Raw genomic sequence first — 54,079 nt, forward strand, 5'->3', positions numbered from 1 at the left:
ACGTGACCGCCCTCTACGAGCGCTTCATGCCCCTGCAGATCGCCAAGGTCGGCGAGCATTCGGCGCTGATCCCCGGCGCCCTGGAGGCCATCGCCGCTCTGCGCGCCAGGGGCCTGAAAATCGGCACCTGCTCCGGCTACCCCAAGGTGGTGATGGACAAGGTGGTGGAACTGGCCGCCGAAGCCGGCTACCGCCCGGACCACGTGGTCGCCACCGACGAAGTACCCAAGGGCCGCCCGAGCCCGGCCCAGGCGCTGGCCAACGTCATCGCCCTGGGGCTGGACGATGTCGCCGCCTGCGTAAAGGTGGACGACACCGAGCCGGGCATCCTCGAAGGCCGCAGCGCCGGCATGTGGACCGTGGCGTTGCGCTTCTCCGGAAACTTCCTCGGCCTCGATTACGCCGCCTACCAGGCCCTGCCGGCCGCGCGCCTGGCCGAGGAGCGCGCTCGCATCGACGCGTTGTTCGCCCCGAGCCGCCCGCACTACCTGATCGACACCATCGCCGACCTGCCGGGCGTGATCGACCTGATCAACGCACGCCTGGCGCAGGGCGAAACCCCCGCCAACGCATAACCACAGCAAGCCAAACCTGACCCCAGCACACCAACCAAGGAGCTCCACATGTTCAAGCGTCTCGCCCTCGCTGCCGCCGTCGTCGCCGGGTTCTCCCTGCAGGCCCAGGCCGCCACCGAGCTGACCGTCTACACCGCCCTGGAAGCCGAGCAGCTGAGTGCCTACAAGAAGGCGTTCGAAAAGGAAAACCCGGATATCGAGATCAAGTGGGTGCGTGATTCCACCGGCATCATCACCGCCAAGCTGCTGGCCGAGAAAGACCGTCCCCAGGCCGACGCCGTGTGGGGCCTGGCCGCTTCCAGCCTGGCCATCCTCGACCAGCAGGGCATGCTGGAGAAGTACGCGCCCAAGCACCTGGACGCCATCGGCGCAAACTACCGCGACGCCGCCAACCCGCCGGCCTGGGTGGGCATGGACGTGTGGGCCGCCACCATCTGCTTCAACACCGTCGAAGCCGAGAAGCTGGGCCTGGAAAAACCGGTGAGCTGGCAGGACCTGACCAAGCCGGAATACAAGGGCAAGATCGTGATGCCGAACCCGGCGTCCTCGGGCACCGGCTTCCTCGACGTCAGCGCCTGGCTGCAGACCTTCGGCGAGAAGCAGGGCTGGCAGTACATGGATGACCTGCACCAGAACATCGGCCAGTACGTCCATTCCGGCTCCAAGCCGTGCAAGCTGGCCGCCGCTGGCGAGTTCCCCATCGGCATCTCCTTCGAATACCCGGCCGTACAGCTGAAGCGCCAGGGCGCGCCGCTGGACATCGTCCTGCCGAAGGAAGGCCTGGGCTGGGAAATCGAAGCCACCGGCGTGATCAAGGGCACCCAGCACGCCGACGCCGCCAAGAAGCTCGCCGACTTCTCCGCCAGCCCTGCCGCCATGGAGCTGTACAAGGAGAACTTCGCCGTTCTCGCCCAGCCGGGCATCGCCAAGCCGCAGACCGAACTGCCCGCCGACTACGAGCAGCGCCTGATCAAGAACGACTTCGCCTGGGCGTCGAAGAACCGCGACAGCATCCTGGCCGAGTGGCGCAAGCGTTACGACGGCAAGTCCGAAAAGCTTCCTCAGTAAGAGCCAGCCCAAAGGCTGCTGCGCGTCGGATCTGCTGCGTTGAAAACAGGCTCAGACGGCCGGCTTGCCTGCCGAACGCCCGCAAGGGCGGCCCGGAGGGCGAGCGGAGTGAGTCATGCTCATTTACCGCTCGTAGACTGCGCTTCTTCGCCTGTTTTCGCCTTGCATATCTCTAGCTCGCGAGCCTTTGAGCGGGCTCGATGGACGCTGTAAAAGAACCCTCATGCCCTCCCTGGGGGAGGGCATGAGGGAACCGGTAACACCTGATTCATAGGATTCCCGCAATGCCCATCCAAGACACCGATATCGCCATCGTCGGCGCTGGCATCCTCGGCCTTTCCCACGCCTATGCCGCCGCCCGCCGTGGCCTCAAGGTCAGCGTGTTCGAGCGCAGCGACCGGCCCCTGGGCGCCTCGGTGCGCAACTTCGGCCAGGCCCTGATCACCGGCCAGGCCCCCGGTCCCATGTTCGCCCTGGCCCGTGAGGCGCGGGCCCTCTGGGCCGAGCTGGCTGAAGTGGCCGGCTTCCATATCCGCCGCAACGGCTCCCTGCTGTTCGCCCGCACCGAAGCGGAAGAGGAACTGTTGGAGGCCTTTTGCGCCACCCGCGCCATCGAGCACGGCTACCGCGTCGAGCTGCTGCGTGGCGAGCGCCTGCACGACCTCTACCAGGGCCAGTTCAGCCACCACCGCGTGGCCCTGCACGGCCTGGACGACCAGCAGCTGTATTCCCGCGAAGCCATTCCGGCGCTGGTGAACTACCTGCGTGACGAGCTGGGCGTGACCTTCCACTTCTCCACCCTGGTGCGCGACGTCGAACAGAACCGCGTGCACACCAGCGCCGGCAGCTGCCGCGCCGAGCAGATCATCGTCTGCTCCGGTCACGACTACCTGACCTTGCTGGCCGAGCAGATCGCCCCGCTGCAGCCCAGCGTTTGCCGCCTGCAGATGCTCCGCGCGCGCCCGGCGGTGGACATCGGCCTGCAGCACGCCGTGCTCACCGGCCTCAGCTGCGTGCACTACGGCGCCTTCTCCGACCTGCCGGAAGCCGAAGCCATCCGTGGCCAGATCGAGCAGTACACCCCCGAGTTGGAGCAGCACGGCATCCACCTGCTGGTCAGTCCCACACCCTATGGCGAGCTGATCATCGGCGACTCCCACGACTACGGCCGCGACGCCTCGCCCTTCAACGCCGAGGCCGTGGACAACCTGATGCTCGACCTCGCCGAACACACCCTCGGCACCCGCCTGCAGGTGCTGGAGCGCTGGCAGGGCGTCTACGGCGCCCGCGGCCCCGGCCCGTTCTCGGTGCTCAAGGCCATCCCCGGTGTCACCGCCGTGCTGATGCACACCGGCCTCGGCATGAGCATCGGCCCGGCCCTGGGCGAGCGCACGGTGGCGTCGTTGTTGGGGTGACCCTGCACGCCGGCTTGGTAGGAGCGAGCTCTGCTCGCGAAGCTCTGCGTGGGGCTGGTGGGCTGAAGCGGAGCGCCGCCCGGCCCACCCTACGGTCGCTCTACAGTCACCCCCGCAGTCGCTTCAGCTTTCCTTAGAAGCGCACCTCATCGGTCTTCACCAATCGGGCAAACGGCCCCGACAATGTCAGGTTGTGATGGCGGATGATCGCGGCGGCGTCCAGCGCGGGGGTGTCCATGCAGCTGTGGGCGTCTTCCGCCAGCACCACGCGGTAGCCCAGGTCGGCGGCGGCGCGGCAGGTGCTGTCGACGCAGTACTGGGTCTTCATGCCCGCGACCACCAGCTCGCCGATGGCGGCATCGCGCAGCCAGTCGTCCAGACGGGTGCCGGAGAAGCAGCTGGGGCGGTTCTTGTCGAAGACGCGGTCATGCGCCGGGTCGATTTCCAGGCGCGGGTGCAGCGCCCAGCCCTTGCTGCCCGGTGCCGCCGGCGAGCCTTCCGGCCCGGCGAAGCGTGCGGCGAAGATCGGCGCACCGGCAGCGCGGGCACGGGCGATCAACTGGTTGATCCGGGTCAGCAGCAGCTCGGCCTGCCAGGGCTTGTCCGGTCCTTCATAGAGCGCCACCTGCATGTCGATGATCAGCAGGGCGGATTTGCGCGGGTCGTGCATGGCATTTCTCCTTGAATGCCAGCGCCACCGGGGCAAAAGAAAAGGCCCCGTCCATCGCTGGCGGGGCCTTTGGGGTTCCTTGCGCTATCCGCTACGCACACCCACTCGCCCCGCACATGGCGGTGGTAGTGGTGGTGGCGGTACGGCGTGCGGATGCGTTCATGGCGTCGATAGTGCTGGGGGGCTTGTGCGGCTGTCAATCGGCGCCGACAACTCTCAGCAAGGGGGCCGCCGCAGAGCTGCGGGCCGGTACCTGCAAGCCCTTCTCATGCTCGGCCAGGACCTTCTTGACGATGTCCATCACCTCGACGTTGGAGTCTTCCATCAGCGCCAGCTGCTCGAGGGTGGTGTCGAGCCGGCCCTGGGCGAAGGCGTCGATGGCGGCGGCGCCGGCGTGGTGCACGCGCTCGTGGGGGCGTTCGATCAGGCGGAACTGGAGGTTGCCGCGCAGTGCGGCGTTGCCGTCGCCGTAGTACCAGCGGCCGAAGGGGCATTGTTCCTCGGTCGGCAGCACGCTGGCGTCCGGTTCGCCGCTGAGGATGGCGTCGTAGACCGAGGCCTTGAGCGAGAGCTCGGCGAGGTTGGCCAGTTCGATGCCGGCGCGGAAGAAGGATTGGCCGATCTCGTGGTGCATGCGCTGGGCCTGGCCGTGGACTTCGAGCATGGCGCCGCTGGCTTCGGTGGTCATGGCGTGGAAGTGGTTGGCGCTGTCGACATGGAGGCGGATCTCGTCCTGGGCGGTGTGGATCACCGCCTGGATGTCCGCCGTTTCGCGGACGATGTCCTGGGTGGCGCTGGCGGTTTTCTCGGCCAGGTCGCGGATCTCTCCGGCGACCACGGCGAAGCCGCGACCGGATTCGCCGGCGCGGGCCGCTTCGATGGCGGCGTTGAGGGCCAGCAGGTTGGTCTGGCTGGCGATGCTGCCGATGAGGCCGACGATGCGGTCGATCTCGCCAGCGCGCTGCACCAGTTCCGAGATGCGCTGGTTGAGGGTGGCCAGGCCGTTTTCCATGCGCTGGGATTGCTCCTGCAGCACGCCGAACTTGAGCTTGTTGTGGATGGCTGCGCTGGCGACGTCCTGGGCGCGCTGGTGGTTGTCGTCCAGGCGCGCGTTGAGGTAGCTGAAGGAGTCGCCCACATGGCCGATGGAGCGGCCGAATTTCAGCAGGTTGCCGGCCAGGCCCTTGTAGAACGCGAGGTCCGTTTGCAGCCGGGTGTCGTCGCGGCTGGCCTGGAGTGCATCACGCAGTTGCGCGGCTTCGTGCTCTGCGGCGTCGAGGCGGGCGAGGAGGGCCTGGTTCTGCTGTTGCAGCCGCTGGTGGCGGCCGGCACTGACGAAAAGCATGTCTCACCTCCGGTGAGCGAGTGGAATTGCCTTTACCAGTCAGTTTTCGTGCCAGCGCCCGGGGCCCGTAGTCACTGGGCTGCAGGCGGGTGCGGTCATATCGACCTGTTGTCGGGATGACTCGAATGCTGTCGCATTGACAGCATGCGTGCTTCAGGCGATGCGCAGGAGGATGTCGCGCACGCGGTCCAGGGCCGGGTCGATGTCCAGGGTTTCGATGGCGCCGAAACCCAGCAGCAGGCCGGCCTGGGGGGCTTGCTGGTGATAGAAGGGTGCCAGCGGGTAGAGCCCCACCTCGACCTTGCGCGCCTGCTCCATCAGCAGCGGCAGGTCGATCGGCACCTTGCACAGCAGCGCCATGTGCGCCCCGGCCACCGCCGGCACGGCTGCAAACCAGGGCGCGAGATCCCCCGAGACCCGCGCCAGGATGCGTTCGCGACGGCTGCTGTAGACGGCGTGGCAGCGACGGATGTGCTTGTGCAGCGAGCCTTCGTCGATGAACTTGGCCAGCGCCCATTGGGGCAGGGTGGAGCTGTGCCAGTCGGTGATCTGCTTGACCTTGATCAGCGGCTCCAGCAGCACGTCGGGGAGGATGGCGTAACCCAGGCGCAGCTCCGGCAGCAGGGTCTTGGAGAAGGTGCCGACATAGGCCACCACGCCGTGCTCGTCCATGCTTTGCAGGGAATCGGTGGGGCGCCCTTCGTAGCGGAACTCGCTGTCGTAGTCGTCTTCGATGACGATGGCGCCGAGTTCGCGTGCCCGCTGCAGCAGCGCTTCGCGTCGTGCCGGGCTCATGGGCATGCCCAGGGGGAACTGGTGCGAGGGGGTGACGTAGATCAGCCGCGTGCCATCGGGAATGGCGTCCACGCGCATGCCTTCGGCGTCCACCGGGATGCTCGCCACCTGGGCGCCCTGGATGCCGAACAGCAGGCGCGCCGGGGTGTAGCCGGGGTCTTCCATGGCGACGACGCTGCCGGGTTGCAGCATGACCCGGGCGAGCAGGTCCAGGGCCTGCTGGGCGCCGCTGCAGACGATCACATCATCCCCCGTGCAACGCACCCCACGGGCGAAGCTGATGTGCCGGGCGATGGCCTGGCGTAGCGCTTCCACACCCTCCGGCTGCCCATAGAAACCTCGGGCGGACGCCATCTGTCGCAGGGCGTGCTGGGTGCAGCGGCGCCAGTCGTCATGGGGGAACTGGCTGCGTGCGGTGGCGCCGCCGATGAAGTCGTAGCGCAGGGTGCCTTCCAGGGTCGGGTGGCGGAAGGGGATGGGGACGTCCTGCCAGTGGCGGATGAAGTCCGCTTCGGCCAGTTCCGAGGCGAAGCGGCTGCGCACCCGGGTTGCCGCCCGGGCGTTGACGAAGGTGCCGCTGCCGATGCGGCCCACCAGGTAGTCCTCGTAGGTGAGCTGGGCGTAGGTGTCGGCCACCGTCTTGCGCGAGATGCCCAGTTGCTCGGCCAGCAGGCGGCTCGGTGGCAGCCGGGCGCCGCTCGCGAGGCGGCCGTCCTCGATGGCGTCGCGCAACTGGCGGTAGAGCTGCTGGGCGAGGTCCTTGCGGCCATTGATGACGATGTGCAGTTCCATGGTGACTCCGGCGGGTGGTGGCGGGAGATTACCGATGGGGCGGGGTGGAGAGAAGGCTTTCGCCGCATACGTTTCGTCGGGCCGGGCGGCCAGGTGGCGGGCCTGCGCTAAGGTGAAGGTCCGCATGCCCGTCGGGCATCCACCTGCGAGGAAGTGGCCGTTGCACCCAGGCGGCCGCTCCGCCAATGGAGGTACAGCCATGAACAGCAGCAACCAGGTCACCCATCGCGATCACATCATCACCGCGCACCTGATCGAGCACCCGGGCATTCCCACGCCCTGGGCCGGCGGGCTGCACATCACCGCGCCCGATGGCAGCCGTACCCGGCGCATCCCGCTGCCCGCCAACTCCGCGTTCCTCGCCGAGGAAGACAGCGCCCGGCGGGCCTCCCTGGCCCACGGTCGCTGGCTGGTGGACCAGAGCCTCGACCACGGCCACAAACCCGTGTGACCCCTGCGGCGCCGTCGCTTTCCGGCGGCGCCGCGCTCCGCTCGTCCAGCACTCTGAACCCCGCATGCACCTGGCCAGTCGTTACTACAACCCCATAGAGCCAGGAGAACACCATGGTCGCTTTCGAACCGCAGTCCCGCGAAAACGCTGCCCGCCCCCATAACGTCGAGGGCTGGGAACGCTTCCTGTGCATCGCCGGTGGCTTGGTGATGGTCGGTACCGGCTTGCGCCAGGGTGGCCTGGTGGGCTGGCTGCGCGCCGGCACCGGGGGCGTGGTGCTCGCCCGTGGCCTCACGGGGCAGTGCCCGGCGAAACGGGTGATCGCCGAACGCCGCGACGAGATCGAAGCGCTCAAGGCGCGCATCGAAGAGGCCGCCGCCAAGCTGGCCGAGCTGCATCGCAACGCCTGAGTCGCCCCATCGCGAATGAATTCGCTCCCACGGGTTGAGGCACAGCCCGTAGGAGCGAGCTCTGCTCGCGAAGCGCTTGTGCGGTGCTGGTGGGCTGAAGCCCACCCTACGACTGTACAACCTTCCCTGTCTCGGATCTCGTTGGTGCACGCCTGTAGGGTGGATGACGCTTTTTTCATCCACCAAGGGTGCCCGGCATGGAACCGATGGGTGGACCGATGGAGCGTGGTCCACGGCGGTGCTGCGCACCGCTGGGCGAATGAAGTCGCCCCTACAGAGCCTTCCCTGTCTCGGATCTCGTTGGTGCACGCCTGTAGGGCGGATGACGCTTTTTCCATCCACCAGGGATGCACGGCATGGCACCGCTGGGCGACTGAAGTCGCCCCTACACACATTGCCGTTCTACGCCTCCTGCGGGTTTTGGGCCGGGGGCGTGTCGTCGTCCGGTTCGTGGATGCGGTACCAGGCGACGTAGAGGGCGGGGAGGAAGAACAGGGTGAGCAGGGTGGCGATGATGATGCCGCCGATCATGGCGAAGGCCATGGGGCCCCAGAACACTTCGCGGGCGATGGGCAGCATGCCCAGGCTAGCGGCAGCGGCGGTGAGGAGGATGGGCCGGGTGCGGTGGTGGGTGGCTTCGATCACCGCGTCCCAGGGGTTGGCGCCCTCGCGCTCGAATTCGTCGATCTGGGTCACCAGGATCACCGAGTTGCGGATGATGATGCCGATCAGCGCCAGTACTCCGAGGATGGCCACGAAGCCCAGCGGCGTGCCGGTGGGCAGTAGCGCGAGCACCACGCCGATCAGCCCCAGGGGCGCCACGCTGGCCACCAGGAACATCTTCTGCACGCTTTGCAGCTGGATCATCAGGAAGGTGGCCATGAGGAACAGCATCAGCGGCACCACCTGGCCGATGGGGCCCTGGGCCTTGCCGCTTTCCTCCACCGTGCCGCCGGGGGTGATGCGGTAGGAGGCGGGCAGCTTGGCGGCGAAGTCGTCCACCTCGGGCTTGAGCCTGGCCATCAGGTCGGTGGGCTGGATCTCGCCGTGGACGCTGGCCTTGAGGGTGATGGTGGGCTTGCGGTCGCGGCGCCACACCAGCGGCTGCTCCAGTTCGTAGCCCACGGTGGCGAAGGCCTTGAGCGGGATGGAGGTGCCGTTGGGGGTGACGATCTGCAGGTTTTCCAGGGTCTCCGGCGAGTTGCGTTCGCCCTCGGCGGAGCGGCCCACCAGGTTGACCAGGTAGATGCTGTCACGCACCTGGGTGATGGTGGCGCCGGTGACCACGCCGTTCATCATCTGCGCCACATCCTCGGAGGAGAGGCCCAGCTGGCGTGCCTTGTCCTGGGCGATGTCGATCTTCAGCACGCGCCCGGGCTCGTTCCAGTCGTAGATCATCTCGCCGACGTTGGGGTTGGCGTCCAGCCGCGCGGCCAGCTCCATGGCGTAGTCGCGCACCTTGTCGATGTCCGGGCCGCTGACCCGGTACTGGATCGGCCGGCCCACCGGCGGGCCCATCTCCAGGGGCTGCACGTAGCCGCTGATGCCGACGAACTCGTCGCGTAGGCGCTGCTTGAGGCGGGCGGACAGGCGCTGCCGGGCGTCCATGTCCTTGGCGACTATCACCAGCTGGCCGTAGTAGGGGTTCTGCAGTTGCTGGTCGAGGGGCAGGTAGAAGCGCACTGCGCCTTCGCCGATGTAGGAGCTCCAGCGCTGGATGTCGTCATCGCCCTTGAGCTTGGCTTCGAAGCGGTCCATCACCGCGCGGGTCTCGGCGATGCTGCTGTTCTGCGGCAGGTTCAGGTCCACCAGCAGCTCGGGGCGGTCGGAGGAGGGGAAGAACTGCTGCTGGACGAACTGCATGAGGAACAGCGAGCCGCCGAACAGCGCCACGGTGAGCAGGATGGTGGCCCAGCGGTGCCCCATTGCCAGGCGCAGGCCGCGGTCCATGAAGCGGGTCATGCGGCCTTTCTTCTCTTCCTTGTGCTTGAGCGTGGCAGGCAGCACGTGCACGGCGATCACCGGCGCGAAGAGCACCGCGACTATCCACGACAGCAACAGGGCGACGGCGATCACCGCGAACAGGGTGAAGGTGTATTCCCCCGCCGAACTGGCGTTGAGGCCGATGGGCACGAAGCCGGCCACGGTGACCAGGGTCCCGGTGAGCATGGGGAAGGCGGTGGAGGTGTAGGCATAGGTGGCGGCGTCGTGCCGCGAGTCGCCCAGCTCCAGGCGGGTGACCATCATTTCGACTGTGATCATGGCGTCGTCCACCAGCAGGCCGAGGGCGATGATCAGGGCGCCGAGGGAAATGCGCTGCATGGTGATGCCGCTGTACTCCATGAACACGAAGACCAGGGCCAGCACCAGGGGAATCGAGCAGGCCACCACCAGGCCGGCGCGCACGCCGAGGCTGATGAAGCTCACCACCAGGACGATGATCACCGCCTCGAATAGCGCGCTGGTGAAGCCGCCGATGGCTTTCTCCACCACCTCGGCCTGGTTCGACACCTGGTGCACGCCAACGCCGATGGGCAGCTCGTTGGTCACTTCCTGCATGCGCGCATGCAGCGCCGCGCCGAAGGTCTGGATATTGCCGCCGTCGCGCATGGCCACGGCCAGGCCGATGGCCGGCTCGCCGTTGAAGCGGAACAGCGAGGTGGGCGGGTCCTGGTAGCTGCGCTGGATGCTGGCCAGGTCGGCGAGGCGGTAGAAGCGGTCGTTGATGCGCAGGTTCACCGCCTCCAGGTCCGCCTGGGAGCGGAATTCGCCGGAGGTGCGCACCGAAATGCGCTCGGCGCCGGCTTCGATCACCCCCGAGGGCGTGACGCTGTTCTGAGCCTGCAGGCTCTGCATCACCTGGCGCTGGTCGAGGCCCAGGGCGGCCAGCTTGCGGGTGGAGAAGTTGAGGTAGAACACCTCGTCCTGCTCGCCGATCAGCTGCACCTTGCCCAGGTCCTTGACGCTGCGGATGTCCAGGCGCACGCGCTCGACGTAGTCGCGCAACTGGCGGTAGCTGAGGCCGTCGCCGGTGAAGGCGTAGAGGCTGCCGTAGACGTCACCGAACTCGTCGTTGAATGCCGGGCCCTGCAGGCCCTGGGGAAATTCGCCGCGGATGTCGTCGATCTTCTTGCGCACCTGGTACCAGATGTCGGGGATCTCGGTGCCGTCGGTGGTGTCCTTGAGGTAGACGAAGACGGTGGACTCACCCGGGCGCGTGTAGCTCTTCACGTAGTCGAGGCTGTCCAGCTCCTCCAGCTTCTTCTCGATGCGGTCGGTGACCTGTTCCAGGGTGTCGTTGACCGTGGCGCCGGGCCAGCGGGTCTGGATGACCATGGTCTTGATGGTGAAGGCCGGGTCTTCCTCGCGGCCCAGCTCGAAGTAGGAGAACACCCCCATCACCAGCGCCACGGCCATCAGGTACCAGGCGAAGGACTGGTGCCGCAGCGCCCATTCCGAGAGGTTGAAGCCGCCCTTGGCATCACTCATGGCCGATCCCCTTCATCCAGTTTCACCGCTTGGCCTTCCTTGAGGCTGTTGACCCCGGCGCTGACCACCCGCTCGCCGTCGGCGAGGCCCTTGCCTATGAGCACGCGATCGCCTTCGCGGCGCAGCACCTGCACCTCGCGGCGGTGCACCACGGCGGCTTTCTCGTCCACCACCCAGACCTGCCCACGATCCTCCGGGGCGCCGGGCTCGGCGCGCACCAGCACGCTGGCGGGCAGGCTGACGCGGGGTGCCACGGGGCTGCTCAGCTCCACCCGCACCGTGGTGCCGAGGCGGAAGCTTTCCGGGGTCTGCTCCAGGCTCAGGCGCACTCGGCGGGTCCGGGTGGCGGCGTCGGCCTGGGGCGCCATTTCGCGGATGTGGCCGGTGGTGCTGGCCTCACCCTGCAATTGGGCGACCACGGTGAAGCGGGCATCTTCGGGGACGGCCCCGGCGAGGTCGTCCGGCAGGTCGAACACCGCTTCGCGCACTTCCGGGCGAGCCAGGGTCACCACCTCCTGGCCGGCGGCGACCACCTGGCCGGCCTCGGCGCGCCAGGCGGTGACCACGCCGTCGAAGTCGGTGGTCAGGCGGGTGTAGGCGAGCTGGTCGCTGGCCTGTTGCTCTGCGGCGCGGGCCTGGTCGAGGCTGGCGCGGGTGGTCTTCAGGCGGGTGCGGGCCGCGTCGAGGTTGGCCTTGGCGCCAACGCCCCGGGTGAACAGCTCCTCCTGGCGGCGGGCGTCGGCCTGGGCGTCTATCCACTGCGCTTCGGCGCTGGCGCGATCGCCTTCGCTGGCACGCAGGCGGTTCTGCTGGTCGGTGGGGTCGAGGGTGGCGAGCAGGGCGCCCTCGGCCACCTTGTCGCCGACATCCACCGCGCGGGAGGCGATACGCCCGTTGGTGCGGAAGCCCAGGGTGGTTTCGTAGCGCGCCTGGATGGTGCCGGCGAAGTGGCCGACGCTCTGCTGGTGCTGGCTCTGCACCACCAGGCTGAGCACCGGGCGGGGCGGGGGTGGTGGCTGTTCCTTCTCGCCACAGCCGGCGAGGAGCAGGGCGGCCAGGGGCAGCAGGCAGGCGCGGCGGGTGGCGTCATTCATGGGGCACGCTCCCTTCGACCTGGGGCTGTGGCGCGGCCTGGTCCTCACGCACGGCGGCGGCCTTGTCGGGCTCTGCCGCCTGTTCGGCCCGGGCGATTTCCACGCGCTGGCCGGGGTGCAGCAGCTGGCCGCCGGCGATCACCACCTTCTGGCCCGCCTCCAGGCCCTTGCCCACCAGCACCTTGCCGCTGGCGTAGCGCACCGCGCCGACCTTGTGCAGCGATACCCGCTGCTGCGCATCCACCAGCCACACCGCCGGCTGGCGCCCGGACTTGGACAGCGCCGACCAGGGCAGCACCACGCCGTCGCCGCTGCGGGGCCTGAGCAGTGTGGTGACCACGGCGCCGAGGTTCATCTGCGGCGGCACCTGCTCCAGCGCCACCTTGACCTTGAGGGTGCCGCTCTGCGGATCGATGGTGGGGGTGATTTCGCGCACCTGGCCCTTGGCGCTGATGTCCGGCTGGCCGAGGAGGGCGACGACCACGTCCTGGCTCTCCAGCTGCTGATCGAACAGTGATTCGTAGACGTTGAACACCGCATCGCGTTCGCCTTCACGGGCCAGGGTGAAGATCGGCACCGTGGCCTGCACCACCTGGCCGACCTCCGCGTGGCGGGTGGTGATCACCCCATCGGCGGAGGCCTTGAGCTCGGTGTAGGCCAGCATGTCGCGGGCGTTGGCGGCCTGGGCTTCGGCCGCTTCCAGGGCGCTGCGGGTGGCGCGCAGCTGCGCCTGGGCCTGGTCGAATTCGCTTTGGCTGGTGTAGCCCTTGGGCAGCAGCTTGCGTTGCCGCTCGAAGTTCAGTTCGGCCTCCTTGAGCTGGGCGCGCTGGGCTTCCACGGCGGCATTGGCGGTGTCGAGGTTGCTGCGCTGCTCCTGCGGGTCGAGGCGCGCCAGCACTTGCTGGGCCTTGACCTGATCGCCCACGTCCGCCAGGCGCTCGATGATCTTGCCGCCGACACGAAAGGCCTGTTGCGCTTCGACGCGGGCCTGGATGTCGCCGGTGAGGCGCACCTCGGCGCTGAAGTCGGCGGCTTCGATGCTCTGCACCAGCACGCGCTGCACCGGCTTGGGCGCCTCGTGTTCCTGGCAGCCGGCAAGCAGCACGGCGGCCAGCAGAAGGCCGGGGGCCATGCGGGTATTCATCGGTGACGGGGTATGCGGCGGGATCATCCCTGGACCAAGCCTCCTGTTGCGAAAGCGACGTGAATGGCGCCGAGCGTGCAGCGAAGCGGCGGCGTCGATGGCATTTCGAGGGAAGCGGCAGGAGGAAAGTTCAAGTCGGGAACGGGGGATTGCAATGAACTCGCGGGCGCTTGAGCCAGTCAGCTCATGTATACCCGCCAACGGAGGTCATCGTCATGGCGCACTGGACCATCACCTACAGCAAGGACAACAACACCGCGACGCTGGACAGCAAGGCGACGAGCAAGCCCGACATGGAAGATGCCAACCGCGAGCTGCTGGAGTGGGCCCGCGCGAATCTGCAGGCCGGTGAGTTCGCGGAGAGCGAGGACCCCAGCAGCGAGCCGGCGATGCAGTTGCTCAAGCGCTACGGCATCACCCTGACCGGCATCTCGCGGTCCTGACCGCGGCGCTAGCCGCTCGCCTGGTCGTGAAAGCGGCGGGCGGGCGGGTAGCGCAGCTCCTGTTCGACGCTACCGTCTTCGCCGTGCACCTTTACCGTCCCCGCACGGTTCTGCATGAAGTTACCGATGCAATCGAGCAGCTCGGATCGTTCGCTGGCGGTCTTCGACGGGCGCGTTGCACCTTCCTTGCGCAATTCCCACCCCTTGTCCGTCGGGGAAATGTGATAACAGCCCATGTAGATCTCCAGTTCATTCCAAATCGACGGTCTTATCGCCGTTCGCGCACGCAGGCGCCTCCCAAGCACCTATAGAGCAGGGCTGCGCCGCACAGGTTCCGATCTTTGTGCATGGCGATGCCGGGCTGGCTCAGAAGCCTTCGAGCCGCTCTTCGTCATTGGCGTCCGTGGCGTTTTCCAGCATCCGCTCCAGTTCATCGATCAGCGGCCCGCAGAGCGTGTCGAACTGCTCGCGGCTCGCCCAGTGCCGGGGGAACAGGCCGGAGACGACGGTCAGTTGCCCGCTGCGCAGGTCACGGAGGGAGAGCACCACGTCATCGTCGCGAAACTTCACCACGCACATATGGCTGTCCAGCCGTGCATCCAGCCTCTTCTGCAACTCTTCGCCGGAAGGTTGAAACGCCATGGCTACATCCAAGTACAAGTTGATCCATCCAAAAAATAAGCCCGACGCATGCCGCAGCGACCGGGCCTCAAGTTGGGATACACGTGAGTAGTAATTGAGAAGGCCGGGAGGCCGTGTGAGTTCAGCTTGAATAAGGGGCCGGACGGGTCCGTTCGTCTGTTGGAATGTTTTTAATATCATCGAGATGCCGCATTGATATCAGGCTGTTTCTGGCGCTCGGCAACAGTTGCCGATACGTCTTTGGAGTTGTTAGGGGTGGCACTTCAAGTGCCGGGTTAACGTGGCGTACACCCCTGCAGACGCCGCACCGTGCCGCAAGGGCGGTGATCAGCCGATGTTGCAGGATCGCGCCCTGCACCCCTGTCGCGCACGACGCACCACATTGAATCCCTCGCGCTCGAGGTGCATTGCAAGTTGCCCGAATCGTGCATTTTGCTCGTGCAAGTTGCACAGGTAATACCTGTTTGAAGTGCACGGGTTTACCGGTCTTTTGGGTTGTTTGCCATCAGCGCGATATCGAGACGTACAACTTTTATCGTGAAAAAGGCCGCTGATCTGCAAGAACGGCGGAATAACTTCTACTGGCATGTTTATCGCTAGCCGCTATTGCTCCCCTGGGGTGTTTCGGACCTTTTCCAGGCCTGTTTTCAAGGCTTCTGGAGGTATCAGGATGATCACTTCGCTTGCACATCTGACCCTGTATTCCCCCGCGCTCGCCGAGGGTGCCGTGCGGCTCGACCACCGCTCCGTGACCCTGGACTTCGGCGTGCCGCAGTTCGATGGCTGGGCTGCGCTGGATGGGCTTTGCGGCCATATCAGCATCGAGGGTGCGACACCGGAGAATTGGAACCGCACGCGATTGATCGAACTGGAACCCCTGGACCCCAGCCTGGACAAGGCGATTTTCGAGGTGATGGTCGAACGGCCATCGCCAAAGGGGGCGGACGGCACATCGGTATTCCCGGTGCGCATGCTCTGACCCATGGCATAGGGCACGGCCCGAATTCACGAGGCCGGCATAAGGCGTAACAAGGAGTGAATCGATGAAGGCTGCATTGTCTGGCAAGGAACTGGATCTGTTGCTCGCACGTGCCATCCCCAGCTGCAAGGTGGAGAGCAGGACGCTCACCGATGGCACCTTCAACCTGATGGTGCACAACCCCGCGACCCACGAGCACTTCACCGTGGCCGGCCTCAATCATGGGGACTATCAGGACCTCGGCGCCGTGCTGCGCCTCGGCAAGCAGGTGTTCGAAGACATGGTGCTGCTCCAGGCCGGCAGCAGCAGCCGGCGCATCATCAAGCTCGCCAGCGCCCAGCAGGCTGAGGCCCGCCAGGCGCTCTGACGCGTGCCGCCGGGGCCGTTCGCGCCCCGGCTTCCTCAGGATCCCGAGCGGATCAACTCCCTTCCAGGACGAATATCCCCACCTGCGGTTCCGGGCTCAGCCAGTGGCGGGCCAGGTGCCAGCCGGATTCGGCCGCCATCTCGGCGATGCCTTCCAGGCTGTACTTGTGGGAGCACTCGGTGTGCAGGCGTTCCCCGGCGGCGAAATGGAAGCGCCGGCCGGCCGCACGCACCTCCTGGTCCTGATGGCTGACCAGGAACATCTCCATGCAGCTGTCCTGCGGGTTCCAGCGGGCCAGGTGGGTGAAGGTGTCGAGATCGAAGTCGCCGCCCAGCTCGCGGTTGATGCGGGTGAGCAGGTTCTTGTTGAACTGCGCGGTGATGCCGTCGGCATCGTCGTAGGCGGCCTCCAGGGTGGCGGCGTCCTTCTGCATGTCCAGGCCGAGAATCAACCGCGCCTCGCGCCCGAGGAAGCGCCGCACCGAACGCAGGAAGCGCAGCGCCTCCGCCGGGGTGAAGTTGCCCAGGGTGGAGCCGGGGAAGAACGCCACCCGCGCCCGGGAGGCCACGGCGGGCGGCAGGTGCGGCAGGTGGGTGAAGTCACCGACCTGGGGCAACACCCGCAGCTCGGGGTAGGTGCCTTCGAGCATGGTCGTGGCCTTGCGCAGGGCGGATTCGCTGATGTCGATGGGCAGGTAGAGGCCGATCTGCGGCGCCGCGTCCAGCAGCAGGCGGGTCTTCAGGCTGGCGCCGCTGCCGAACTCCACCAGCGCCGCGCCACGGGGGATGACCGTCGACAGTTCTTCGGCGATCTCGCGCAGCAGCGCCGTCTCCATGCGCGTGGGGTAGTACTCGCGGGTGCGGCAGATGGCTTCGAACAGCTCGGAACCCGTGGCGTCGTAGAAGTATTTCGGCGGCAGGCTCTTGGTCGGTGCACCCAGCCCGCTGCGCACGTCTTCGGCAAAGCCTTCGTGCTCGCTGGCGTCTTCACCGGTGCGGGCGTCGCGGGCCAGGCGCAGCCCGGAGAACATCCAGCGTTGCGCCGGGTAGAAGAAGTTGCGATAGCTGGGCCGCGCATGCCCGGCCGGGGTGATGCTGGCGCCGCCCCGCAGGACCATCTGGCTGACCATGAACTTGCCGTTGTACTCGCCCACGGCCCCCGCAGAGGGGTGGAAGCCGGGGTAGGGCGTATAGGCGCTGGCGGTCCATTGCCAGGCGCAGTCTTCCACCTGGCCGAGCAGGCCGGCGCGGGCGGCGACCTCCCACTCCGCCTCGCTGGGCAGGCGCGCATCGGCCCAGGCCGCGTAGGCGCAGGCTTCGTAGTAGCTGATATGGGTGACGGGGGAGGCGTCTTGCAGCGGGTGCAGGCCGCCGAGGCCCATCTCCATCCAGCCCTCATCGCCGCGTCGCCAGTACATCGGGGCTTCCCAGCCTTCTTCCTGCACCCGCGCCCAGCCTTCCGAGAGCCAGAGGTCGGCGCGGGAATAGCCGCCCGCCTCGATGAAGGCCAGCCACTGGGCGTTGCTCACCAGGCGGTCGGCGATCTGGAAGGGTTGCAGGAACACCTTGTGGCGCGGCCCTTCGTTATCGAAGGCGAAACCCTGGCCGTCATGCCCGATCTCCACCAGCCCGCCAGCCAGGGCAACGAAACGCGCGGGCCGATCACTGCCTGGCTCGCGCCACCGGGGGGTGTAGGCGGGCTGCAGGGGCGAGAGGCTGAACAGGTGCAGCACATCCATGAGCAACAGTTCCTGGTGCTGCTGCTCGTGGGCCAGGCCCAGTTCCACCAGCGCGCTGATCTCGTCGGTCACGCCGCCCTGCAGCAACACATGCATGTTCTCGTCGATGTAACGCCGGTAGGCCATCAGCCGGGCCACCGGTGGGCGGGTCAGCAAGCCCCGTTGCGGGCGTGGCTGGCGTGGGCCCAGGGCTTCGTAATAAGAGTTGAAGAGGTAGGCGAAGGTGGGGTCGAAGACCGTGTAGTCGGGCAGGCGCGGAGCCAGCAGGAAGGTCTCGAAGAACCAGGTGGTATGGGCCAGGTGCCATTTGGCCGGGCTGGCGTCGGGCATGGACTGCACGACCATGTCTTCGTCACTCAGGGGGGCTACCAGGGATTCGCTGTGCTGGCGGACTTGCAGGTAGCGATCGAGCAATGCGGTGCTGTTCATCGGCCTCTCTCTTCAGTGCTGTTGGCAGGACTGTTGGATGCGCGTGATGGCGATGCCCAGGCGACGGGCAGGGCGGCGGGCCCCGAACGGGGTTATAGGGTCTGATGCTTTGGGTTCTAAGAAAGTTCGTGTGGTTTTCGTCGAACCCATTCAAGGGGAATGCGGGCGTCGACCAGGTCTTGATTTAATGTCGAGAAAGATCATTTAAGTGATTGATAAATTGAAGATTTATTATCTGTTTTTGGTGGTAGGGACGCGTTTGTCGCCAGGATTCCACTGCCGCGAGCGGCACCTGCACGAGGTGGGGCCTGGCATAGCCGAAACGCGGGTGGAAAAGACCGCATTTTCTCTCTAATGACTTTAGATATGAGTCGTAACTATATGAAAAATATGAATATAAAAAATCTTAATGTGAATTCTAGGTTTACCTGGTGCTGGGCCTTGCGCCTGGAGCACAGGCCGTCGAACAGCCTGAATCTTTGCTGCCATGGGTCGGTCCACCCTGAACACGCCAAAGCAGGAGAGACACCATGAGCAGCAGCCAGCGCAAGCCCTATACGCCCCGCGAGATCGATGACATCGAGGACCGCATGGGCTCGATGGAGCAACTGGATTTCAGTGACCGCAAGGACGAGCGCCAGGGCAGGGTGGGCGACCTGCGTCCGGAGGAAGAAGTGGAGCGCGAGTTCCCCGACCGTCGCGTGCGTGAAGCCGGCATGAGCGGTGGCGAAACCCTGGGGCGCAGCCTGCACGAGGACGGTGTTTCAGCCGACGACCTCAGCCCCGAGACGCTGATCGATGAAAACGAGACCCGCACCGGTCGTGGCCAAGGCGGTGTGCTGCCGGCGGACAAGGACCTGTCGGTGGTGGGCGATGCCGACATCGGCGCAGGGGATGGCCTGGACGAGGCTGAGGAAGCCCGTGCGCGGCCGCTGGACGGCAAGCCCTGGGATGGCGAAGCGGAATAGCCTGCAGAACCCATGCGGTGTCGACCACAAGACGTAGCCTGGGCTTCAGCCCGGGAACGCTCCTAGCCAAGCCCCCGGGCTACCGGGCCTTGCGGTGGTGCTCGCCGATCGCCGCGAGCCCGCCCAGGGCGTACACCAGCATGTGCTCCAGCAGCGGCTGCGGCTCCGTGTCGAGGCCGGGGAGCACGGTGGTGCTGAGGCTGTCGTGGGCGATCAGCAGGAACAGGCACGGCGAGAAGATATTCAACGCGCTGCGCAGTACGGCCGGGTCGTCCTCGGGAAGGCTCAGCAGCTCGCCGATGATGCGGCGGGTGGCGCGGGCCTTGGGGAACGACTCCTTCTTCAGGACGGCCGGCAGCAGCGGGGAGGGCGAGAGCAACTCCCGCGCCAGCACTTTGGCCGGCCAGGCCAGGCGTGGGCTGCCGAGGCTGGCCAGCAGCTCGGTGATCAGCCGGCGCAGCTTGTCCTCGCCGGAGAGTTCGCTGGCGGTCAGGGCTTCCAGGGTCTCCAGGGTCATGATGCGCTGGTGGGCTTCCAGCAGCACGGCGGTGTAGAGGCCGTCCTTGCCCTCGAAGTGATAGTTCACCGCCGCCACGTTGGCCTGCGAGCGGGCGCAGATCTCCTTGCTGGTGGCATTGGCGAAGCCGCGTTCAGCGAAAACCTGGCCGGCGATCTCGAGAATCTGCTGGCGCGTGGCCTGGCCATCCTGGCGAGGCGCGCGGCTTGGGGCCTGCTGCTCGGTAGTTGTCATGGAGCCGACTCTTCTTGTCTTAGTTTAAATTCAAATTTGACTTTGTTTTTGGCCTGTCCTAGCGTCTCTGGGGCCGACATCGCCTTGCCTGGGCGGTGAGATATGTGATCCACCCGCACCTGGTCCTCATCGAACCCAACGATGCAGGTTAACTTCAATGCAAACACGTGTGATGGTGCCATTCAGTTATTTTTCCTTGCCCATGCAGAAGCAGTTCCTGCGCAATCGCGAGGCGATCCGCGGCAAGCCCTATGCGCGCTTCTTCAGTGGCGACATGCGCGTCCCGCTGTCCGCCATGCGCCTGCTGCAGCAGGGGCCGCTGCCCCTGGAACAGACGCTGACCCCCTCGGTGGACGACATCAACCGGCTGCTCGACCCGGACTATGCCAGTGGAGAGGCTGGGTACGCCCTGCTGGACGGGCCGATGGCCTATGTCCAGAGCCGCAAGTTCTTTCCGGGCTGCACGGCGCAGATGTTCGAGTGGTGGTTCCTCTGGCATCCACTTGAAGCCGAGCGCTATATGCTCTGGTTCCCCTATGCCCATGTGAAGAACCCCTGCCTGAACGCCCATAAGCTCTGCGACACCGACCGCTGCTTCAAGCACCGCCTGTATGGCAACAGCTTCTGCGCCACGGAATACGTCGGCTCGAGGTTGATGGACCTGAAGATCGACTTCCACGACCCGGCGGAGCTGGGCCTGGACCCGGCGCTGTACCGCGAGGCGAAGATCGATGGCAGCGTCAGCGCATTGATGAGCCTGGCCCAGGAACCGGATGTGCCGGTGTCGCTGATGGTCCATCTGTTCAAGGAAACGGAGGAGGGGATGTGGCTGACCAGCCGCTACTGGGTCGGTGCGCATCCGTCGATGGCGCGATTCCCCGGTGCCGAACGCGCGGAAAAGCTGCTGGCGGGGCTGGGGCTGGATGCCGCCGGGCTGGAGGAGCTGGCGTTCGAGTTCGCGGTGCATGACCTGTGCGAGTTCAACCATCTGGCGAGCTTCCTGCCGGAACTCTACCGCGAGTTTTCAGGCCACCCGGCCTGACGTTTGAGCGACCCGCGATCCCTGCGGGTCTCGTTCTGGCCTCAAGCGGTGGGGGAGGCGCAGACACCGTTGATCAGCAAGTTGATGAAGTCGTCGATGTCCTGTTCGGCACGCAACTGATCGGTGAGCAACCGGTACCAGCAGAAGCCGAAGATCATATCGAGCAGCAGATCCTGGTTGATGTCCTTCGGCAGTTCGCCGCGATTCACCGCATTTTCCACCAGGCGCTTGGGCACTTCCCGGCGCCGCTCCATGAACTGGTCCTTGAGCTCTTCGAGCGTCTCCGGGTCCAGCTGGGCTTCGGCGATGACGCTGCGGAAGGCCAGGCCGCAAATGGTTTCCCGCCAGATATTCCAGAGATTGTGCAGCAGAAAGGAGAGATCTTCGCGGAATGAGCCCAGTTCCGGAAAGACCCTGACCTGCTCGCTTTCCTTCTCGTAGACCTCCGCAATCAGCGCGGCCTTGTTCCTCCACCAGCGATAGATCGTCGGCTTGCTGGCGCTGGCGCGTCGAGCAACGGACTCGATGCTCAGTCCGGCATAGCCGCTTTCCATCAGTATTTCCGTCGTCGATTTGAGGATGGCTTTGTGCGCATGCGGGCTGCGCAGCGAGCCGATGGAGCTCCTGGAGCGGGTTCGAGTCAAGGCAAAGTCCCCATAGAAAATGTATTGACAAACGGATTCTAAGGTATAGGCTCGTTTTTACGAAACGATACGGACCGTTTCGAGTAGTTATTCTGTAACAGAATCCCTCTTGAGATGAGGGGACCAGGTCGGCGGTCACATATCACAGGCAGATAGACCCTAGGCTACCGGTTTCCCAATCTCATAGGTAACTGAAGCAAAATTGTTTCCTAAAATAGATACGGTACGTTTCGTATCTTGTTGAGAGGGTAAGAAAGACCAGTAGATACCCGCGCAGTGCCTTCAAGGCCTGAGCCGCGCTGAAAACAGCGCGCGCAAGCGTGAGACTTCGCGTGATGTACATCGGTGCCCGTGTGTAAACGGACGCCGTGGACGCGTGCGGCGAGCGAATGGAGTTCTCGCTCCCGACTATCAGAACAACAACAAGCAAGACTTTCTTTTCGAGGTGATTTGCGTGCTGCCTATCCCGGACGGCAAGGGATGGCTCGTCTCAATGAAAATGTGCTCAAGAGGATATAGACCGTGCAAAAGACAGGAATAGTCAGCTACGGCTACGGGTTGCCAGTGTGCCGCCTGAAAGTCGAGGACGTGCTTAGTGTGTGGCGCAATGCCGACCTGAGATTGGTCAAGGAGCAGTTAGGAATAACCGAGCGTGCGGTGCTGCAGCCGGACGAGGATGTCATCACCCTGGGCGCCCAGGCAGCACAGCAGGCGCTGGAGCGGGCCGGCATCGCCGAACTCGAAGCCCTTTACCTGGGCACCTGCACCAACCCCTATGAATCCCGCGCCTCGGCGGCGGTGATTCTGGAAATGCTTGGCAGTGGCTACGACGCGTTCTGCGCCGACGTCCAGTTCGCCGGCAAGTCCGGTACCTCGGCGCTGCAGATCGGCCATGCGCTGGTCGCCTCGGGCATGGCCCGCAACGCCCTGGCCATCGGCGCCGACACCATCAACCGCAACACCGCCCCGGGCGACCTCACCGAAGCCTACGCCGGCGCCGGTGCCGCCGCGCTGCTGCTGGGCCGCGACAACCTGATCGCCGAGTTCGACGGCAGCGTCTCCTGCGCCGCCGACGTCGCCGACAACATCCGCCCCCAGGGCGAACGCTACATCCGCTCCGGCATGGGGCTGGGCTCCGACAAGAACAGCATCGGCCTGGAAGAGCAGACCGCCCGCGCCGTGCACGGCCTGTTCAAGAAGCTCGGGACCTCCAGCAGCGACTACGACTACGCGGTGTTCCAGCAGAACCTGGTCTCGACGCCGTATTCGCTGGGCCGCCACCTCGGTTTCGAGGCGCGTCAGGTGGAGCCCGGCATCTACGCCGGCAGCGTTGGCGACACCGGTTCGGCCAGTCCGCTGCTGGGGCTGATCAACGTGCTCGACCAGGCGCGGCCGGGCCAGAAGATCCTGCTCTCCTCGTATGGGTTCGGCGCCGGCAGCGATGCCATCGCGCTGACGGTCACCGACGCGATCCTCGCCTACCAGCAGCGCGCCAAGCCGCTGCGCAAGGTCCTGGAGAACAAGGTGTACGTGGATTACGGCACGTCGATCAAATACGAATTCAAGTATTTGCGCGCTGACTACGCCCTGACCGCCTACCTCTAGAACAGCCCGTACCTGCAAGGAGCACAACCATGACTGCACGTCGCGTTGCAATCGTGTCGGCCGCCCATACGCCGAAACCCGGCAACTCCCGCGTCCGGCAGACCTTCAAGGAAATGATCGTCGAGTCCGCCTACCAGGCCATCCACGCCGCGAAGATGCACCCGCGGGAAATCCAGGGTGTCGCCTACGGCTACCACGGCGAAGGCATTTCCGAATACGGCGGCCTCGGCCCGACCCTGTCCGACGCCCTGGGCATCAGCCCGGCACCCACCTTCATGAGCACCGCCAACTGCACCAGCAGCTCGGTGTCGTTCCAGATGGGCCATCAGATGGTCGCCTCCGGGGAGTACGACATCGTCCTCTGCGGCGGCTTCGAGAAGATGACCGACCACTTCAACTACGCCGAGTACATCGGTTCGAGCACCGAGTGCGAGTACGACTACTTCCTCGGCATCTCCCACACCGATGCCTTCGCCCTGGCCACGGCCGAGTACTTCCACAAGTACGGCTACGCCGGCCGCGAGGCGGACGTGCTCGCCAGCTTCGGCCGGCAGATGCGCATCTACGCCCACAACACCCCGGGCGCCACTCGCTTCGGCCAGCCGATCCCCAGCCTCGAGGAGCTCAAGCGCACCGAGGCCTGCGGCTCGATGCTGGCCTGGGGCGAGGCGAGCGGTTGCGCGATCCTGGTGGCCGAGCACCTGGCGCACAAGTACACCGACAAACCGGTGTTCATCCGCGGCTGCGCCTACACCGGCGTGTCGCACTACTACGGCACCCGCTACCACAACCCGACGCTGAAGTACCCGGGCCTGCCCCAGGACGTCGGCATGGCGGTATCGGCCAACTCCATCGCCTGCGCCGAGCTCGCCTACAAGAAGGCCGGCATCACCGCCAAGGACATCGACGTCGCCCAGGTCTACGACCTGCTTGGCGCCGGGCTGATCCAGATGGAATCCATGGGCGCCTGCAAGCCCGGCCAGGCCGGTGATTTCGTGCGCGAGGGCGGCATCGCCCTGGACGGGCAACTGCCGCTCAACACGGATGGCGGCAACATCGGTCGCGGTCACGCCTCGGGCGCCGACGGCATCCTTCACATCACCGAACTGTTCCGCCAGTTGCGCGGCGAGTCCCAGAACCAGGTCCCCGGGGCGCGCATCGCCGTCTCGCAGAACCTGGGGGGCTATGCCGCCCACAACTCGGTGATCGTCCTGTCCAACGACTAAGGAGTGTCGACCATGTCTCTCTACCCCGAACAGATCCACCGGATGACCACCGCCAGCATGCTCCGCGAATGGCGCGAGCATGGCGGCAAGTACCGGCTCGAAGGCACCCGCTGCGACGAGTGCCACGAGATCTTCTTCCCCCGGCGCACCGTCTGCGGCGCCTGCAACTCGCTCAAGGTCAGCGCCTATCGCTGCCAGCGCACCGGCCATATCGAAGTCATGGCCAATGCCGAGAACCCGATTCTCGCGGCCATGGGTTATGGCGAAGTGGTGCCGCGGCATATCGCCATGGTGCGTCTCGACGACGGCCTGGTGATCGCCTCGGAGATCGTCGACGTCGTCGACCAGGCCCAGCTCAAGGTAGGGGCGCGCGTGAGGATGGTGGTACGCAAGCAGGTGCGCGAAAGCAACCTGGCCTGGCAGTACGCCTACAAGTTCGTGCTCGACCACTGAGTGTTCCGCTCGCGGAGCCTGCATGGGCTCCGTGGCAGCCATAACAAGAACCTTTTTCCGGCGTGCGGTTTAACGCCCTTTTCTCCTGCTGACGCCTCCTGGGAAGTGCTGGCCCCCGCTAGCGCCGACGGGCTTGGCTGTGCCTGAAGAACGGGTTTGTACCCACTGAATGACCAAATTTTGAACGATTAACGAGGATTCATCATGTCGACTCTTTGCCAGCCCCACGTACTGTTCCCGCAACACAAGATCACCCAGCAGCAGATGATCGAGCATCTGGAAAGCCTGCACAGCGACCACCCGCGCATGGCCTTGGCCAAGCGCATGATCCTCAACACCGAGGTCAACGAGCGCCACCTGGTGCTGCCCATCGACGAGCTGGCCATCCACACCGGCTTCACCCACCGCAGCATCGTCTACGAGCGCGCCGCCCGCGAAATGTCTTCGGCCGCCGCGCGCCAGGCGCTGGAAAATGCCGGGCTGACGACGCAGGACGTGCGCATGGTGATCGTCACCTCCTGCACCGGCTTCATGATGCCGTCGCTCACCGCGCACCTGATCAACGACCTCGGCCTGCCCAACTCCACCGTCCAGCTGCCCATCGCCCAGCTTGGCTGCGTGGCCGGTGCTGCCGCCATCAACCGCGCCCACGACTTCGCCACCCTGAAGGACGACAACCACGTGCTGATCGTGTCGCTGGAGTTCTCCTCGCTGTGCTACCAGCCGGACGACACCAAGCTGCACTCCTTCATCTCGGCGGCCCTGTTCGGTGACGCGGTCTCCGCCTGCGTGCTGCGTGCGGACGACGAGGCCAAGGGCTTCCGCATCAAGGCCACCGACTCGTTCTTCCTGCCCAACAGCGAGCACTTCATCAAGTACGACGTGAAGGACACCGGCTTCCACTTCACCCTGGACAAGGCCGTGATGAACTCCATCAAGGACGTCGCCCCGGTGATCGAGCGCCTCAACCAGGCCGGCTACCAGCAGAACTGCGCGGAGAACGACTTCTTCATCTTCCACACCGGCGGCCGCAAGATCCTCGACGAACTGGTCCGCCACCTGGACCTGCCGTCCGAGCGCGTCTCGCTGTCGCGCACCAGCCTGTCGGAGGCCGGCAACATCGCCAGCGTCGTGGTTTTCGACGTGCTCCGCCGGCAGTTCGACAGCTCGCCGAAACCCGGGAGCAAAGGGCTGCTCGCCGCCTTCGGGCCGGGCTTCACCGCCGAAATGGCACTCGGTGAATGGGCGGCCTGAGCACGCTCGGGCACGGTGGCGCGGGGTAACCCGCGCCACCCTTTTTCTCCTTAGTTGAGGAGGGCAGGCCATGCGCAAGCAGGCAAGCGATACGGGCTGGGATGCCCGCTACGAAACACGAATGGTGATCCTGCTGTCGCTCAGCTTCGGCCTGGTGGGGCTGGATCGCTTCATCATCCTGCCGTTGTTCCCGCTGATCATGCGCGACCTGCAGCTGGACTATCAGGACCTCGGCAACATCTCCGCGGCCTTGGCCCTCACCTGGGGCGTCTCCGCCCTGGGCATGGGCTGCCTGGTCGAACGCCTCGGCGCCAAGCGCGTGCTGGTGGTCTCGGTGCTGGCGTTCTCCCTGCTCTCGGGCTTCTCCGCCCTGGCCGGGGGCGTGCTCGGGCTGATCCTCCTGCGCGGGCTCATGGGCTTCTCCGAAGGCGCGTTCACGCCCACCAGCATCAGCGTCACCACCCAGGTCTCGCACCCCCGGCGCAGTGGCTTCAACCTCGGTGTGCAGCAGGCGGTGTTCCCGATCCTCGCGCTCGGGTTCGGCCCACTGATCGCCGCCGGCCTGCTGGCCTGGCTCGGTTCCTGGCGCTGGGTGTTCGTCAGCGTCGCCATCCCGGGGTTCATCCTCGCCTGGCTGCTGCAGCGCACCTACCGCCCGGTCCCGGCGCCGGCCGCCACCACGGCGGAGCGGCCCTGGCACCTGTGGCTGGCAGCCCTGGGCAGCGGCAACGTGCGGCGCAACATCGGCATCATGTTCTGCATTCTCACCTGCCAGTTCGTGCTCTGCGCGCTGCTGCCCAGCTACCTCACCGACCACCTCGGCCTCTCGCTGGAAGCGATGGCGCTGGTGATCTCGGCGATCGGCTTCGGCGGCTTCGTCGGGCAACTGGTCATCCCCGGGCTGTCCGACCGCTTCGGGCGCAAGCCGATGGTGCTCCTGTCGTTCTGCGCCAGCGCGGCCCTGGTGGCCACCTTGATCGTCACGCCAGCGCAGCCCTGGTTGCTGTTCGGGGTGCTGTTCTGCATCACCTTCTTCAACTTCAGCCTCATCTGCCTCACCGTCGGCCCGCTCACCGGTGAATCGGTGGCGCCGCACCTGCTCACGGCGGCCACCGGCATCGTCATCGGCTTCGGGGAAATCCTCGGCGGCGGCCTGGCGCCGATCCTCGCCGGCTACCTCGCCACCCACCACGGCCTGCCGGCGATCCTCTACCTGGCGCTGGCCGGCAGCCTCAGCGGCCTGTGTCTGGCATTCGGGCTCAAGGAGCGTCGCGCGCAAACAGCGCGCGGCACAGAGCTACCGGCCAACCGCGCATTGTTAATAAGGGAGTAATTGAAATGGGCGACTACCTGAAAGTCCTCGACATCGAACACAGCGGTGGGCCGCGCATCGGCCTGCTGGGCGACGACCCTGCGCACACGGTGCGCGTCCACGGCGAAAGCAGCGGCCTCTACCAGACCCTGCAGGACTGCGCGCGCCGCCACCAGGACCACCTGGCGCACCTGCGCCACCTGCCGGGCCTGACCCAGACGCTGCCCGCCCTGCGCCAGGAAACCCGCCTGCGCCCGCCCGCCATGCCCGACAACCCGCTGCTCACCCACGTCAGCGGCTTGCCGCTGGGGGTGCGGGATGACGCGGGCTGGTTTTACAAGGGCAACGGCCGCGTCATGCGCATCGACCGCGACGACCTGGAAGTGCCGTACCACGTCCAGGCCATCGCGGCGGAGGCCTGCCTGGTCTCCATCTACCTGGTGGGGTCGCGGGGGCAGCTGCTCTACGTCGGCGTCACCCTCGGCCACGACCTGCACGACCCGTTGCAGGGGCAGTCCGCACGCGCCCACCTGCTGGAATGCGCGGTGGCCTCGGAGCTGCTGCTGGGCGAACTGGACGAACCCCTGCACCTGCGGCAACGCATCGAGCGCAATGGCGCCTGCTTCAGCGAAACCCACCTGCGCCTGGACCCGCAAGCCTGGCGCGCCTCGCGGGAAGCCGGCGAAGCCCTGCTGGAACAGCACCCGCAATTCCTCCAGCCGGGCATGGTCCACTACCTGTTCAGCCGCCTCGACAGCGAGATCGTCGCCACCCACCTGCAGCACGGCGACTGCCTGGAACTGAGCTGCCCGATGCTCGACATGCGCCTCGACAACCGCATCGTCGAAGAGGAACTGCGCCACCTGCTCCCGCTCTCATCGCGCCGCCGCGCGGGGCAGGGCAGAGCGGCCTGAGGCGTGGTGCATCCCACACAAAACGCCGCATTCCCATGCGGCGTTTCTTATTCGAGCTCAAGTGGAAGAACCGGCAGGATGAACGCGTGCCGTAGGGGCGTTCGTTCGACTCCTCAGGCTGGCCGACTGTCTTCTCCGGTGAGCACCTGCTCGAGTCCCTGACGGTAGGTCGTCACCTCGAACTCGGGGAAGCGCTGCTTGAACTTCGAGGAATCGAAGAGGTTGTCGTGCTCATAGCGCGGCAGCAGCTCCCTCAGCTCGCGCACCTGGCGGGACACCAGGCCGGCGGCCAACAAGGTCCACTTGCCGAGCACCTTATAGGAGGGCTCGCGACCAACCTGCTCGGAAGCCAGGGCCACGAACTGCCGATAGGTCAGTCGGTCGTCATCGCAGGGCAGGTGCCAGGTCTGCCCGAAGGCATCCGGCGCATTGCCCAGGGCGGCCAGCGCGCGGCTCGCGTCCGGGGTCCAGATCAGGGTGCGTCGGGTGTCATCTCGCACCGGTACGCGTGGCGTCTGGCCCGCCTTGAGTTTGTCGATGACCAGGGTGTTGGTGATGCTCTGCGTCTTGTCCGGGCCATAGAACTCAGGGGCTCGGCCGACAAGCACCGGGATCTCTCCCCGCGCCATCTCCTCCAGCACCATCGACGCCATCTTCGCGCGCACCCAGCCTTTGCGCCCGACCGGGGCGAAGGGCGTTGCTTCGGTCAGCGGGCGGGCGTCCTGCGGGTACATATAGGTGTTGTCGAAATAGACGAACCGAGCCTTGGCCGCACGGGTCGCCTCCAGGGCGTTCTTCAGCATCACTGGGAACTGCGTCTCCCAGAGCTGCGTATCCGGCGGCAGGCCCGCCGTGAAATACACGGTGTCGCTCCCCTCGACCGCCCTGGCCGCCTGCCCAGCATCGAGCAGGTCCGCCGGCAGCAGCGTATCGGCGTCATTGACCTTGCGCGGGCTGCGGCTCACCAGCCTCAGGTCCGTCGTATAGGCGCGGTTCAGCTCCCGCGCCAATTCCACCGCGATCTGGCCGGTGGCACCCAGGATGGTTTGCATGGGGTCTCCTCAAGTCCGTAGCGCGCCCGGAAGCAGAAGGCACGGAGCGCTGGGTCGAACCCTAAGGTTCAAGTCCGGTTCAAGGTCAAGCCGTGCCTAACCGCCATTCACGGCCGTATTGGCGGAGATAAACATGCTGAATGGTAGTTGGCCGGCCAGCGGGCGCCGTCGGGACCGGAAACGCCGCACATCCATGCGGCGTTCCTCCTGGCCCTAGAAAAAACGCTTCCAGCTAGGCCCATCACTCAGCGCCGGGTCATCGTGCGCCGCCATGAAACGCGGCAGGTCCCGCCGCGCAATCCACAGTTCCCCCTGCCAGCGCAGGGCCGCCACGCGCTGGTTAGCCCAGGTCATCAGGATGCGCCGTGGGCTGGCATCGGCCTCGCGGTGGTAATCGTGTAACGCGGGAATCACCTCATCGCTGATCCACTGGCTCAACGCGCAATGCTCGGGGTGGCCAAAGCGATACAGCGCGCGGTAAAGCCCGGCTTCGCTGATCAGCTCCAGCTCCTCACAACGGCCAGTGGCAAAGCGCAGCATCGCGAAACGGTGCTGGTGGGGATACAGGCGCTTGGTCAGCCGATAGGTGCGGGCGGCGGCGATCATCACGGCGAAGTCGATGGCAACAAACCAGGGGCGGTTGTCGATCATCACCGCGCGCAGTTGATGGCAGTGGCGTTGAAAGGTGATGGGGGTGGATGCGTCATGCATGGTGCAGCTCCAACGTAAGGTCAGGTAGCTGTCGCCATTCGCTGTCAATCGAAGGGTGACAGGGCACGCGGGGTTGACAGACCGGTACGTTGGAACCGGCAGGCCACGAGGACCTCCCCGCGCGACCTGCCATAAAGCAGAGCAGTTATGAAAACTGCATGCGTGCTGATGCCTGCAAAAAACATTCGCCGTTTTTCGCATGCACCCTGCGGCGCAATCGCGCCAACGTATGCGGGCTGTCAAACCCGACCACGGGATTTACCGTGGCTGGGGGAGGATAGGGATAGGGGAGCATGAGGGCAAGAGGACGAGGGGCTTCAGTTCGCTATTCTGAAGGCCTTGCCAGGCAGATAGATTCTATAAGCCGCTGCTCGTGAGTGGCCGCTATCGGTCAGTACCAGTCATTCGGCTTCCGAGAGACTAAGAGCGATTCAAAGTGGGGGCAGGGAAAAGCGAATACCACTACACGAACTATGTGTAATCTTATTAAAAATTATATGGTTACAGATTATATGGCTACGTACTTTACCCGCCTTGCTTTTGCCAGATTGCCACTCTGACGCTTAGCAGGATGGCCAGGATGGCCATTTAATGCTACGTATGTTTCTGTCGGACTCGGACTCGGACTCGGACCCGGCACCCAGACTGATCTGAGCGCTTACACCCTAACGCATGACAGGAGTTGCTAGGAATGAGGGACACCTTTCCAGTAGAACACGGTCTGTCCGCATCTGTCGCCGATGGGTTGGTCTACCGATGCGAGGGGGCGATTTCCCTCACTGATGTTCAGTACCTCGCGTTGGAGTCTGGCGTGGCGCATGGACAAAGCATGCTGGTGGTTTCCCCTACCTCCACGGGAAAGACTCAAATTGGGCTCTGGGCTATTGCTGAAGGACTGCTCGCTGGGAATAAAACAGTTTATTTGGTGACCCATCGCGCGCTGGCCAGGCAGAAATTTGAAGACTTCAAGAAGTTGTTGTTGGACAGATATTTGGGGGGCGATAGTGCTTCCATGGTTATTGCCACGGGGGACTATGTCGAAGATGCCATGGGACAGTATTCTGCGACGCCTCTAAGTGCATCGTTGGTAATTGCAACATATGAAAAATATTTAGCGCTGCTGTCGGCATCTGGGGTGCCGAAAAGCATGCAAAATACGATTGTCGTGTGTGACGAAATTCAGCTAATGGGAGACGAAAACCGCGGGCAAAATGTTGAAGTCCTTTTAACACTTATACGGAACGTGGGTTGGAAACAGTTCATAGGGTTGTCAGCGGTTTTACAAAACAAGGACGCCCAGGATTTAGCGAATTGGCTGCGAGTTCAGCTTATTTTCGAACAAAAGCGCGAGAAGCATTTACGTTATGAATGCTGGATTGGCGATCAAATTTATTCAGTAAGCAGTGCGAAACCTGAACTAATGGAATCGGACAAGCGACTGCCTGCTGGAGTTAAAGCTGAAACGATTTCAGCTTTAACATATCTGCTTAAGCAAGATAATCCACCACTTCCAATCATAGTATTTTGCATGAAAAAGCAAGACACTTATGATCTTGCTGAAGCTTTTGTGGCCTCTTACCACAATGGTAAAACGGGACAGCTGTCGTTAGAGTTTGATACCTTGCCTGAAACTTCAGCGAACACGATGTTGGCGAAGATATTGGATTTAAGAGTTGCTAGCCATAATGCAGACTTGACTGACGAAGAGCGAGGAGTAGTGGAGCGTTACTTGTCAGAAAATAAGCTGGATGTGGTATTTGCTACAAGCACCTTGGCATCAGGTGTGAATTTTCCTCTGGGGGCGGCGGTATTTTCTAGTTGGGAACGTTGGGACGGTCAGCAAAGGCAGTATGTCGCAATAGATGGTGCAGAATTTCACAACATGTCCGGGCGGGTCGGGCGTATGGGTTTTGAACATGCAGAAGGGCGTGTAATATATTTTGGCACCGGGCCACAACGAGCATTGGCTACAAATTATCTATCGATAGAGCAGCTTCCTGAAATCAAGGCACGAATTGCGCCTGCTAGGTTTGGTCAGCTCTCACTGCAACTAATATCTTCAGGGTTGTGCAACAACAGAGTCGAGCTTGAAGAGCTTGTTTGCACAACGTTCAGTGCGTTAAGGGAAGAAGATGATAACTTAACAGCATTTAAGATGTGGCCTACTAAAGTTGGTGCTGCTCTTGCTGGGTTGATTGATGCTGGCTTCGTCGTTGAAACATCTGGTGGGGATCTGAGCCCTACGCCAGTAGGGCGAGCGGTCGGGTTCAGTGGTTTGCTACCTGAAACCGGGGTGTTTTTAATCAATTTCCTATCTAGGAAGTCCCTTTATTTGGCAGAACTCCTAGGGAAACTTGAGTCGTCGGATCTCAAGTCTAGGCTAGAGATGCTTATCTTTTCCGCATGCTTGTCCAGTCCTGAGTTTCGTCCTAGGAATGGAGTTAAACCTACTCGGTTCCTGCCTTATCAGTTGAAAGATCCCATTTATGATGCGCAGCACCTAGCAGATGACCTAATGGAATCAATTTGGCAAATTGATCCAGTGCCTACTAATGCGGCATGGTTGTGCCATAGGTGGACTAGCGGTGTTGAAATAAGGGCAATTGAGCGCGAGGTTAAATCCCTTAGTGCTGGCGCTGTTAAAGAAATGAACAGAAACCTATCCTGGGTTCTACAGGGCTTAGCTGGGATAGCCATGTCTGCCTCCGATAAGCGCGTGCCGACAGTTCTTCGTCCGCCACAATTAAGAGTGGACGATACATTGCTGCACGCTATATCTAAGCTGACACGCTACATTCGAAGATTGGCATACAGGGTTCAAGAGGGATTGCCGGATGACATCCTCTGGATGACAGGGGTGTCTGCAGCGGGTAGTTCTTTAAAGTTGTATAGACATGAAATGTTGCTCCTGAAGCAGCATGGAGTCACAACACCGCAATTGCTCATGCTTGGCAGTCCTGAGGCGAATTCAGCAAGAGTACTAGCTTTTGTAAAATCCAAGCCTAATGCACAAGCTAAAGCAAACTGGGCACGAGACGCTTGTCGGGATTGGAAAGTTGATCAGCGAAAGCGAATGTCTGCTAGGCATCTGAAGCGAGCTAGCAGATGCGATAGCAAGGTTTTAATTGAGAATTATTATGAGGCAAAAGGTGATGCGTTTGAAGTGGCGTTCGAGCAGGTGCTAATTCGGCTTGGTGTAGCGTTTAACAAGCTAGATGACAAGACAAAAACTGGCGCGCCCGACTATCTGGTAACATTCTTCGATTCACCTTCGATTGTGGTCGAGTTGAAATCAAAGGAGGGGGATAAGCTTGTCGATTATAATAAGGCGGTAGAGGTTTTAGCCGCCTCCGAAATTCATGGCTTTAGAGATTGTTTTTGCGTAACTCTTTGCCATCCCGGAGTAGATCCTAGTGTGCCACAACAAATTGTATCCTGTGGTCGGTTAAGCGTAGTTGAGAGCGGAGATTTGGGTGAAGCTCTATTGCGATTGTGCGAGGGAAGCTTAACACAACAACAGGTGTGGCAATGGCTCTGCACTCCTGGGCAGGCGGTCGCGGAAGATCTGCCATTTCGTTTATATAACTAATTTATTTCAAATGGGTTTGTGGGCATTTTTGACTGACTGCTTATGGACGGAAGCGAACGCTTCGCGACGGGCCGCTACCGACCAAATAGCAACTCATCTAAAATATTCTGTACTGGCATGTTCTTGATCGTAACGGGCGATAACTTCCATTCGAAGCGAACAGTCTACGAGTCAATGTGAATCGGGCTTGTACGGAGTCAAAAGCGTTTTTGCGAATAGCTGGATTGATACAATCCTAGGCTACACAAAAGGAGATTGGCGTAGTGACGCTAGTGATCGCAGGGCATTCGATGCAGGACAGCAGTTTTGGCACATCAAAAAGCACTTTTTGCGATGGGGTATTTTTCGTATCCGATAGCAACATCACTCAGAAAGGCAATGTCTTGGTGAGCGGTTTCAAAAAAGTGATAGAGACCCCAGTCAGGGTGGCCGGCCTCAATTTCTTGGGCGAGTGGTTCAATGGCTACCTCGGGTATGACTATGAAGATAGCTGCGCTATCGCTTTTGCTGGAAGTACCTTGGTGGCTCAGCACATCATGAATTCGATTCGTAATCACCTATCCGATCTCAAGCCTACCTATGTGGATGGCAAGTACCAGTTGGCTATGCCGTGCGAGACCAAGAAATTCCTCTATGGCGACTACGATACAGACATGTTTCAGAAGAGGCATTTGGGGAAAAATCACCTCCTGACAGCTAATTTCATCGCCTCTGTCATGAAACACTCTGTGCAGTCGGTTCTTGAACGAGCGAAGAAACACCAGAATATGAAACGCATGTTTTCAGCTTATCAAGCCGAATTCATCCTTGGTGTTCGTTGCCCAGAAACGAATAAATATCATGTTTACCAGTATGAAATTCTGCCAGATCAGGCTTCTGAAGCCGTAGTTGGTATGGAGGAGATTCATGAAGGTCAGGTTGCTGTAATCGGCATGCGCCAGCTTCATGAAAACGACGCTAATGCTGCATTTCAGGCGGCAGTTCAGGCGGGAAAACACACCGCAGAAGCTATGTTTGACTTTCTGAACGATGCAATCAGAAACCAAAATCAGATCGGGAATTTTGAAATTGGCTTTCCCTCGTATCTGTATAAGCAGATGGGCATCCGCCTTGAGCTCGAAAAGCATCGAGACTCATAGCCACCGATAGCAAGGCTTCAAGTGATGACGTTTCCGACATTTGCACCTGGCCGATGGCGGACAGCTAGTTCATCGGCTGAGATTGCCACGCGACCCGAACTTGCCGATCCGATAACCACGCCCAGATGGGCCGCTCCCTTTTCGTTTAGTGTCGCGCTCTACCAGCAACCGGCCGGTCAGTACTCACCGGTTGCGCGTCCTTCTTAACTCTCATCAGGCCCTCACCGTGTTCAAAAAAATCAAAGGCATCCTCGGCATCCAGCCCCAACCCGCGGGTGAAAACAGCTACGGCGACCATCTCCGTGGTGGTGCGGACGAGACCTTGCCTGAGGCCCTGAACCGTTTCGAGTCGTTCTGCCGGAGCCTGCATGCGTTCTACGACGAGGAGGGGGAAACCTACGAGCTGTACTTCGACGAGTACTTCCAGGACGGCACGCTGTTCGAGTGGCCGGGCGCCGTATCCGACGAGGACCTGCTGAGCGCCGAGGCGCAGTATGCGTTCGCCATGCCGGAAGCGTTGAAGGCGCTATTCAGGAAGCGCTTCGCCATCTACGACGTCATTGCGGATCGCGGCCGCTGGGGCGACCGTCGCATTCTCGAGATCTACGGGCGTTCGACCTCGACCTCCTACCAGTGCCTGCACGCGTTCTGCCCGGCGATCGCCTGGAACTTCGGCGATTACTTCGTCGAGGAGGAGCTGTCGAAGGAGCAGATCGAGCACTTGAGCGCCAACTACTTCTGCTTCGGGCGCTGGTCGGACGATGACCACTACTGCACCTATCTCCTAGTGGACCGCCATGGCAACTACGGGCGGTTCCGCTTCCACACCGAAGACTATCCCGGCACCGTGCAGCGGCTCGAACCGCTGCTGAACGGCCAACCCCTCGATATGACGCTGGATGCGCTGATGGTGTGGGCGATCAACAACTCGATGGAGTACCTGCTCGAACGCAACGATCTGCCCAGTCCGCATGGGAAAGAGGCTTGAGGCGCCCGCCGGAACACTTGGCAAGCCAAAGATCAGGCATTTACCACAGTGAATCAGATCATCAGTTAAGTACGAGTGAAGTCATGGTCGTTGGTTGTTACTCACAAATCTTGACTGGGTCTGAAGTTCTCTTTCCGCTTGGCACTGCTCTTGATTCCATTGCAGCCAAGATGCTTGCTCATTTTTATAGGTCTCAGGGCAAACCAATCTGGGGCGAATCAAATGGATATCACTCGGCTTATCCGCAAACACATAGCGATCGGCATGCTCGATGATGATCTTTCGCATCAGCTGAGCGGTCCTGATATCAACTACAGTTCCGCGCGGCCAGACCTTGTTGCCTATGCAGGTGTACAACAGGTGCTTCGGGCTCAAGGGAAGCATGATGTCCCCGTTCTTTACGCCCCAACCACCTCCGAAGTCATAGTTCCTCGAGTCGCGAAAATTAAGCCGTATTAGCGGGTTGTCAGAGGTAGGCCATGACATGCCGTCCGGTGCATGCAAAATCGTCCATTTGTGAGCCGGTAAGCGGCCTAAGGTCTTCGACAGCAGGTGTCGCATTTGCCAGATCCACAGCCTTCGTCCAACTATGGTTTCTGCCCTTACCTGACCACCTCCATCTGGTAGTTCCTCGATAGATACCTTAAAAATCGAAAGGGCATCGCCTTCATCTGAGTGGTTTGGAATTGGCTCATTCCTGCTAACTGCGGCCTCCAGTTTTCGGACAGAGCTCTGCACTGCCGCATCCATCAAGGCCGGTAGTGTCTCGTTCTGACGTTTTATGAACTGCCTGAGGCGAGCCGGAGTACGGACATCCAAGGCAACTGCAAAACGCACCAACCTTCTCCAATGCTCAGGGGACATGCGGTCTTCTTGAACGACTCGACGGATAGCTTCTGCTGCGGGGCTTTCAAATTCGCTGTCGAGCCAGCGCTCAAACTCGTCTGTCTCCTCTTGCCCTGCAAGGTATGTGTAAAGGTGCTGATGGAACGCAATTCCTTTGAGGGACTGCTCCCGCCACAGTGGGACGTTTTCGCTTTGGACCAGTAAGCGGTAGGTAGAGATAAGCCCTTCATGTGCCCACTGTTTCAGGTACAGCTTGGGCACGTAATGGTTGTCTTTGCGGAGTTGCTGCATGACTAGATTCTGTCCACCTCAGGAAGGCACAGATTAAACGGAAACCAGCTAGCTGCTCTTGATCACCCGCGTGCTACTTCTTTGCAGCTCCCAAGTAGAGCTAATGCAAGTGCCCAACCTGGGCACTTGCTTAACGGTGCTGCCTCAAACCACAAAGAACCCACTCGTCCCATCTCGCCCCAACTGCTCCACCAACCCAAACTCCCAATCAAGGTACGCCTGCATGGCCTCGCGCGGGTTGTCGGTGCCTTCGTAGGGGCGGCGGTAGCGGTCGATGCGCGGTGACAGCAGGCCGTTTTCGCCGGCTTCCACCGGCAGGCCGGCGTCGGCCCAGGCGGTGTTGCCGCCGTCGAGCAGGAAGGCGGGTTTGCCGGTGAGGGCGGCCACTTCGTCCACGGCGAAGCGGGCCAGCAGGCCGCTGCCGCAGGTGAGCACGTAGCGCTCGGCCTTGGGTGCAGCAGTGAGGGCTTCGCGCAGTTGGGCGCGCAGCACCCAGCGGGCGCCGGGGATGTGGCGTTTGACGTGGTTGGCGCTGGTGGTGAAGTCGAGCACCGTCGTGTCGCCTTGCCCCAGCCAGGTGGCCAGGGTCTGCGGGGCGATGGCTTCGACCTGGGGCAGGGCGGGCAGGGCGGGGCGCCAGGCGCCGCTTTCGCTGAAGTCCGACGCGGCGAGCCCATCCAGCACATGCACCTCCCAACCCAGTTGCGCCAGCCAGGAGCCGGTCATGTTGGCGCGGGTGCCGTCGTCGTCGGCCAGCACGATGCGGGCGCCGCGCACGCTGGCGTAGTGGTCGGTCTCCTGCACCAGCTGGCCGCCGGCGACCCAGCGTGCGCCGGGCAGGTGGCCGGCGCGGTATTCCTCTTCGGTGCGCACGTCGAACAGGTAGGTGGTGCGGCCGGCCTCGGCGCGCCAGTCGTGCAGTTGCGCGAGATTGGCGCGGCGCACGCCGGCCTTGTCGGCCACGGCGCGGGCATCCTGTGCGGCCTGCTCTCGGGTGGGCTGGCCGACCTCGGCGAAGCGGCGCTGCTGGCCGTGCTCCAGGGTCTGCCCGGCGAGGGTCCAGCCGATGGTGCCGTTGCGCAGGGCGGCCACCGGGTTGGGGATGCCGGCGTTCACCAGGGATTGGGTGCCGATGATGCTGCGGGTGCGCCCGGCGCAGTTGACGATCACCCGGGTGGCCGGGTCCGGCGCCAGTTCGCGCACGCGCAGCACCAGTTCGGCGCCGGGCACGCTGATGGAGCCGGGGATGTTCATGGTCTGGTATTCGTCGAAGCGGCGGGCGTCGAGCACCACCACGTCGGCCTTGGCATCCAGCAGCGCCTTCACCTCTTCGGCGGCGAGGGAGGGCGTGTGGCGCTGGCTTTCCACCAGCTCACCGAAGGCCTTGCTGGGTACGTTGACGTCGCGGAACAGCTCGCCGCCGGCCTCACGCCAGCCGGCGAGGCCGCCTTCCAGCAGGGCCACGTCGCTGTAGCCCAGTTGCAGCAGGCGCTCGGCGGCACGCTGGGCCAGGCCTTCGCCGTCGTCGTAGAGGGTCACGGCGGTGTCGCGGCGGGGCACGCGGTCGAGCACTTCCAGTTCGAGCTTGGACAGCGGGATATTGGCCGCGAACAGCGGGTGCTCCTCGGCGAAGGGGGCTTCCTCGCGCAGGTCGATGAGGGCGACTTCCTCGGCGGCCAGGAGGGCGGATCGGATGGCGGCGAAACTGCGGCTGGGGATACGGCTCATGGTGCCAGGCTCTCTTTCGACAGGTCCCATATATTGGGCAGGTGGAGGTTGGAATAACCGGAGATGAAGGGCTTCTCGACGCCGCCCTCGGCATAGACGGCGCGGCGCACCGCGCCGATGTTGGCGCCGTACACGTGGATGCTGATGGAGGTGCGGTTCTCGAAGGCGTTGCGCACCTGGTGGATATCGCCCACCCGGGGCGACACGGCGACCACATCGCCCGGCTGCAGGGATTCCGCCGCGCCTTGGGGCCGCAGGCTGCCATCGGCGTTGCGGGCAAAGCCCTGACTGAGTTCGGCGCCGCGCAGCATGCCGATCAGCCCCCAGGTGCGGTGGTCGTGCACCGGGGTCGATTGGCCGGGCCCCCACACGAAGCTGACGATGGAGAAGGCCTGGCGCGAGTCGGCGTGCAGCAGGTACTGCTGGTAGCGCTCCGGGCTGGGCTGGGCGTAGGCGTCCGGCAGCCAGTCGTCGGTGCTCACCAGGTCGCGCAGCAGCGCGGCGCCCTGGTCGAGTATCCGTGGCTCGTCCGGTGCCTGGGCGAGGAGGTCGGCGAGGTCGACGATGAAGCCGCGTAGCCGTCCGAGGTTGGGCGTTTGAGACATGGTTCCCTCGATGTCCGTGAGTGCGCAGCGGTAACCGCTACCGTGCCGGGGCAAAAGATATTATTCTTCTTGCGTATTCTTCCAGCCATTTATTATGCGAATAAAGAATGAAGATAGATGATATCGATGCATTCGTGGCCGTCATCCGCAGCCAGTCGATCAGCCAGGCGGCGGAGTCCCTGCAGCTCACCCAGCCGGCCATCACCCGGCGCGTGCAGAACTTCGAGGAAGCCCTGGGCGTCAGCCTGCTGGACCGCAACACCAAGCCGCTGAAGCCCACGCCCATGGGCATGCGCGTGTACGAGCAGTGCCGCTCGGTGCTGCGCGAAATGGACGCCCTGCGGGAACTGGTGCTGAGCGATTCCTCCCCCAGCGGCGCGCTGCGCCTGGGGGTGCCGCAGACCATCGGCGACGTGGTGCTGCTGGATGCCCTCAGTCAGCTCAAGGCCCTGTACCCGGACCTGCAGACCCAGGTCTCCACCGGCTGGGGCAGCCACCTGCTTGGCAAGATGGAGAACGGCGAGCTGGACGCCGTGGCGGCGCTGTTCCCGGCGGGCAAGGTGTTCCCCGAGGGCATAGTCGGGCGCTCCCTGGCGCGCATGGACCTGGTGGTGGTCGCGGCCAAGGGCGAGGTGCGCAAGCGCTCCTGCAAGCTCGCCGATTGCTACCAGCGCGGCTGGGTGTTGAACCCGGATGGCTGTGGCTTCCGCGCCGGCCTGCAACGCGCCCTGAGCGACGAGGGGCTGTCGCTGCGCATCAACCTGGAGACCTTCGGCACCGAGCTGCAACTGGGCCTGATCGCCAATGGCCTGGGCTTCGGCCTGGTGCCGCGCCCGCTGCTGGAGAACAGCCGCCACCGCGAGCGCCTGGAAGTGGTGCCGGTGAGCGACTTCAAGCCGGTGATCGACCTGTGGCTGATCCACCCGCGCTTCCTCGGCAACCTGCAGGCGCCGGTGGGGCTGTTCGGCGAGACCGTGGCCCAGCGCGTGGCACATCAGGTGGAGGAGGGGGCGGGCGCATCATAACCAAAGCATCTTGCATATAACTGCAAATGTTAGATGCGCAATTTGTATATTAGATTAGAACCAGATCGAATTTCACTGCGGTTTTTTAGATGGATAGCATGTGGGTCAAGCCAGGCTGCAGCGGGCTCGATCCAATCTCCCGCCTGCGGCCCCCGACCATTGGAAAGGCCCTGAGCGAGGAGAAGGAATGTCCCGGCGAAGCAACGCCCTGGTGCCCCCAGGCACCGCACTGACGGCCCTGCTGGCGCCCCTGCGCTGGAAGGGCTGGAGCAACCTCGGCCTGCGCCTGGTCAGCCCGCTGGTGCTGCTCTTGCTCTGGGAGCTGGCCTCCCGCACGGGGTTGCTGCCGGCGCGCATCATCGCCGCACCCAGCGCCATCGGCGACACCCTCTGGCAGATGATCGCCAGCGGCGAGCTGGCCGGGCACCTCTGGGTGTCCCTCAAGCGTGCCCTCAGCGGGCTGGCCATAGGCGTATCCCTCGGCACCGTGCTGGCCCTGCTGGCCGGCCTGTCGCGGCGCGGCGAACTCATCATCGACTCCCCCGTGCAGATGCTGCGCACGCTGCCGTTCCTGGCCATCGTGCCGCTGTTCATCCTCTGGTTCGGTGTCGGCGAGACCCCAAAGATCGCCCTGATCGCCCTCGGCACCACCTTCCCGGTCTACCTCACGCTGTTCTCCGGCATCCGTGGCGTCGACCCCAAGCTGGTGGAGGCCGGGCGCATGTTCGGGCTCAGCCGCCTGGAGCTGGTGGCCCACGTCATCCTCCCCGGCGCCTTGCCTTCCTTCTTCGTCGGCCTGCGCTACGCCTTCGGCATCAGTTGGCTGGGCCTGGTGGTGGTGGAGCAGATCAACGCCAGCGCCGGCCTCGGCTACCTGGTCAACGACGCCCGCGACTTCATGCGCACCGACGTGATCGTCATCTGCCTCATCGTCTACAGCGTGCTGGGCCTGTCCATCGACGCCCTGGTGCGCCTGCTCGAACGCCTGGCCCTGGCCTGGCGCCCCACCTTCATAAGGAACTGACCATGGATGTTGCGCTGCAACGCCTGCGCCCACCGGTGCGCGTGCGCGGGCTGACCCGTCGCTTCGCCGGCCAGGCCGTGCTCGACGGCCTCGACCTGGAGCTGGGCGCCGGCGAATTCGTCGCCCTGCTGGGGCGCAGCGGCTCGGGCAAGACCACGCTGCTGCGGGCCCTGGCCGGGCTGGATGAGGTGGACGGCGGCACGCTGGAGGTGCCCGAGGCCCATGCGGCGGTGTTCCAGGAGCCCCGGCTGATGCCCTGGAAGCGCGCCTGGCGCAACGTCGCCCTCGGCCTGCGCGGTGCCAACCCGCAGACCCGCGCCCTGGCCGCGTTGCAGGAAGTGGGGCTGGGCCATCGTCTCGACGCCTGGCCGGGCACCCTCTCTGGTGGCGAAGCGCAGCGGGTGGCCCTGGCCCGCGCCCTGGTGCGCGAGCCGCAATTGCTGCTGCTCGACGAACCCTTCGCCGCACTGGACGCCCTGACCCGCATCCGCATGCACCAACTGATCATCGAGCTGTGGCGCACCCACCAGCCCTCGGTGCTGCTGGTCACCCACGACGTCGACGAGGCCGTGTTGCTGGCCGACCGCGTGGTGGTGCTGGAGGCTGGGCGCATCGCCGAGCAGATCCCCGTGCGCCTGTCGCGGCCGCGGGAGGTGGCCAGCCGCGGCTTCCAGGAACTGCGCCAGCACCTGCTCACGCTGCTCGGCGTCGAAGCGCCGGCCAGCCCCTTCGTCCACACCCTTGCACGGACCGCCCAACGATGAGCCTCGACCTGAAAACCGCCAAGGAGACGGCCCGCGTGCCCGACCTCGATTCCCCGGCCTTCGCCGACCTACTGGCTCAGCTCAGCGACGAGTTCGCCGCCAGCGCCGCCCACCACGACCGCCACGGCGAATTCCCCCACGCCAACCTGCGTCGCCTGCACGAGCACGGCCTCGTCGCCCTGACCGTGCCGCGTCGCCTTGGTGGTAACGAGGCCAGCCTGGCCCAGGCGCGCCGGGTGATCGCCGCCGTGGCCCGGGGCGAGCCCTCAACCGCCCTGGTGCTGGTGATGCAATACCTGCAGCACGCGCGCCTGCAGAACAACCAGGCGTGGCCCGAGCACCTGCGCCTGCAACTGGCCCGCGAGGCGGTGGAAGAGGGCGCGCTGATCAACGCCCTGCGTGTGGAGCCGGACCTGGGCACACCCGCCCGTGGCGGCCTGCCCGGCACCATCGCCCGGCGCGTGCCCGAGGGTTGGCGCATCAGCGGGCGGAAGATCTACTCCACCGGCATCCCCGGGCTCACCTGGTTGTCGGTCTGGGCGCGCAGCGACGAGGCCGAGCCCCGCGTCGGCACCTGGCTGGTGCACCGCGACACGCCGGGCATCCGCATCGAGGAAACCTGGGATCACTTGGGCATGCGCGCCACCTGCAGCCACGACGTGGTCTTCGAGGACGTACTGGTGCCCGACGAATACGCCGTGGACATCCTCCCCGCCAGCCAGCCGCGCCCCTCGGAGCTGGACTCCAGCGGCGTGCTCTGGCTCGCGGTGCTGCTCTCCAGCATCTACGACGGCGTCGCCCGCGCGGCCCGTGACTGGCTGGTGGGCTGGCTGGCCGAACGCACCCCGGCCAACCTTGGCGCACCGCTTTCCAGCCTGCCGCGCTTCCAGGAACTGGTGGGGCGTATCGACGCGTTGCTGCTGTCCAACCGCGTGCTGCTCGATGCCGCCGCCGAGGGCCGCATCCCCGCCAGCGAGGCCACCCAGGTGAAGTACCTGGTCACCACCCAGGCCATCGCCGCCGTGGAACTGGGCGTGGAAGCCATTGGCAACCCGGCCCTGGCCCGGGGCAACCCGCTGGAGCGGCATTACCGCGACGTGCTTTGCAGCCGCATCCACACCCCGCAGAACGACGCCGTGCTCGGTGCCGCCGGGCGTGCCGCCTTCGCCTTGCCCAGCCGTGGAGGCCAGGCATGACCGCAGCGCGTATCGCCAGCCAGCTGGATGCCGGCTTCAACGCGCTGCTGCGTGAGCGCCTGCCGGGCGTGGAGGTGCTGGACCTGCCCCGTGGCCTGCCGCAAGCGCTGCCGGCCGGCGTGCAGGCCCTGCTCGCCGCGCCACACCCGGCCTTGCGTGACGCCGCCGAGCCGCCGCCCGGCTGGCCCTTCGGCCTGGGCTTCGTGCAACTTGTGAGTTCGGGGCTGGACTTCTTCCCCCGCTGGCTGCTCGACGGCCCGCCGGTGGCCAGCGCCCGGGGCGCCACGGCCAGCAGCATCGCCGAGTTCGCCCTGGCGGCCATCTTCGCTGCCGCCAAGCAATTGCCCGAGCTGTGGATCGACAACGCCGAGGCCTGGCAGCAACGCCCACTGGCGTCGCTCGCCGGCAGCACCCTCGGCCTCTATGGCTTCGGCAGCATCGCCCGCGAGCTGGCGCGCAAGGCCCGTGCGCTGGACATGCAGGTGCTCGCCCTGCGGCGCTCGGCGCAGCCCTTCGGCATGGACGGCGTGCAGCGCGCCGCCGACATCCACGAACTGTTCGCCCGCGCCGACCACCTGGTGCTGGCAGCGCCGGCCACCGCCGAGACGCAACAGGTGGTGAACCGCGAAACCCTGGCCTCGGCCCGCCCCGGGCTGCACCTGATCAACGTCGCGCGCGGCTCCCTGGTGGACCAGGCCGCGCTGCTCCAGGCCCTGGACGAAGGGCGCCTGGCGCTCGCCAGCCTCGACGTCACCGAGCCCGAGCCGCTGCCGGCCGGGCACCCGTTCTACAGCCATCCCCGTGTACGGCTGAGCCCCCACACCTCGGCCAACACGCCGCAGGTGTACCGCAACCTCGCCGCGCTCTTGGCACGCAACCTCGAACGTTTCCAGAGCGGACAACCGCTGGAAAACCTGGTGCAGGCCGGGCGCGGCTACTGAGCCGCCCGCCCTTCAAGGAGAAACCGCATGACCGCCAGGCTGACCGGACTCACCGGCACCCCGCAACCCACGGCCTACTCGCTGCCCCGCGACGGCCACACCGTGTTCCGCTGGCAGGAGCCCCCCCAGCAACCCACGGTCGAGGCCGAGCGCCTGCTGCGCAAGCAGCGCCTGGCCGGCTCCTTCCGCCTGTTCGCCCGCCACGGCTTCGACATGGGCGGCGCCGGCCACATCACCGTGCGCGACCCGGAGTTCCCCGACCATTTCTGGGTCAACCCGGTGGGCGTGTACTTCGGCCATATCCGTGTCTCCGACTTGCTGCTGGTCAATCCCCACGGCGAGATCGTCGAAGGGCAGGGCGCACTCAACCTCGCCGCTTTCGCCATCCATGCCGCGCTGCACGACGCCCGCCCGGACGTGGTCGCCGCTGCCCACGCCCATTCGCTTTACGGCAAGGCCTGGTCCAGCCTCGGGCGCCTGCTCGACCCGCTGACCCAGGACGCCTGCGCCTTCCACGGCAAGCACGCGCTGTTCGACAACTTCACCGGCGTGGTGCTGGAAGCCAGCGAGGGCGCGCGCATCGCCGCCACCCTGGGGCCAAGCAACGTCGCGCTGATCCTGCAGAACCACGGCCTGCTCACCGTCGGCCGCACGGTGGAGGCGGCGGTGTGGCGCTTCATCGCCCTGGACAACGCCGCCCACGCCCAGCTGCTGGCCGAGGCCGCCGGCACGCCGCGTCCCATCCCGCCGGAGGTGGCGCAGCACACCGCGCGCCAGGTGGGCACCGAATTCGGCGGCTGGTTCAGCTTCCAGCCGTACTGGGACCGCCTGTTGCGCGACGAGCCCGACTTCCTCGACTGATTGCAAGGAGCACCCATGAACCGCCGTCACTTCCTCCAGTACTCCGCCCTGGCCGGGCTCGCCTGCACGCTGCCCACGGCCTTCGCCCGGGACTGGAGCGGCCTGGGCCTCAACGTGGCCACCTACAAGGGCGCGGCGCCCACCTTCTTCGACGAGGCGGGCATCGAACGCCCGCCCTACGCGGTGAAATACGCCGAGTTCAACGGCGGCAACCTCGGCTTCGAAGCACTGATCAGCGGCACCCTGGACCTGGCGCCCATGAGCGAGATCCCACCCATCTTCGGCATCAAGAACCAGGCGCCGGTGAAGCTCATCGCCGTGCTCACCGGCGACGTCAACAACCAGGCCTTCGTGGTGCCCAAGGGCTCGACCATGCAGTCCCTGGCGGAGCTGTCGGGCAAGCGCGTGGGCTACATCCGCTCCACCTCGTCGCACTACATGCTGCTGCGCGCGCTGAAGGAGCAGGGCCTCACTCTGGCCGATATCCAGCCCTTCGCCCTCACGCCCCAGGACGGTTTCGCCGCCTTCCAGAACGGCAACCTGGATGTCTGGGTGACCTTTGGCTACTTCATCCAGCTCGCCGAGCTGCGCAGCGGCGCGCGGGTGCTGCGCACGGGGCAGGGCTACCTCTCCGGCAACTACGTGATCGCCGCCAACCAGCGCGCCATCGCCGACCCGGACAAGCGCGCCGCCATCGAGGATTACGTCCAGCGCGAATACCGCAGCTGGCAATGGGTGCAGCACAACCCGGAGGCCTGGGCGGCCAAGAGCGAGAAGATCCTCGGCATTCCCCGCGAAGTCTTCCTCGCCCAGTACAAGGCGCAAAGCGGGCCGCGCGTGCTGCAGGCGGTGGACGATGCGGCCGTGCGCTCGCAGCAGGAGGTGGCTGACACCTTCTTCGAGGCCGGCGTACTGCCGCAACGCTTGGACGTGGCGCCGTTGTGGGACCGGAGCTTCAGCTGGGGTTGAGCCGCTGCAACACGCCGGGTTTCACCCGACCTACAAGAACTGCCAAGGACACGGCTCCATGCCCTTCAAGCCACCCCTGATCGTCCTGGCGCTGCTCACCGGCAGCGCCCAGGCCGCCGATGTGCCGGCCGATGTCCGTGCGCTGCACGAGCGGCTGCTGGTACTCGACAGCCACCTCGACACGCCCATGCAACTGGCGCGGCCCGGCTGGGATATCAGCCAGCGCCACCGCTACGCCGACGACCTGTCCCAGGTCGACCTGCCACGCATGCGTGAAGGTGGGCTGGATGGCGGCTTCTTCGCCGTATTCACGCCCCAGGGGCCGCGCTCGGCGGAAGGGCGCACCCTGGCCAGCGAGCACGGCCTGGCGGTGATCACCCGCATCCGCGACATGGTTGCTGCGCGACCCGGTGAGTTCGCCCTGGCCAAGCGGGCGGAGGAGGTGCCCGGCATCGTCGCTTCGGGCCGCCGCGTGGTGCTGATCAGCATGGAAAACGCCGAGCCCCTGGCCGCCGACCCCGGCCGCCTGGCCACCTACCGGCGCCTGGGGCTGCGCATGCTCGGCCTGGTGCACGCGCAGAACAATTCATTCGCCGACTCGGCCACCGCGCTGCCGGAATGGCACGGCCTCAGCCCTGCGGGGCGCGAGCTGCTGGGGGAGGCCAATCGGCTGGGCATCCTCATCGATGTATCCCATGCCTCCGACGCGGTGTTCGACCAGGTGCTGCAGCTGTCCCGCGCCCCGGTGATCGCCTCCCACTCCGGCGCCCGCGCCATCGCCCCGCACCCACGCAACCTCGACGACGCCCGCTTGCGCAGGCTCGCCGAGAAAGGCGGGGTGGTGCAGGTCAACAGCTACCCCAGCGACCTCGTCCCGCGCCCACCAAACCCCGAGCGCGACAAGGCCCTGGGGCCGCTGTACCGAGAGTTCCGCCTGGCCGCCAGCCTCTCCCCGGAGCAGGTGGCCGACCTCGCCCGACGCATCCGCGAAACCGAAGCCCGCTACCCGCTGCCGCCTACGCGCCTGGACGACTTCATGGCCCACCTGCTGCACATCCTCGACGTGGTCGGCCCGCAACACGTCGGCATCGGCGCCGACTGGGACGGTGGTGGCGGCGTGGAAGGCCTGCGCGACGTGAGCGACCTGCCACGCATCAGCCAACGCCTGCTCGCCGCCGGCTACAGCGAGCAGGACCTCGCCGCCATCTGGGGCGGAAATCTATTGCGGGTGCTCGCAGCAGCCGAAGCTGCCGGGACAGCTCCGTAGGTTGGCACCGAGCGTAGCGAGGCCCAACGCAGCGACGTCCAATCTCGCAACGTTGGGCTTCGTGCCTCAGCCCAACCTACGGGATGGTGCCGACGCCATTCGCGAGCAGAGCTCGCTCCTACGGGCGCCACCCCGACCCACGCTGCCGCCGTCGCTGATGGGTTTCGCTTCGCTCTACGCCATCCTACGAAGGAGCGCGCCAGCCTCATCTCAATCCATCACCACATGGGGCAGGAAGCGGCTGGTGTCCTTGGTGATCAGGCTGTCGTCTTCGCGGATGCCCATGCCCGAGGCGGTGTCGCCCACGATCCAGGAGCCGATCAGGGTGTAGCTGTCGCTGAAGCGGGGCAGGGGGGAGAACTGCTGGAGGATGTAGGGGGCATCGGTGTAGGGGCCGTCCTGCAACACCACTTCGTCCTGCGGGGTGCGGATCTCGATGTTGGCGCCTTCGCGGGAGAAGAAGGGTTTGCGCACCCAGCCCTTGGGTACTGGCGCGCGCGGGTCGGCGTCCACCCGCGAGGGCAGCAGGTTGGGGTGGCCTTCGTTGAATTTCCACAGCAGCGGCAGGATGCCCTTGTTGCTGATGATGGACTTCCAGGCCGGCTCGACGAATTGGGTGTCGCACCCCGGCACGGCCTTGCCGAAGGCCTCGCTGAAGATGTGCTCCCAGGCGTGCAGCTTGAACAGGCGGGGAATCCACTGCCCCTGCAGGTCGACGAAACGCCCGTCGCCGGTGAGGCCGATGTCCTCGATGTCGATGTGCCGCGCGTCGATGCCGGCCAGGCGCGCCATCTGCGCGAGGAAGTCGGTGGTGCCCCGGTCTTCCACCGAGCCGGAGATGGCGGAGAAGTGGAAAGGGATCTCCTTGCCGAAGGTGCCGAATGCGCGGATCAGGTCCTCGGCCAGGGTGTTGAACTGGTCGGCCTCGGCGGGCAGCACGCCACGGCGTATCTGGTCTTCCAGCCAGAGCAACTGCACCGAGGCGCATTCGAGCAGGGAGGTGGGCGTGTCGGCGTTGATCTCCAGCAGCTTGGCCGGGCCCGTGCCGTCGTAGCTGAAGTCCATGCGGCCGTAGAGGTGCGGGTGCCCCTCCCGCCAGGAGGTGCGGATCAGATCGAAGAACGCCGGCGGTATCGCCAGGCCGGTGAGCAGCTCCTCGCTCGCCACCACGCGCTCGACCACGTCGAGGCACATCTCGTGCAGCTCGCGGGTGGGTTGCTCGATGTCACGGGTCACCTGCTCGCGGGTGAAAAGGTAGTAGCCGCGCTCGTCCCAGTAGCGTTCGCCGTCGATGGTGTGGAACAGGAAGCCTTCACGCTCGACCTGTGCCTGCCAGCCCGGACGTTCTTCGATGCTGATCTTCTTCATGCGGGTTCTTCAGCCTCCGAAGCCAAAACCGCCGGTCTTGCCACCCCAGCCGCCGCGGGCGTTGGCCTGGGAGCCGAAACCGCCGCGGGAGATGGTGGAGGCCACCGCCGAGCCGCTGGTGCTCGACTTGCTGCTCAGGCTCTTGCCCAGGGTCTGCTGGGTGTAGGTCGAGGTCGGGCTGTTGCGGGCCTGGTTGGAGCGGCTGAAGGTCTTGCCCTGTTCGATCTGCCGGGACAGCGTGGAGGTGCTGTAGCTACCCCGGGCATCGCGGTAGCGGTAGATCGGCTGGGAGTAGTAGTGGCTGCCGCCGTTGCCCAGCATCTGGCCGATGAGGATGCCGGTGACCAGGCCGTTGTCGCTGTGGCCGGTGCTGTGCACCACCTGCTGCTCGGCCTGCTCGTAGGTGCTGCGGGACACCTCGTTGGTCATCGACAGCTCGAAGCCGGCCAGGCGCGGCATGAACTTGCCGTTGGAGGTGGGCTGGCAGTAGTCGGGCACGAAGTCGGCGTCGCAGGCGGCCTGGCTGTCATAGGTCGGGGCGATCTGCTTGTGGTCGGCCATGGCGGTCATGTACGCGTCCGAGCAGACGTCGACGGGGAACTTGTCGGCGACGCAGGCCTGTACGTTCTTGAACGTCTTGGTCGCGGTGATCTGCATGGTGTCCTGCGGGTCGTTGCACCCCGCCAAGGCCAGCGGCAGGGTGCCGGCGAGCACCAGTTGGATGGAATTGCGCTTTCTCATAAAGGTCTCCTTGCGCTGCCGGTGATCAGGTCGAAGGGGTCATGCAGGCGGAGTTGAGCAGGCCGATGCTGATGGCCACGGCGCCGGAGTAGATGGCGGCGGCATGTTCGCCACGGGCGATGCGGCCGGGCAGGTCCTTGAGCACCAGGCTGGTGACGAAGAACGCCAGCAGCTGGACGATGGCGGCGATCACCACCCAGACCACGAAATCGAGGACGCTGACGCTGTAGGTGATGATGTTGCTGGCCGGCAGGGCGAAGCCGATCAGCGAACCCGCCAGGGCGATGGCGGCCGCGCTGTTGCCTTCGCGGATCAGGGCGAACTCGCGGTGCGGGGTGACGCGGGTGTAGATGAACTGGAACAGGGCGAACAGCGCCGCCGCGACCAGGATGTAGATGACGAAGCCGATGACGGCGGTGGAGTTGAGCGACATGCGGAGCGCGTCGAGCATGGTGGATCTTCCTTGGTCAGAGAACTTGGATGTCGGTGATCTGCAGTGTCACGCCCACGGCGGTGGTCAGGGCGATGGCACCTTCTTCGTCTTCCTCCACCGAGAAGAGCAGGAACTCCCTCCGGTTGAGCAAGCCGATCTCGCGGGCGTAGAGCATGCTTTGATGCTCGACGCCGTAGCTGGCGTCTGGGCTGACGACGTATTCGTGCAAGGGCACCAGTTCGGTCTGGCCATCCTCGCTGCCCCACTGGCGGCCGTATTCCTCGCCCTCCAGCTCGTAGACCTGCATGCCGATGCGCGCGTTGGGCCCGGCCAGGCGCAGCAGCTCCTCACGGCTGGCGATGGGGGTGACCTGGTGGTAGCCGAACAGGATCACCGCCTCGATATCGCTGTCCTGCGGGCCGTTCATGATCACCTGGAGGAAGTAGTCCTCGTCGTCCAGGTAGTAGCGCTTGATCCGCGTGGACTGGCCGAGCTCGATGGTGCCCACGGCCCAGATCTTCTCGTCGCCGGGGAGGGTGACGTGGGACTGGCCTTCGAGCAGCGTCGCCAGCGAACGGTCCAGGCAAAGCATGCGGCCTGCCGCCAGCCCCAGGGGGCGGCTGTCACTGGGGTGGCGGCGCGCGTCGGCCGAGGGCAGCGGTGGTTCCAGGCCCAGCCAGCGCTTGAGCTTGCTCATAGTGCGTTCTCCTCCAGGCGTTCGCTGGCGATGTAGAAGATTTCCCCGCCGTGGATCTCCATCCCGTTGGGCGGGTTGATCTCGAAGCGGGCGGAGCCCGAGGCGCGATAGCCGATGAGGGTGGCATCGTGGTCCTGGCGCAGGCGGATGTACAGCTCGCCGCAGGTGCCGGCGAAGCCCTGGGGCAGCACGTGGCGGAATTGCGTGGCACCGTCGCCGACGCACAGCAGCTCGGTGACCACGGCGCTGGAGCCCGGGTCCTGGGAGGCGCGCACCAGCATCTCGATGGCCATGTTGGAGGTGCATTCCAGCTCGGGGGCGTAGCGGCGGGCGAGGGCGGCGCGCTCGGAATCGTTGAAGTGCGCGACCACATGGGCGCGGGTGCCGATCGCCTTGATGGTGAGGACGATGGCCAGGGTCAGGCTGTCGGAGCGGGTGTGCACGAGGACGCGTTCCGCGCGCTCGATGCCGGCCCGGCGCAGCAGCACCGGGTTGTCCAGTGAATCACCACGGACGAAGGAGGCGCGCCCCGGCATGGGGTTTTCCTCGATCAGCGCGTCGCAGATCACCAGGCTGTCGTCCCGCGTGGCTTCGTCCTGGTACAGCAGTTCGACGATGCGCTCGCTGGCTTCGCCTTCCCAGCCGATGAGGACGGTGTGGCCCTTGAGGTTGGAGTAGTCGCCCAGGCCTTTCATGTTCTTTCTCCAGAGTTCGCCGACCGAAGCCGATGCCTTGCCGATGACCGCAGTGAGCAGGGCGATGCCGCCCAGCATGATCCACAGTGCCGTGACGAGTTTGCCGAAGGCGCTCTTGGGGGAGAGATCGCCATAGCCCACGGTCGTCGCGGTGGTGAAGTAGAAATAGGTGAAGTCCTGCCCTTGCAGCAGGTGCTGCTCCCCGGCCAGCGCCAGCAGCAGGTAGGACGCCAGGTAGTGGACGGCCAGCAACGAGCCGATGCCGGCCCAGCCGAAGCGCTGGAAAAAGGCAGACGTGTGGTACCGCAACAGCAAGATCAGCGACATGGAATCAGCTCCATTGATCCTTTCTCGAGTGGTTCAGGGGATGGCGGGGGACGGTTCAGGTGGCGGTGTCGAGCAGCGTCTTCGAATGCATCAGCCAGGCGACGATGCAGCCGGCGATGGCACCGGCGATATGGGATTCCACCGAGATTCCCGGGGTGGGAATGAAGCCGAAGATCAAGCCGCTGTAGCCGGCGAGCGCCACCAGGGCGACCAGCAGGCTGGCGAAGCTGCGTTGGTACCAGGCGCGGGCCAGCAGGTAGGTCCAGAGCCCGAAGATCAGGCCGCTGGCGCCGATGTGCAGGCTGTAGCGGGCGAACAGCCAGACCATGCCGCCGCCGAGGATGCTGATCAGCAGCGCAACGCGGATATAACGGCTGAGCCCCTCGGTGGACACCAGCCAGCTGAGGATGATGAAGGGCGGCAGGTTGCTCAGCAGGTGGCCGAAGGAGCCGTGCAGGAAGGGCGCGAAGATCAGCCCCTGGAGCCCGCTAAGGGTACGCGGGAGGATGCCGTGATGGACCAGGCTGTTGGCGGTGAGGGCGTTGATCACCTGGACCACGGCCATGATCGCCGCCAGTGCCAGGATGACCCTGAGTCGCTTGCCGGTTTCCATCTGCGTTTCCCGAACTCCATTTGCGGGTAAAGAGGTGGGCAGGCGACCGGGGGCCGCCTGCCGGGCGCGGATTCTACTGCGATCCGTCCGGGGTCTGCTTGGCTTTCAAACGGGCCAGCACGTCGGCTGCGCTGCCGCTCTGGGCACCGATGCCGGCTTCCTGCAGGCGACGCTCGAGGTCGCCGCCGTTGGCGGAGGCCTGGAGCTCTTCGGCGGCGGCCAGGCGGGCATCCTGCTCGTCCTGGCGCTGGCGCAGGCGGTTGAGGCTGTCCAGGGCGGACTCGACCTTGCCGTTGGCGCCACCGGTGGCTTCGGCGGTGGCGACGCGGGCCTTCTGCACCACTTCGCGGGCCTTGGCCATTTCGATTTGCTGCTTCAGGCTCTTGAGCTGGCCTTCGGCTTTGTTGACCTGGGCGTGCAGCAGGTCGGCCTGCTTGCCGAACTGCTCGGCCTGGCTGCGTTCCTGGTCGCGCTGCGCCTCGATCTCGGCGATGCGGCTGGCGCACTCCAGGGCCAGGCTTTCCTCGCCCTTGTTGAGGGCGGCGGTGGCCTTGGCTTCCCAGTTGGCGACATCGGCGTTGAGGCTTTCCAGGCGTTGCTGCGACAGCTTCTGCTTGGCCTTGATGTCCACCAGCCCGTTCTTGGCCTGCAGCACGGCGCGGTCGGCATCACGCATTTCCTGTTCGAGGATGCGGATGGCGTTGGCGTCGACGATGGCTTCGCCGACTTCGGAGGCGCCGCCACGGACGGCGGTGATGATCTTCTTCCAGATACTCATGAAAACTTCTCCTTGAATGGATTCGGTCAAGCCTTGAAGTGGTCTTCGAAGGCTTCGACGGCGCGGATCACGTTTTCCGCCAGGGTGTAGATTTCCTGGACGATCACGGTGAGCGAGGACGCGGAGCTGAGGGCACCGAACATGGAGTACACCTCCTGGCCGTCGATGATCTCGACGCCCACCGAGGACAGCGGGAACAGGTCGCGGGTACGCAGCACCAGTGCGTTGAACGCGTTTACGTCTTCCACCAGTTCGAGCGGCACCAGGGTTACGTCCACCATGATGTGGTCACCCTCGACTGCCAGGTAGATCGGCAGGTCGCCGTACTCGGTCATGGTCAGCCTGAGCCCGGCCTGCTCGCCGTCGACGACGCTCAGCAGGATCTCGCCAGACGTCACCAGGGCCAGCTCGGCCAGGGCGTTGTGCAGCGAGTTGAGGGTCCAGTTGCTGTTCTCGGTCATGTAGTCCTCCAGTTTGACTCGGTCGCCCAGGTAGGGCTGCCGTAATGCTCTCTCGATGCCCTTCAGGGCGTTCACGTTCTCGGGAAGGATCCAGAACTCACGTTTCACCAGTCCCGCTTCGCGGAGCCGGTTGCGCATATCCCGGACGTAGTCGGCCGAAGACTTCCCGGTGCTTCCGGCGGCCTTCTTGCCTACTTTGTCCGTCGTGGTCTTGCGAGGCATCTGCCTTCCTCCTCAAGGGTGTGGTGAGCAAATTACTGCGATTTTCGTCGGCGCGCAATTCCTTACATGAAAGATTTTTTCATCTTTCATGTAAGGGAAATATTTGGGTTCCAGAGGCCCCTCGGCGAGGGTGCTCTTCGGGCCGGTCGGTGACGAGACGGTAGCCCGGGCTTCAGCCCGGGAACGAAGCCTCCGGCATCCCCGGACTGAAGTCCGGGCTACAGACCGTAGGTTGGCGCCGAGCGCAGCGAGGCCCAACGCAGCGATCTCCAACCCCGCAACGTTGGGCTTCGTGCCTCAGCTCAACCTATGGGACCGTGCAACGCCATTCGCGAGCAGAGCTCACTCCTACGGTCGCCACCCCATCTCCCAGCCCCGTAGGGGAGGGACGGCGTTCAGCGACCCCATACTGGCGTCGCTGATGGGTATCGCTGTGCTCGATGCCGTTCTGAACTCACTTCTTGCCCCTCAGTCCTTGGACTACCCGGCATTTGCAGACACTGCGCGTTCACGTTCAGACATTTCCGATTTCTTTTCGATTTCAGCATTCCGAACCTTGGAAGCCACGGCGTCTTGCCCTCCTGGATTACTCGGCTGGCGACGCCGTTCGCTACCAGAAGTGCACTTCGCACCCTGGTTCAACGGAACGACAACGGAAAGGGAATCGATATGGCAACCGGCTATTTCATCCGCCGAGGCGACAAGACCAGTTGTGGCGGTGTGGTGATCGAGG

52 protein-coding genes and 1 pseudogene (1 of these 53 running past the window's edge) are annotated in these 54,079 nt (G+C 64.6%); 27 read left to right on the forward strand and 26 right to left on the reverse strand.

Features of this window, described 5'->3' with window-relative positions; all coding sequences use genetic code 11:
- From phnX to OEJ36_RS17495, 3 genes are all read left to right on the forward strand, one after another.
- On the forward strand, positions 1-575 hold the 3' portion of the coding sequence (gene phnX / locus OEJ36_RS17485; protein WP_263402588.1) for a phosphonoacetaldehyde hydrolase. The gene continues 253 nt to the left of window position 1, outside the view; 575 of the gene's 828 nt are visible here — the last part of the coding sequence; its start codon lies beyond the left edge, outside the window; it ends in the stop codon at positions 573-575.
- A gap of 48 nt (positions 576-623) precedes the next feature.
- Positions 624-1,643, forward strand: coding sequence for a putative 2-aminoethylphosphonate ABC transporter substrate-binding protein (locus OEJ36_RS17490; protein WP_263402589.1), 1,020 nt, complete (start codon positions 624-626; stop codon positions 1,641-1,643).
- Between the two features lie 284 nt (positions 1,644-1,927).
- Positions 1,928-3,058, forward strand: a complete 1,131-nt coding sequence (locus OEJ36_RS17495) for a TIGR03364 family FAD-dependent oxidoreductase (RefSeq protein WP_263402590.1) — start codon at positions 1,928-1,930, stop codon at positions 3,056-3,058.
- 133 nt (positions 3,059-3,191) lie between these two features.
- On the opposite strand, the gene OEJ36_RS17500 is transcribed toward OEJ36_RS17495, so the two are convergent.
- The 4 genes and pseudogenes from OEJ36_RS17500 to OEJ36_RS17515 form a co-directional block, all read right to left on the reverse strand.
- On the reverse strand, positions 3,192-3,728 hold the full coding sequence (locus OEJ36_RS17500) for a cysteine hydrolase family protein (protein ID WP_263402591.1): 537 nt from the start codon (positions 3,726-3,728) through the stop codon (positions 3,192-3,194).
- 196 nt (positions 3,729-3,924) lie between these two features.
- Positions 3,925-4,416 carry a CZB domain-containing protein gene (locus OEJ36_RS30675; RefSeq protein ID WP_411861026.1) on the reverse strand — a complete coding sequence of 164 codons (492 nt, stop codon included), beginning with the start codon at positions 4,414-4,416 and terminating at the stop codon, positions 3,925-3,927.
- Positions 4,405-5,073, reverse strand: a pseudogene (locus OEJ36_RS30680) (methyl-accepting chemotaxis protein); the annotation flags it as partial. The gene OEJ36_RS30675 and the pseudogene OEJ36_RS30680, both read right to left, overlap by 12 nt.
- 153 nt (positions 5,074-5,226) lie before the next feature.
- On the reverse strand, positions 5,227-6,660 hold the full coding sequence (locus OEJ36_RS17515; RefSeq protein ID WP_263402592.1) for a PLP-dependent aminotransferase family protein: 1,434 nt from the start codon (positions 6,658-6,660) through the stop codon (positions 5,227-5,229).
- Between the two features lie 199 nt (positions 6,661-6,859).
- Between OEJ36_RS17515 and OEJ36_RS17520 the strand changes: the two genes are divergently transcribed.
- Positions 6,860-7,111, forward strand: coding sequence for a hypothetical protein (locus OEJ36_RS17520; protein WP_263402593.1), 252 nt, complete (start codon positions 6,860-6,862; stop codon positions 7,109-7,111).
- A 113-nt stretch (positions 7,112-7,224) separates the two neighbouring features.
- The gene (locus tag OEJ36_RS17525) at positions 7,225-7,521 is read left to right on the forward strand and encodes a DUF2892 domain-containing protein (RefSeq protein WP_021221848.1); all 297 of its coding nucleotides are present in this window, start codon (positions 7,225-7,227) and stop codon (positions 7,519-7,521) included.
- Between the two features lie 402 nt (positions 7,522-7,923).
- Here the strand turns inward: OEJ36_RS17525 and OEJ36_RS17530 are convergent, their stop codons facing one another.
- The 3 genes from OEJ36_RS17530 to OEJ36_RS17540 are packed head-to-tail and all read right to left on the reverse strand — an operon-like array spanning position 7,924 to position 13,248.
- Entirely contained in the window at positions 7,924-11,010 is a 3,087-nt protein-coding gene (locus tag OEJ36_RS17530; RefSeq protein ID WP_263402594.1) for an efflux RND transporter permease subunit, read from the reverse strand.
- Positions 11,007-12,104 carry an efflux RND transporter periplasmic adaptor subunit gene (locus OEJ36_RS17535; protein WP_263402595.1) on the reverse strand — a complete coding sequence of 366 codons (1,098 nt, stop codon included), beginning with the start codon at positions 12,102-12,104 and terminating at the stop codon, positions 11,007-11,009. The genes OEJ36_RS17530 and OEJ36_RS17535 overlap by 4 nt, the downstream gene beginning before the upstream one ends.
- Positions 12,097-13,248, reverse strand: a complete 1,152-nt coding sequence (locus OEJ36_RS17540) for an efflux RND transporter periplasmic adaptor subunit (RefSeq protein ID WP_316925240.1) — start codon at positions 13,246-13,248, stop codon at positions 12,097-12,099. Before OEJ36_RS17540 ends, OEJ36_RS17535 begins: the two co-directional genes overlap by 8 nt.
- Before the next feature lie 215 nt (positions 13,249-13,463).
- Here OEJ36_RS17540 and OEJ36_RS17545 point away from each other — a divergent pair, with 215 nt between their 5' ends.
- The gene (locus tag OEJ36_RS17545) at positions 13,464-13,691 is read left to right on the forward strand and encodes a hypothetical protein (protein WP_263402597.1); all 228 of its coding nucleotides are present in this window, start codon (positions 13,464-13,466) and stop codon (positions 13,689-13,691) included.
- An 8-nt stretch (positions 13,692-13,699) separates the two neighbouring features.
- Here the strand turns inward: OEJ36_RS17545 and OEJ36_RS17550 are convergent, their stop codons facing one another.
- Together OEJ36_RS17550 and OEJ36_RS17555 are read right to left on the reverse strand one after the other, a co-directional pair.
- On the reverse strand, positions 13,700-13,927 hold the full coding sequence (locus tag OEJ36_RS17550; RefSeq protein ID WP_263402598.1) for a DUF2188 domain-containing protein: 228 nt from the start codon (positions 13,925-13,927) through the stop codon (positions 13,700-13,702).
- A gap of 130 nt (positions 13,928-14,057) precedes the next feature.
- On the reverse strand, positions 14,058-14,333 hold the full coding sequence (locus tag OEJ36_RS17555; RefSeq protein WP_263402599.1) for a hypothetical protein: 276 nt from the start codon (positions 14,331-14,333) through the stop codon (positions 14,058-14,060).
- 670 nt (positions 14,334-15,003) lie between these two features.
- Here OEJ36_RS17555 and OEJ36_RS17560 point away from each other — a divergent pair.
- Positions 15,004-15,312 (forward strand): hypothetical protein, encoded by a 309-nt coding sequence (locus tag OEJ36_RS17560; protein ID WP_184490469.1) that lies wholly within the window; start codon positions 15,004-15,006, stop codon positions 15,310-15,312.
- Between the two features lie 64 nt (positions 15,313-15,376).
- A complete protein-coding gene (locus OEJ36_RS17565; RefSeq protein WP_021221856.1) occupies positions 15,377-15,679 on the forward strand; it encodes a hypothetical protein in 303 nt (100 codons plus the stop codon).
- Positions 15,680-15,731: 52 nt separating this feature from the next.
- Here OEJ36_RS17565 and egtB read toward each other — a convergent pair whose 3' ends face one another.
- Complete coding sequence (gene egtB, locus OEJ36_RS17570) at positions 15,732-17,846, reverse strand: ergothioneine biosynthesis protein EgtB (RefSeq protein WP_263402600.1); 2,115 nt, start codon at positions 17,844-17,846, stop codon at positions 15,732-15,734.
- 530 nt (positions 17,847-18,376) lie between these two features.
- Between egtB and OEJ36_RS17575 the strand changes: the two genes are divergently transcribed.
- Entirely contained in the window at positions 18,377-18,814 is a 438-nt protein-coding gene (locus tag OEJ36_RS17575) for a phosphotransferase system, HPr-related protein (RefSeq protein WP_263402601.1), read from the forward strand.
- A 79-nt stretch (positions 18,815-18,893) separates the two neighbouring features.
- On the opposite strand, the gene OEJ36_RS17580 is transcribed toward OEJ36_RS17575, so the two are convergent.
- Positions 18,894-19,565, reverse strand: coding sequence for a TetR/AcrR family transcriptional regulator (locus OEJ36_RS17580; protein ID WP_263402602.1), 672 nt, complete (start codon positions 19,563-19,565; stop codon positions 18,894-18,896).
- A gap of 157 nt (positions 19,566-19,722) precedes the next feature.
- Here OEJ36_RS17580 and phlG point away from each other — a divergent pair, with 157 nt between their 5' ends.
- Positions 19,723-20,607, forward strand: a complete 885-nt coding sequence (gene phlG / locus OEJ36_RS17585; RefSeq protein WP_317891588.1) for a 2,4-diacetylphloroglucinol hydrolase — start codon at positions 19,723-19,725, stop codon at positions 20,605-20,607.
- A gap of 41 nt (positions 20,608-20,648) precedes the next feature.
- On the opposite strand, the gene OEJ36_RS17590 is transcribed toward phlG, so the two are convergent.
- A complete protein-coding gene (locus OEJ36_RS17590) occupies positions 20,649-21,251 on the reverse strand; it encodes a TetR/AcrR family transcriptional regulator (protein WP_031288662.1) in 603 nt (200 codons plus the stop codon).
- 522 nt (positions 21,252-21,773) lie between these two features.
- Here OEJ36_RS17590 and OEJ36_RS17595 point away from each other — a divergent pair.
- The 6 genes from OEJ36_RS17595 (at position 21,774) to OEJ36_RS17620 (ending at position 28,015) form a co-directional block, all read left to right on the forward strand.
- Positions 21,774-22,856 (forward strand): hydroxymethylglutaryl-CoA synthase, encoded by a 1,083-nt coding sequence (locus OEJ36_RS17595; protein WP_263402603.1) that lies wholly within the window; start codon positions 21,774-21,776, stop codon positions 22,854-22,856.
- Positions 22,857-22,885: 29 nt separating this feature from the next.
- Positions 22,886-24,082, forward strand: coding sequence for a thiolase family protein (locus tag OEJ36_RS17600; RefSeq protein WP_263402604.1), 1,197 nt, complete (start codon positions 22,886-22,888; stop codon positions 24,080-24,082).
- Between the two features lie 12 nt (positions 24,083-24,094).
- Complete coding sequence (locus tag OEJ36_RS17605; protein ID WP_263402605.1) at positions 24,095-24,535, forward strand: Zn-ribbon domain-containing OB-fold protein; 441 nt, start codon at positions 24,095-24,097, stop codon at positions 24,533-24,535.
- Between the two features lie 204 nt (positions 24,536-24,739).
- The gene (locus OEJ36_RS17610; protein ID WP_263402606.1) at positions 24,740-25,789 is read left to right on the forward strand and encodes a type III polyketide synthase; all 1,050 of its coding nucleotides are present in this window, start codon (positions 24,740-24,742) and stop codon (positions 25,787-25,789) included.
- Between the two features lie 70 nt (positions 25,790-25,859).
- Positions 25,860-27,122, forward strand: coding sequence for an MFS transporter (locus OEJ36_RS17615; RefSeq protein ID WP_263402607.1), 1,263 nt, complete (start codon positions 25,860-25,862; stop codon positions 27,120-27,122).
- Between the two features lie 5 nt (positions 27,123-27,127).
- Entirely contained in the window at positions 27,128-28,015 is an 888-nt protein-coding gene (locus OEJ36_RS17620) for a fumarylacetoacetate hydrolase (RefSeq protein ID WP_263402608.1), read from the forward strand.
- A 113-nt stretch (positions 28,016-28,128) separates the two neighbouring features.
- Here the strand turns inward: OEJ36_RS17620 and OEJ36_RS17625 are convergent, their stop codons facing one another.
- Positions 28,129-29,067, reverse strand: a complete 939-nt coding sequence (locus OEJ36_RS17625; RefSeq protein WP_263402609.1) for an NAD-dependent epimerase/dehydratase family protein — start codon at positions 29,065-29,067, stop codon at positions 28,129-28,131.
- 213 nt (positions 29,068-29,280) lie between these two features.
- Positions 29,281-29,778, reverse strand: a complete 498-nt coding sequence (locus tag OEJ36_RS17630; RefSeq protein ID WP_263402610.1) for a Bro-N domain-containing protein — start codon at positions 29,776-29,778, stop codon at positions 29,281-29,283.
- 691 nt (positions 29,779-30,469) lie between these two features.
- Here OEJ36_RS17630 and OEJ36_RS17635 point away from each other — a divergent pair.
- From OEJ36_RS17635 to OEJ36_RS17645, 3 genes are all read left to right on the forward strand, one after another.
- Positions 30,470-33,367 carry a DEAD/DEAH box helicase gene (locus OEJ36_RS17635; RefSeq protein WP_263402611.1) on the forward strand — a complete coding sequence of 966 codons (2,898 nt, stop codon included), beginning with the start codon at positions 30,470-30,472 and terminating at the stop codon, positions 33,365-33,367.
- Between the two features lie 263 nt (positions 33,368-33,630).
- Positions 33,631-34,506 (forward strand): hypothetical protein, encoded by an 876-nt coding sequence (locus OEJ36_RS17640; RefSeq protein ID WP_263402612.1) that lies wholly within the window; start codon positions 33,631-33,633, stop codon positions 34,504-34,506.
- A 226-nt stretch (positions 34,507-34,732) separates the two neighbouring features.
- Positions 34,733-35,494, forward strand: coding sequence for a hypothetical protein (locus OEJ36_RS17645; RefSeq protein WP_263402613.1), 762 nt, complete (start codon positions 34,733-34,735; stop codon positions 35,492-35,494).
- Between the two features lie 81 nt (positions 35,495-35,575).
- Here the strand turns inward: OEJ36_RS17645 and OEJ36_RS17650 are convergent, their stop codons facing one another.
- From OEJ36_RS17650 to OEJ36_RS17660, 3 genes are all read right to left on the reverse strand, one after another.
- A complete protein-coding gene (locus OEJ36_RS17650; protein ID WP_263402614.1) occupies positions 35,576-36,631 on the reverse strand; it encodes a DUF4238 domain-containing protein in 1,056 nt (351 codons plus the stop codon).
- A 144-nt stretch (positions 36,632-36,775) separates the two neighbouring features.
- On the reverse strand, positions 36,776-38,359 hold the full coding sequence (locus tag OEJ36_RS17655) for a rhodanese-related sulfurtransferase (protein WP_263402615.1): 1,584 nt from the start codon (positions 38,357-38,359) through the stop codon (positions 36,776-36,778).
- On the reverse strand, positions 38,356-38,964 hold the full coding sequence (locus OEJ36_RS17660) for a cysteine dioxygenase (RefSeq protein WP_173175415.1): 609 nt from the start codon (positions 38,962-38,964) through the stop codon (positions 38,356-38,358). The genes OEJ36_RS17655 and OEJ36_RS17660 overlap by 4 nt, the downstream gene beginning before the upstream one ends.
- Positions 38,965-39,071: 107 nt before the next feature.
- Here OEJ36_RS17660 and OEJ36_RS17665 point away from each other — a divergent pair, with 107 nt between their 5' ends.
- The 8 genes from OEJ36_RS17665 to OEJ36_RS17700 all read left to right on the forward strand — a co-directional run bounded on the left by OEJ36_RS17665 (position 39,072) and on the right by OEJ36_RS17700 (position 47,011).
- Positions 39,072-39,989, forward strand: a complete 918-nt coding sequence (locus tag OEJ36_RS17665; RefSeq protein WP_263402616.1) for a LysR family transcriptional regulator — start codon at positions 39,072-39,074, stop codon at positions 39,987-39,989.
- Between the two features lie 187 nt (positions 39,990-40,176).
- Positions 40,177-41,013, forward strand: a complete 837-nt coding sequence (locus tag OEJ36_RS17670; protein ID WP_317891589.1) for an ABC transporter permease — start codon at positions 40,177-40,179, stop codon at positions 41,011-41,013.
- 2 nt (positions 41,014-41,015) lie between these two features.
- Positions 41,016-41,777 (forward strand): ABC transporter ATP-binding protein, encoded by a 762-nt coding sequence (locus OEJ36_RS17675; protein WP_411861023.1) that lies wholly within the window; start codon positions 41,016-41,018, stop codon positions 41,775-41,777.
- The gene (locus tag OEJ36_RS17680; RefSeq protein WP_263402617.1) at positions 41,774-42,973 is read left to right on the forward strand and encodes an acyl-CoA dehydrogenase family protein; all 1,200 of its coding nucleotides are present in this window, start codon (positions 41,774-41,776) and stop codon (positions 42,971-42,973) included. Before OEJ36_RS17675 ends, OEJ36_RS17680 begins: the two co-directional genes overlap by 4 nt.
- A complete protein-coding gene (locus tag OEJ36_RS17685; RefSeq protein ID WP_263402618.1) occupies positions 42,970-43,914 on the forward strand; it encodes a D-isomer specific 2-hydroxyacid dehydrogenase family protein in 945 nt (314 codons plus the stop codon). The genes OEJ36_RS17680 and OEJ36_RS17685 overlap by 4 nt, the downstream gene beginning before the upstream one ends.
- A 27-nt stretch (positions 43,915-43,941) precedes the next feature.
- Entirely contained in the window at positions 43,942-44,775 is an 834-nt protein-coding gene (locus tag OEJ36_RS17690) for a class II aldolase/adducin family protein (RefSeq protein ID WP_263402619.1), read from the forward strand.
- A gap of 15 nt (positions 44,776-44,790) precedes the next feature.
- A complete protein-coding gene (locus tag OEJ36_RS17695) occupies positions 44,791-45,744 on the forward strand; it encodes an ABC transporter substrate-binding protein (protein WP_263402620.1) in 954 nt (317 codons plus the stop codon).
- 58 nt (positions 45,745-45,802) lie between these two features.
- Positions 45,803-47,011 (forward strand): dipeptidase, encoded by a 1,209-nt coding sequence (locus OEJ36_RS17700; RefSeq protein WP_263402621.1) that lies wholly within the window; start codon positions 45,803-45,805, stop codon positions 47,009-47,011.
- 210 nt (positions 47,012-47,221) lie between these two features.
- Here OEJ36_RS17700 and OEJ36_RS17705 read toward each other — a convergent pair whose 3' ends face one another.
- The 9 genes from OEJ36_RS17705 to OEJ36_RS17745 all read right to left on the reverse strand — a co-directional run.
- Positions 47,222-48,379: a glutathionylspermidine synthase family protein gene (locus OEJ36_RS17705; RefSeq protein ID WP_263402622.1), complete on the reverse strand. Its 1,158-nt coding sequence runs from the start codon at positions 48,377-48,379 to the stop codon at positions 47,222-47,224.
- A 9-nt stretch (positions 48,380-48,388) separates the two neighbouring features.
- Positions 48,389-49,120 (reverse strand): DUF1190 domain-containing protein, encoded by a 732-nt coding sequence (locus OEJ36_RS17710; protein ID WP_263402623.1) that lies wholly within the window; start codon positions 49,118-49,120, stop codon positions 48,389-48,391.
- Between the two features lie 25 nt (positions 49,121-49,145).
- The gene (locus OEJ36_RS17715; protein WP_021221887.1) at positions 49,146-49,571 is read right to left on the reverse strand and encodes a DUF350 domain-containing protein; all 426 of its coding nucleotides are present in this window, start codon (positions 49,569-49,571) and stop codon (positions 49,146-49,148) included.
- A gap of 16 nt (positions 49,572-49,587) precedes the next feature.
- Positions 49,588-50,250 (reverse strand): YjfK family protein, encoded by a 663-nt coding sequence (locus tag OEJ36_RS17720; protein ID WP_263402624.1) that lies wholly within the window; start codon positions 50,248-50,250, stop codon positions 49,588-49,590.
- Positions 50,247-51,272 (reverse strand): ion channel, encoded by a 1,026-nt coding sequence (locus OEJ36_RS17725; RefSeq protein WP_263402625.1) that lies wholly within the window; start codon positions 51,270-51,272, stop codon positions 50,247-50,249. The genes OEJ36_RS17720 and OEJ36_RS17725 overlap by 4 nt, the downstream gene beginning before the upstream one ends.
- 55 nt (positions 51,273-51,327) lie before the next feature.
- Positions 51,328-51,885 carry a rhomboid family intramembrane serine protease gene (locus tag OEJ36_RS17730; RefSeq protein ID WP_263402626.1) on the reverse strand — a complete coding sequence of 186 codons (558 nt, stop codon included), beginning with the start codon at positions 51,883-51,885 and terminating at the stop codon, positions 51,328-51,330.
- 73 nt (positions 51,886-51,958) lie between these two features.
- Entirely contained in the window at positions 51,959-52,663 is a 705-nt protein-coding gene (locus OEJ36_RS17735; RefSeq protein ID WP_263402627.1) for a PspA/IM30 family protein, read from the reverse strand.
- A 26-nt stretch (positions 52,664-52,689) separates the two neighbouring features.
- Entirely contained in the window at positions 52,690-53,346 is a 657-nt protein-coding gene (locus OEJ36_RS17740; protein WP_263402628.1) for a YjfI family protein, read from the reverse strand.
- A gap of 480 nt (positions 53,347-53,826) precedes the next feature.
- Positions 53,827-54,079: hypothetical protein (locus OEJ36_RS17745; protein ID WP_263402629.1), on the reverse strand; the 253-nt coding region annotated here is incomplete at its 5' end.

It is taken from the genome of Pseudomonas sp. PDM13 (assembly GCF_025685765.1).
GTDB classification, from domain to species: domain Bacteria; phylum Pseudomonadota; class Gammaproteobacteria; order Pseudomonadales; family Pseudomonadaceae; genus Metapseudomonas; species Metapseudomonas solani.

Excerpts from the sequence above, each read along its gene's own strand:
- OEJ36_RS17725 (WP_263402625.1), bottom strand. The coding sequence starts at position 51,272 with ATGTCGCTGATCTTGCTGTTGCGGTACCACACGTCTGCCTTTTTCCAG.
- OEJ36_RS30675 (WP_411861026.1), bottom strand. The coding sequence starts at position 4,416 with ATGACCACCGAAGCCAGCGGCGCCATGCTCGAAGTCCACGGCCAGGCC.
- OEJ36_RS17530 (WP_263402594.1), bottom strand. The coding sequence starts at position 11,010 with ATGAGTGATGCCAAGGGCGGCTTCAACCTCTCGGAATGGGCGCTGCGG.
- OEJ36_RS17660 (WP_173175415.1), bottom strand. The coding sequence starts at position 38,964 with ATGTCTCAAACGCCCAACCTCGGACGGCTACGCGGCTTCATCGTCGAC.
- OEJ36_RS17600 (WP_263402604.1), top strand. The coding sequence starts at position 22,886 with ATGACTGCACGTCGCGTTGCAATCGTGTCGGCCGCCCATACGCCGAAA.
- phlG (WP_317891588.1), top strand. The coding sequence starts at position 19,723 with ATGCAAACACGTGTGATGGTGCCATTCAGTTATTTTTCCTTGCCCATG.
- OEJ36_RS17715 (WP_021221887.1), bottom strand. The coding sequence starts at position 49,571 with ATGCTCGACGCGCTCCGCATGTCGCTCAACTCCACCGCCGTCATCGGC.
- OEJ36_RS17685 (WP_263402618.1), top strand. The coding sequence starts at position 42,970 with ATGACCGCAGCGCGTATCGCCAGCCAGCTGGATGCCGGCTTCAACGCG.
- OEJ36_RS17535 (WP_263402595.1), bottom strand. The coding sequence starts at position 12,104 with ATGAATGACGCCACCCGCCGCGCCTGCCTGCTGCCCCTGGCCGCCCTG.
- egtB (WP_263402600.1), bottom strand. The coding sequence starts at position 17,846 with ATGAACAGCACCGCATTGCTCGATCGCTACCTGCAAGTCCGCCAGCAC.
- OEJ36_RS17565 (WP_021221856.1), top strand. The coding sequence starts at position 15,377 with ATGAAGGCTGCATTGTCTGGCAAGGAACTGGATCTGTTGCTCGCACGT.
- OEJ36_RS17705 (WP_263402622.1), bottom strand. The coding sequence starts at position 48,379 with ATGAAGAAGATCAGCATCGAAGAACGTCCGGGCTGGCAGGCACAGGTC.
- OEJ36_RS17735 (WP_263402627.1), bottom strand. The coding sequence starts at position 52,663 with ATGAGTATCTGGAAGAAGATCATCACCGCCGTCCGTGGCGGCGCCTCC.
- OEJ36_RS17580 (WP_263402602.1), bottom strand. The coding sequence starts at position 19,565 with ATGACAACTACCGAGCAGCAGGCCCCAAGCCGCGCGCCTCGCCAGGAT.
- OEJ36_RS17740 (WP_263402628.1), bottom strand. The coding sequence starts at position 53,346 with ATGCCTCGCAAGACCACGACGGACAAAGTAGGCAAGAAGGCCGCCGGA.
- OEJ36_RS17630 (WP_263402610.1), bottom strand. The coding sequence starts at position 29,778 with ATGCATGACGCATCCACCCCCATCACCTTTCAACGCCACTGCCATCAA.
- OEJ36_RS17625 (WP_263402609.1), bottom strand. The coding sequence starts at position 29,067 with ATGCAAACCATCCTGGGTGCCACCGGCCAGATCGCGGTGGAATTGGCG.
- OEJ36_RS17615 (WP_263402607.1), top strand. The coding sequence starts at position 25,860 with ATGCGCAAGCAGGCAAGCGATACGGGCTGGGATGCCCGCTACGAAACA.
- OEJ36_RS17620 (WP_263402608.1), top strand. The coding sequence starts at position 27,128 with ATGGGCGACTACCTGAAAGTCCTCGACATCGAACACAGCGGTGGGCCG.
- OEJ36_RS17700 (WP_263402621.1), top strand. The coding sequence starts at position 45,803 with ATGCCCTTCAAGCCACCCCTGATCGTCCTGGCGCTGCTCACCGGCAGC.
- OEJ36_RS17545 (WP_263402597.1), top strand. The coding sequence starts at position 13,464 with ATGGCGCACTGGACCATCACCTACAGCAAGGACAACAACACCGCGACG.
- OEJ36_RS17500 (WP_263402591.1), bottom strand. The coding sequence starts at position 3,728 with ATGCACGACCCGCGCAAATCCGCCCTGCTGATCATCGACATGCAGGTG.
- OEJ36_RS17670 (WP_317891589.1), top strand. The coding sequence starts at position 40,177 with ATGTCCCGGCGAAGCAACGCCCTGGTGCCCCCAGGCACCGCACTGACG.
- OEJ36_RS17690 (WP_263402619.1), top strand. The coding sequence starts at position 43,942 with ATGACCGCCAGGCTGACCGGACTCACCGGCACCCCGCAACCCACGGCC.
- OEJ36_RS17610 (WP_263402606.1), top strand. The coding sequence starts at position 24,740 with ATGTCGACTCTTTGCCAGCCCCACGTACTGTTCCCGCAACACAAGATC.
- OEJ36_RS17650 (WP_263402614.1), bottom strand. The coding sequence starts at position 36,631 with ATGCAGCAACTCCGCAAAGACAACCATTACGTGCCCAAGCTGTACCTG.
- OEJ36_RS17490 (WP_263402589.1), top strand. The coding sequence starts at position 624 with ATGTTCAAGCGTCTCGCCCTCGCTGCCGCCGTCGTCGCCGGGTTCTCC.
- OEJ36_RS17665 (WP_263402616.1), top strand. The coding sequence starts at position 39,072 with ATGAAGATAGATGATATCGATGCATTCGTGGCCGTCATCCGCAGCCAG.
- OEJ36_RS17675 (WP_411861023.1), top strand. The coding sequence starts at position 41,016 with ATGGATGTTGCGCTGCAACGCCTGCGCCCACCGGTGCGCGTGCGCGGG.
- OEJ36_RS17680 (WP_263402617.1), top strand. The coding sequence starts at position 41,774 with ATGAGCCTCGACCTGAAAACCGCCAAGGAGACGGCCCGCGTGCCCGAC.
- OEJ36_RS17605 (WP_263402605.1), top strand. The coding sequence starts at position 24,095 with ATGTCTCTCTACCCCGAACAGATCCACCGGATGACCACCGCCAGCATG.
- OEJ36_RS17720 (WP_263402624.1), bottom strand. The coding sequence starts at position 50,250 with ATGAGCAAGCTCAAGCGCTGGCTGGGCCTGGAACCACCGCTGCCCTCG.
- OEJ36_RS17550 (WP_263402598.1), bottom strand. The coding sequence starts at position 13,927 with ATGGGCTGTTATCACATTTCCCCGACGGACAAGGGGTGGGAATTGCGC.
- OEJ36_RS17695 (WP_263402620.1), top strand. The coding sequence starts at position 44,791 with ATGAACCGCCGTCACTTCCTCCAGTACTCCGCCCTGGCCGGGCTCGCC.
- OEJ36_RS17730 (WP_263402626.1), bottom strand. The coding sequence starts at position 51,885 with ATGGAAACCGGCAAGCGACTCAGGGTCATCCTGGCACTGGCGGCGATC.
- OEJ36_RS17540 (WP_316925240.1), bottom strand. The coding sequence starts at position 13,248 with ATGAATACCCGCATGGCCCCCGGCCTTCTGCTGGCCGCCGTGCTGCTT.
- OEJ36_RS17555 (WP_263402599.1), bottom strand. The coding sequence starts at position 14,333 with ATGGCGTTTCAACCTTCCGGCGAAGAGTTGCAGAAGAGGCTGGATGCA.
- OEJ36_RS17520 (WP_263402593.1), top strand. The coding sequence starts at position 6,860 with ATGAACAGCAGCAACCAGGTCACCCATCGCGATCACATCATCACCGCG.
- OEJ36_RS17560 (WP_184490469.1), top strand. The coding sequence starts at position 15,004 with ATGATCACTTCGCTTGCACATCTGACCCTGTATTCCCCCGCGCTCGCC.
- OEJ36_RS17575 (WP_263402601.1), top strand. The coding sequence starts at position 18,377 with ATGAGCAGCAGCCAGCGCAAGCCCTATACGCCCCGCGAGATCGATGAC.
- OEJ36_RS17635 (WP_263402611.1), top strand. The coding sequence starts at position 30,470 with ATGAGGGACACCTTTCCAGTAGAACACGGTCTGTCCGCATCTGTCGCC.
- OEJ36_RS17710 (WP_263402623.1), bottom strand. The coding sequence starts at position 49,120 with ATGAGAAAGCGCAATTCCATCCAACTGGTGCTCGCCGGCACCCTGCCG.
- OEJ36_RS17655 (WP_263402615.1), bottom strand. The coding sequence starts at position 38,359 with ATGAGCCGTATCCCCAGCCGCAGTTTCGCCGCCATCCGATCCGCCCTC.
- OEJ36_RS17495 (WP_263402590.1), top strand. The coding sequence starts at position 1,928 with ATGCCCATCCAAGACACCGATATCGCCATCGTCGGCGCTGGCATCCTC.
- OEJ36_RS17515 (WP_263402592.1), bottom strand. The coding sequence starts at position 6,660 with ATGGAACTGCACATCGTCATCAATGGCCGCAAGGACCTCGCCCAGCAG.
- OEJ36_RS17525 (WP_021221848.1), top strand. The coding sequence starts at position 7,225 with ATGGTCGCTTTCGAACCGCAGTCCCGCGAAAACGCTGCCCGCCCCCAT.